Annotated in this window: 60 protein-coding genes and 1 tRNA gene (1 of these 61 cut by a window edge); 34 read left to right on the top strand and 27 right to left on the bottom strand. The window is 71.7% G+C overall.

The genetic code is table 11. The features are described 5' to 3' along the window. Positions 1-100: 100 nt before the first annotated feature. Positions 101-532 carry a hypothetical protein gene (locus ACWDY5_RS11075; protein ID WP_449722082.1) on the top strand — a complete coding sequence of 144 codons (432 nt, stop codon included), beginning with the start codon at positions 101-103 and terminating at the stop codon, positions 530-532. On the opposite strand, the gene ACWDY5_RS11080 is transcribed toward ACWDY5_RS11075, so the two are convergent. Further along, positions 529-1,374: an N-acetylmuramoyl-L-alanine amidase gene (locus ACWDY5_RS11080; RefSeq protein WP_449722290.1), complete on the bottom strand. Its 846-nt coding sequence runs from the start codon at positions 1,372-1,374 to the stop codon at positions 529-531. The two genes, ACWDY5_RS11075 and ACWDY5_RS11080, sit on opposite strands and share 4 nt — an antisense overlap. Before the next feature lie 127 nt (positions 1,375-1,501). On the opposite strand from ACWDY5_RS11080, the gene ACWDY5_RS11085 reads away from it, so the two are divergent. From ACWDY5_RS11085 to ACWDY5_RS11130, 10 genes are all read left to right on the top strand, one after another. Beyond that, positions 1,502-1,831, top strand: a complete 330-nt coding sequence (locus tag ACWDY5_RS11085) for a YbaB/EbfC family nucleoid-associated protein (RefSeq protein ID WP_283666050.1) — start codon at positions 1,502-1,504, stop codon at positions 1,829-1,831. 16 nt (positions 1,832-1,847) lie between these two features. Beyond that, the gene (gene recR / locus ACWDY5_RS11090) at positions 1,848-2,456 is read left to right on the top strand and encodes a recombination mediator RecR (RefSeq protein WP_449722083.1); all 609 of its coding nucleotides are present in this window, start codon (positions 1,848-1,850) and stop codon (positions 2,454-2,456) included. Then, the gene (locus ACWDY5_RS11095) at positions 2,456-3,025 is read left to right on the top strand and encodes a uridine kinase family protein (protein ID WP_449722084.1); all 570 of its coding nucleotides are present in this window, start codon (positions 2,456-2,458) and stop codon (positions 3,023-3,025) included. Before recR ends, ACWDY5_RS11095 begins: the two co-directional genes overlap by 1 nt. 146 nt (positions 3,026-3,171) lie before the next feature. Next, on the top strand, positions 3,172-4,860 hold the full coding sequence (locus ACWDY5_RS11100) for an ABC transporter substrate-binding protein (protein WP_449722085.1): 1,689 nt from the start codon (positions 3,172-3,174) through the stop codon (positions 4,858-4,860). Between the two features lie 34 nt (positions 4,861-4,894). Beyond that, positions 4,895-5,902 carry an ABC transporter permease gene (locus ACWDY5_RS11105; protein WP_449722086.1) on the top strand — a complete coding sequence of 336 codons (1,008 nt, stop codon included), beginning with the start codon at positions 4,895-4,897 and terminating at the stop codon, positions 5,900-5,902. A gap of 11 nt (positions 5,903-5,913) precedes the next feature. After that, positions 5,914-6,846, top strand: a complete 933-nt coding sequence (locus ACWDY5_RS11110) for an ABC transporter permease (RefSeq protein ID WP_449722087.1) — start codon at positions 5,914-5,916, stop codon at positions 6,844-6,846. Positions 6,847-6,852: 6 nt separating this feature from the next. Continuing rightward, positions 6,853-7,833 carry an ABC transporter ATP-binding protein gene (locus tag ACWDY5_RS11115; protein ID WP_252486073.1) on the top strand — a complete coding sequence of 327 codons (981 nt, stop codon included), beginning with the start codon at positions 6,853-6,855 and terminating at the stop codon, positions 7,831-7,833. Further along, positions 7,830-8,975, top strand: a complete 1,146-nt coding sequence (locus tag ACWDY5_RS11120; protein ID WP_252486074.1) for an ABC transporter ATP-binding protein — start codon at positions 7,830-7,832, stop codon at positions 8,973-8,975. The genes ACWDY5_RS11115 and ACWDY5_RS11120 overlap by 4 nt, the downstream gene beginning before the upstream one ends. A gap of 18 nt (positions 8,976-8,993) precedes the next feature. After that, the gene (locus ACWDY5_RS11125) at positions 8,994-9,644 is read left to right on the top strand and encodes a class II aldolase/adducin family protein (RefSeq protein WP_449722088.1); all 651 of its coding nucleotides are present in this window, start codon (positions 8,994-8,996) and stop codon (positions 9,642-9,644) included. Positions 9,645-9,705: 61 nt separating this feature from the next. Continuing rightward, on the top strand, positions 9,706-10,500 hold the full coding sequence (locus ACWDY5_RS11130; protein ID WP_449722089.1) for a lysozyme: 795 nt from the start codon (positions 9,706-9,708) through the stop codon (positions 10,498-10,500). Here ACWDY5_RS11130 and ACWDY5_RS11135 read toward each other — a convergent pair. The 3 genes from ACWDY5_RS11135 to leuA all read right to left on the bottom strand — a co-directional run bounded on the left by ACWDY5_RS11135 (position 10,497) and on the right by leuA (position 14,035). Then, on the bottom strand, positions 10,497-11,093 hold the full coding sequence (locus tag ACWDY5_RS11135; protein ID WP_449722090.1) for a DedA family protein: 597 nt from the start codon (positions 11,091-11,093) through the stop codon (positions 10,497-10,499). The genes ACWDY5_RS11130 and ACWDY5_RS11135 overlap by 4 nt on opposite strands. A gap of 85 nt (positions 11,094-11,178) precedes the next feature. Beyond that, a complete protein-coding gene (locus tag ACWDY5_RS11140) occupies positions 11,179-12,204 on the bottom strand; it encodes a DNA topoisomerase IB (RefSeq protein WP_449722091.1) in 1,026 nt (341 codons plus the stop codon). 37 nt (positions 12,205-12,241) lie between these two features. Next, positions 12,242-14,035 carry a 2-isopropylmalate synthase gene (gene leuA, locus ACWDY5_RS11145; protein WP_449722092.1) on the bottom strand — a complete coding sequence of 598 codons (1,794 nt, stop codon included), beginning with the start codon at positions 14,033-14,035 and terminating at the stop codon, positions 12,242-12,244. Between the two features lie 235 nt (positions 14,036-14,270). Here leuA and ACWDY5_RS11150 point away from each other — a divergent pair, with 235 nt between their 5' ends. Next, the gene (locus tag ACWDY5_RS11150; RefSeq protein WP_449722093.1) at positions 14,271-14,606 is read left to right on the top strand and encodes a hypothetical protein; all 336 of its coding nucleotides are present in this window, start codon (positions 14,271-14,273) and stop codon (positions 14,604-14,606) included. Position 14,607: 1 nt separating this feature from the next. On the opposite strand, the gene ACWDY5_RS11155 is transcribed toward ACWDY5_RS11150, so the two are convergent. From ACWDY5_RS11155 to ACWDY5_RS11170, 4 genes are read right to left on the bottom strand one after another with little or no spacing between them, the layout of a single operon-like run. Beyond that, the gene (locus ACWDY5_RS11155; RefSeq protein ID WP_449722094.1) at positions 14,608-15,036 is read right to left on the bottom strand and encodes a type II toxin-antitoxin system VapC family toxin; all 429 of its coding nucleotides are present in this window, start codon (positions 15,034-15,036) and stop codon (positions 14,608-14,610) included. Beyond that, positions 15,005-15,283 (bottom strand): type II toxin-antitoxin system Phd/YefM family antitoxin, encoded by a 279-nt coding sequence (locus ACWDY5_RS11160; protein WP_449722095.1) that lies wholly within the window; start codon positions 15,281-15,283, stop codon positions 15,005-15,007. Before ACWDY5_RS11160 ends, ACWDY5_RS11155 begins: the two co-directional genes overlap by 32 nt. Before the next feature lie 39 nt (positions 15,284-15,322). Further along, complete coding sequence (locus ACWDY5_RS11165) at positions 15,323-15,925, bottom strand: nitroreductase family protein (protein WP_449722096.1); 603 nt, start codon at positions 15,923-15,925, stop codon at positions 15,323-15,325. Between the two features lie 14 nt (positions 15,926-15,939). Then, complete coding sequence (locus ACWDY5_RS11170; protein WP_449722097.1) at positions 15,940-17,124, bottom strand: hypothetical protein; 1,185 nt, start codon at positions 17,122-17,124, stop codon at positions 15,940-15,942. Between the two features lie 206 nt (positions 17,125-17,330). Here ACWDY5_RS11170 and ACWDY5_RS11175 point away from each other — a divergent pair, with 206 nt between their 5' ends. Genes ACWDY5_RS11175 through ACWDY5_RS11185 form a run of 3 tightly spaced genes read left to right on the top strand, consistent with a single transcriptional unit; the run spans position 17,331 to position 21,143 of the window. Then, positions 17,331-18,596 carry an aspartate kinase gene (locus tag ACWDY5_RS11175; RefSeq protein ID WP_252486085.1) on the top strand — a complete coding sequence of 422 codons (1,266 nt, stop codon included), beginning with the start codon at positions 17,331-17,333 and terminating at the stop codon, positions 18,594-18,596. A 2-nt stretch (positions 18,597-18,598) separates the two neighbouring features. Continuing rightward, positions 18,599-19,669, top strand: a complete 1,071-nt coding sequence (locus ACWDY5_RS11180) for an aspartate-semialdehyde dehydrogenase (RefSeq protein WP_449722098.1) — start codon at positions 18,599-18,601, stop codon at positions 19,667-19,669. Positions 19,670-19,679: 10 nt separating this feature from the next. Next, entirely contained in the window at positions 19,680-21,143 is a 1,464-nt protein-coding gene (locus ACWDY5_RS11185) for a gluconokinase (RefSeq protein WP_449722099.1), read from the top strand. Here the strand turns inward: ACWDY5_RS11185 and ACWDY5_RS11190 are convergent. After that, the gene (locus ACWDY5_RS11190; protein WP_449722100.1) at positions 21,133-22,047 is read right to left on the bottom strand and encodes an SDR family NAD(P)-dependent oxidoreductase; all 915 of its coding nucleotides are present in this window, start codon (positions 22,045-22,047) and stop codon (positions 21,133-21,135) included. The two genes, ACWDY5_RS11185 and ACWDY5_RS11190, sit on opposite strands and share 11 nt — an antisense overlap. Before the next feature lie 113 nt (positions 22,048-22,160). Here ACWDY5_RS11190 and ACWDY5_RS11195 point away from each other — a divergent pair, with 113 nt between their 5' ends. After that, a complete protein-coding gene (locus ACWDY5_RS11195; protein WP_449722101.1) occupies positions 22,161-22,709 on the top strand; it encodes a TetR/AcrR family transcriptional regulator in 549 nt (182 codons plus the stop codon). Here the strand turns inward: ACWDY5_RS11195 and ACWDY5_RS11200 are convergent. Then, positions 22,706-23,890 (bottom strand): MFS transporter, encoded by a 1,185-nt coding sequence (locus tag ACWDY5_RS11200; protein WP_449722102.1) that lies wholly within the window; start codon positions 23,888-23,890, stop codon positions 22,706-22,708. The two genes, ACWDY5_RS11195 and ACWDY5_RS11200, sit on opposite strands and share 4 nt — an antisense overlap. An 81-nt stretch (positions 23,891-23,971) precedes the next feature. On the opposite strand from ACWDY5_RS11200, the gene ACWDY5_RS11205 reads away from it, so the two are divergent. From ACWDY5_RS11205 to ACWDY5_RS11225, 5 genes are all read left to right on the top strand, one after another. Continuing rightward, positions 23,972-24,388 carry a Fur family transcriptional regulator gene (locus ACWDY5_RS11205; RefSeq protein ID WP_449722103.1) on the top strand — a complete coding sequence of 139 codons (417 nt, stop codon included), beginning with the start codon at positions 23,972-23,974 and terminating at the stop codon, positions 24,386-24,388. A 48-nt stretch (positions 24,389-24,436) separates the two neighbouring features. Further along, positions 24,437-25,027 (top strand): DUF1707 SHOCT-like domain-containing protein, encoded by a 591-nt coding sequence (locus ACWDY5_RS11210; protein ID WP_449722104.1) that lies wholly within the window; start codon positions 24,437-24,439, stop codon positions 25,025-25,027. A gap of 64 nt (positions 25,028-25,091) precedes the next feature. After that, positions 25,092-25,697 (top strand): NADPH-dependent FMN reductase, encoded by a 606-nt coding sequence (locus tag ACWDY5_RS11215; RefSeq protein ID WP_449722105.1) that lies wholly within the window; start codon positions 25,092-25,094, stop codon positions 25,695-25,697. Positions 25,698-25,723: 26 nt separating this feature from the next. Next, positions 25,724-26,284, top strand: coding sequence for a DUF1707 SHOCT-like domain-containing protein (locus ACWDY5_RS11220; protein WP_449722106.1), 561 nt, complete (start codon positions 25,724-25,726; stop codon positions 26,282-26,284). A gap of 74 nt (positions 26,285-26,358) precedes the next feature. Beyond that, positions 26,359-26,835, top strand: a complete 477-nt coding sequence (locus ACWDY5_RS11225; RefSeq protein ID WP_449722107.1) for a Dps family protein — start codon at positions 26,359-26,361, stop codon at positions 26,833-26,835. Between the two features lie 58 nt (positions 26,836-26,893). On the opposite strand, the gene ACWDY5_RS11230 is transcribed toward ACWDY5_RS11225, so the two are convergent. The 4 genes from ACWDY5_RS11230 to ACWDY5_RS11245 form a co-directional block, all read right to left on the bottom strand. After that, positions 26,894-28,720: a prolyl oligopeptidase family serine peptidase gene (locus tag ACWDY5_RS11230; protein WP_449722108.1), complete on the bottom strand. Its 1,827-nt coding sequence runs from the start codon at positions 28,718-28,720 to the stop codon at positions 26,894-26,896. A gap of 19 nt (positions 28,721-28,739) precedes the next feature. Continuing rightward, on the bottom strand, positions 28,740-31,091 hold the full coding sequence (locus ACWDY5_RS11235) for a penicillin acylase family protein (protein ID WP_449722109.1): 2,352 nt from the start codon (positions 31,089-31,091) through the stop codon (positions 28,740-28,742). A gap of 131 nt (positions 31,092-31,222) precedes the next feature. Next, positions 31,223-31,299: transfer RNA gene (locus tag ACWDY5_RS11240), tRNA-Pro, on the bottom strand. A 22-nt stretch (positions 31,300-31,321) separates the two neighbouring features. Beyond that, positions 31,322-32,275 carry a metallophosphoesterase gene (locus ACWDY5_RS11245; RefSeq protein ID WP_449722291.1) on the bottom strand — a complete coding sequence of 318 codons (954 nt, stop codon included), beginning with the start codon at positions 32,273-32,275 and terminating at the stop codon, positions 31,322-31,324. A 68-nt stretch (positions 32,276-32,343) separates the two neighbouring features. Between ACWDY5_RS11245 and ACWDY5_RS11250 the strand changes: the two genes are divergently transcribed. Next, entirely contained in the window at positions 32,344-32,814 is a 471-nt protein-coding gene (locus ACWDY5_RS11250; RefSeq protein ID WP_449722110.1) for a GatB/YqeY domain-containing protein, read from the top strand. Between the two features lie 67 nt (positions 32,815-32,881). Here ACWDY5_RS11250 and ACWDY5_RS11255 read toward each other — a convergent pair whose 3' ends face one another. After that, positions 32,882-35,236: a transglycosylase domain-containing protein gene (locus ACWDY5_RS11255; RefSeq protein WP_449722111.1), complete on the bottom strand. Its 2,355-nt coding sequence runs from the start codon at positions 35,234-35,236 to the stop codon at positions 32,882-32,884. A 303-nt stretch (positions 35,237-35,539) separates the two neighbouring features. Between ACWDY5_RS11255 and ACWDY5_RS11260 the strand changes: the two genes are divergently transcribed. After that, on the top strand, positions 35,540-35,866 hold the full coding sequence (locus ACWDY5_RS11260; RefSeq protein WP_252486264.1) for a WhiB family transcriptional regulator: 327 nt from the start codon (positions 35,540-35,542) through the stop codon (positions 35,864-35,866). 34 nt (positions 35,867-35,900) lie between these two features. On the opposite strand, the gene ACWDY5_RS11265 is transcribed toward ACWDY5_RS11260, so the two are convergent. From ACWDY5_RS11265 to ACWDY5_RS11275, 3 genes are read right to left on the bottom strand one after another with little or no spacing between them, the layout of a single operon-like run. Beyond that, complete coding sequence (locus ACWDY5_RS11265; RefSeq protein ID WP_449722112.1) at positions 35,901-37,040, bottom strand: ArsA family ATPase; 1,140 nt, start codon at positions 37,038-37,040, stop codon at positions 35,901-35,903. Beyond that, positions 37,037-38,026 (bottom strand): ArsA-related P-loop ATPase, encoded by a 990-nt coding sequence (locus ACWDY5_RS11270; RefSeq protein ID WP_449722292.1) that lies wholly within the window; start codon positions 38,024-38,026, stop codon positions 37,037-37,039. Before ACWDY5_RS11270 ends, ACWDY5_RS11265 begins: the two co-directional genes overlap by 4 nt. A 42-nt stretch (positions 38,027-38,068) precedes the next feature. After that, positions 38,069-38,320 (bottom strand): hypothetical protein, encoded by a 252-nt coding sequence (locus ACWDY5_RS11275; protein ID WP_283662549.1) that lies wholly within the window; start codon positions 38,318-38,320, stop codon positions 38,069-38,071. A 53-nt stretch (positions 38,321-38,373) separates the two neighbouring features. Here ACWDY5_RS11275 and ACWDY5_RS11280 point away from each other — a divergent pair, with 53 nt between their 5' ends. Then, positions 38,374-38,532, top strand: a complete 159-nt coding sequence (locus ACWDY5_RS11280; protein WP_185001230.1) for a DUF4177 domain-containing protein — start codon at positions 38,374-38,376, stop codon at positions 38,530-38,532. A gap of 2 nt (positions 38,533-38,534) precedes the next feature. Next, a complete protein-coding gene (locus tag ACWDY5_RS11285; protein WP_449722113.1) occupies positions 38,535-38,993 on the top strand; it encodes a RidA family protein in 459 nt (152 codons plus the stop codon). 41 nt (positions 38,994-39,034) lie between these two features. On the opposite strand, the gene ACWDY5_RS11290 is transcribed toward ACWDY5_RS11285, so the two are convergent. From ACWDY5_RS11290 to ACWDY5_RS11300, 3 genes are read right to left on the bottom strand one after another with little or no spacing between them, the layout of a single operon-like run. Then, positions 39,035-40,255, bottom strand: coding sequence for a hypothetical protein (locus ACWDY5_RS11290; protein WP_449722114.1), 1,221 nt, complete (start codon positions 40,253-40,255; stop codon positions 39,035-39,037). 28 nt (positions 40,256-40,283) lie between these two features. Further along, positions 40,284-41,180, bottom strand: coding sequence for a Gfo/Idh/MocA family protein (locus ACWDY5_RS11295; protein ID WP_449722115.1), 897 nt, complete (start codon positions 41,178-41,180; stop codon positions 40,284-40,286). A 19-nt stretch (positions 41,181-41,199) separates the two neighbouring features. Beyond that, a complete protein-coding gene (locus ACWDY5_RS11300) occupies positions 41,200-41,637 on the bottom strand; it encodes a hypothetical protein (RefSeq protein WP_449722116.1) in 438 nt (145 codons plus the stop codon). A 32-nt stretch (positions 41,638-41,669) separates the two neighbouring features. Here ACWDY5_RS11300 and ACWDY5_RS11305 point away from each other — a divergent pair, with 32 nt between their 5' ends. Both ACWDY5_RS11305 and ACWDY5_RS11310 read left to right on the top strand, forming a co-directional pair. After that, complete coding sequence (locus tag ACWDY5_RS11305) at positions 41,670-42,500, top strand: NUDIX hydrolase (RefSeq protein ID WP_449722117.1); 831 nt, start codon at positions 41,670-41,672, stop codon at positions 42,498-42,500. Then, positions 42,497-43,276 (top strand): MBL fold metallo-hydrolase, encoded by a 780-nt coding sequence (locus tag ACWDY5_RS11310; protein ID WP_449722118.1) that lies wholly within the window; start codon positions 42,497-42,499, stop codon positions 43,274-43,276. The genes ACWDY5_RS11305 and ACWDY5_RS11310 overlap by 4 nt, the downstream gene beginning before the upstream one ends. On the opposite strand, the gene dnaN is transcribed toward ACWDY5_RS11310, so the two are convergent. After that, positions 43,273-44,379: a DNA polymerase III subunit beta gene (dnaN, locus tag ACWDY5_RS11315; RefSeq protein ID WP_449722119.1), complete on the bottom strand. Its 1,107-nt coding sequence runs from the start codon at positions 44,377-44,379 to the stop codon at positions 43,273-43,275. The genes ACWDY5_RS11310 and dnaN overlap by 4 nt on opposite strands. Positions 44,380-44,453: 74 nt before the next feature. Between dnaN and ACWDY5_RS11320 the strand changes: the two genes are divergently transcribed. Next, entirely contained in the window at positions 44,454-45,065 is a 612-nt protein-coding gene (locus ACWDY5_RS11320) for a hypothetical protein (RefSeq protein ID WP_449722120.1), read from the top strand. 1 nt (position 45,066) lies between these two features. Here the strand turns inward: ACWDY5_RS11320 and ACWDY5_RS11325 are convergent, their stop codons facing one another. The 3 genes from ACWDY5_RS11325 to ACWDY5_RS11335 all read right to left on the bottom strand — a co-directional run bounded on the left by ACWDY5_RS11325 (position 45,067) and on the right by ACWDY5_RS11335 (position 47,770). Continuing rightward, entirely contained in the window at positions 45,067-46,329 is a 1,263-nt protein-coding gene (locus tag ACWDY5_RS11325) for an MFS transporter (protein ID WP_449722121.1), read from the bottom strand. 399 nt (positions 46,330-46,728) lie between these two features. Continuing rightward, a complete protein-coding gene (locus ACWDY5_RS11330) occupies positions 46,729-47,403 on the bottom strand; it encodes a Crp/Fnr family transcriptional regulator (RefSeq protein WP_252486275.1) in 675 nt (224 codons plus the stop codon). A 109-nt stretch (positions 47,404-47,512) separates the two neighbouring features. Next, positions 47,513-47,770 carry a hypothetical protein gene (locus ACWDY5_RS11335; RefSeq protein ID WP_252486297.1) on the bottom strand — a complete coding sequence of 86 codons (258 nt, stop codon included), beginning with the start codon at positions 47,768-47,770 and terminating at the stop codon, positions 47,513-47,515. 142 nt (positions 47,771-47,912) lie between these two features. Between ACWDY5_RS11335 and nth the strand changes: the two genes are divergently transcribed. Genes nth through ACWDY5_RS11355 form a run of 4 tightly spaced genes read left to right on the top strand, consistent with a single transcriptional unit; the run spans position 47,913 to position 51,131 of the window. Continuing rightward, positions 47,913-48,629, top strand: coding sequence for an endonuclease III (gene nth, locus ACWDY5_RS11340; RefSeq protein ID WP_449722293.1), 717 nt, complete (start codon positions 47,913-47,915; stop codon positions 48,627-48,629). Then, positions 48,626-49,249, top strand: a complete 624-nt coding sequence (locus ACWDY5_RS11345) for a TlpA family protein disulfide reductase (protein ID WP_449722122.1) — start codon at positions 48,626-48,628, stop codon at positions 49,247-49,249. Before nth ends, ACWDY5_RS11345 begins: the two co-directional genes overlap by 4 nt. Then, complete coding sequence (locus ACWDY5_RS11350) at positions 49,246-49,950, top strand: NUDIX hydrolase (protein ID WP_449722123.1); 705 nt, start codon at positions 49,246-49,248, stop codon at positions 49,948-49,950. Before ACWDY5_RS11345 ends, ACWDY5_RS11350 begins: the two co-directional genes overlap by 4 nt. Then, entirely contained in the window at positions 49,947-51,131 is a 1,185-nt protein-coding gene (locus tag ACWDY5_RS11355; RefSeq protein ID WP_449722124.1) for a MarP family serine protease, read from the top strand. The genes ACWDY5_RS11350 and ACWDY5_RS11355 overlap by 4 nt, the downstream gene beginning before the upstream one ends. Here ACWDY5_RS11355 and ACWDY5_RS11360 read toward each other — a convergent pair whose 3' ends face one another. Both ACWDY5_RS11360 and nhaA read right to left on the bottom strand, forming a co-directional pair. Next, complete coding sequence (locus tag ACWDY5_RS11360) at positions 51,132-51,641, bottom strand: phage holin family protein (RefSeq protein ID WP_449722294.1); 510 nt, start codon at positions 51,639-51,641, stop codon at positions 51,132-51,134. 16 nt (positions 51,642-51,657) lie between these two features. Beyond that, entirely contained in the window at positions 51,658-52,866 is a 1,209-nt protein-coding gene (gene nhaA / locus ACWDY5_RS11365; RefSeq protein ID WP_449722125.1) for a Na+/H+ antiporter NhaA, read from the bottom strand. 162 nt (positions 52,867-53,028) lie between these two features. Between nhaA and ACWDY5_RS11370 the strand changes: the two genes are divergently transcribed. Beyond that, positions 53,029-53,823, top strand: a complete 795-nt coding sequence (locus tag ACWDY5_RS11370; RefSeq protein ID WP_449722126.1) for a sulfite exporter TauE/SafE family protein — start codon at positions 53,029-53,031, stop codon at positions 53,821-53,823. Between the two features lie 91 nt (positions 53,824-53,914). Further along, on the top strand, positions 53,915-54,595 hold the 5' portion of the coding sequence (locus ACWDY5_RS11375) for a hypothetical protein (RefSeq protein ID WP_449722127.1). Its footprint extends 24 nt past the window's final position; the window shows 681 of its 705 coding nt (coding positions 1-681); its start codon is at positions 53,915-53,917; its stop codon lies off the right edge, out of view.

Here is a 54,595-nt window from a genome sequence, read left to right on the forward strand (position 1 = left end):
CCGAAGGCGATGGGGCTGGCGATCGAGCACGGGGCGGGCTGGTCGACCACGGGCACCGGCGGGGAGACCTTGGACGAGTGGTGGCGGAACCTGCGCCGTGGTGCTCACCCACACCGCGGAACCGCTGGCCCGCCGCCTGTCCGACAGCCGCAACGCCGAGGTCATCGCCGAGGCGCTGGGCACCGTGGTCGGCGGCCGCTGGCGGGTCACCTGCGTGCACGGCGACGCCGCGCCGCCGCCCGCGCCCAGTGGCGGCAACGGCGGGTCCCGGCCCGCGCCCGCCCGGCAGCTGACCAGGCCCAGCCAGGGCAACCGGCCGGTGGCCGAGCCCGCGCCCGCCCCGGCGTCCGCACCGCCGCCCGAGCCGGACATCCCGCTGCCGCCGGAGCCGGACGAGCCGGAGGACACCGAGGCGATGATCGCCGAGTCCACCGCGCTGGACGAGTCCGTGGTGATCCGCAACAACCACGAGGAAAGCACCATCGCGCTCATCACCCAGCACCTCGGCGCCCGGCGGATCGAGAAGAGTTAGCCCAGGTACCGCAGCAGCCCGTCCGCGATCGCGGTCGCGTACTTCTGCCTGCCCTCGGTGCTGGCGGCCAGTGCCGCCTCGGTGGCATCGCGCATGTTCGCGCACTCGACCATGATCGCCGGGCGGGTGGACAGGTTCAGGCCCGCGATGTCGTCGCGGCCGTTGAGGCCGGACTGGCCGACGTAGTTGGACAGCGGGATGCCGCCGTCCCGCATGGCGTCCCGGACCGAGGCGGCCAGCTTGGCCGACGGCGCGCCCTGGGCCGGGTTCAGCGGCGGGCTGGAGTAGATGATGTGGAAGCCGTGGTGCCCGGCGGTGGTCGAGCCGTCGGAGTGGATGGAGACCACCGCGTCCGCGTTCGCCCGGTTGCCGATCTCGGCCCGCTCGTTCACGCACGGGCCGACGCCGGTGTCGTTGGGCCTGGTCAGCTCGACCCGCACACCCTTGGCGGTGAGCGCGGCCCTGATCCGGTTGGCCACGTCCCAGGTGAAGGCGTGCTCGGTGTAGCCGGAGTTGGTCTGGGTGCCGGTGGTGTTGCAGGGCTTGCCCTTGCCGCGGCCGGCGGGCACCGGCTTGTTGATCACGGCCGGGTTCTTGCTGTTGCCGCCGTTGTGGCCGGGGTCGATCACCACCACCTTGCCCTTGGCCGGTGGTGGCGGCGACGGCGAGGTGCTGGGCAGCAGGGGTGAGCTGCTCGGCGGGGTGGCGGAGGCCGAGGTCTCCGGTGGTGGTGTGGTGGCTTCCGTGCTCGTGGCCGGGGTGGCGCTGGAGGAGGCGGCTGGTTCGCCGTTGCCGCAGGCGACCAGGGCGGTGACCGCCAGCGCGAGGGCCAGTGGGGTCATCAGGGGGGCACGGTGCACACCCCAACGGTGCCAGAAGCCGCGCGGCTACCCTGGTCACCACGCCAGAACGGCACGGGCGACGGCCCGTGCAGCGAGAGGAGCCCCCGTGCTACCCGGCCAGCCGAACATGCAGCAGATCATGGAGCAGGCGCAGCGCATGCAGGAGCAGCTCATGACTGCCCAGCAGGAGCTCGCCGAGGCCGAGGTGACCGGCACCGCCGGGGGCGGCCTGGTGACGGCGACCGTCGCGGGCACCGGCGAGCTGAAGTCGCTCGACATCGACCCGAAGGTGGTCGACCCCGAGGACACCGAGACGCTGGCGGACCTGGTGGTGGCCGCGGTGCGCGACGCCAACCGCGCGGTGGCCGAGCTGACCGCGGAGAAGATGGGGCCGCTGGCCGGTGGCCTCGGTGGCGGACTCGACCTGGGCGGCCTCGGCCTGCCCGGCGGCATGTAGCCGGAACAGGACGGCTGTGTACGAGGGACCAGTACAGGACCTGATCGACGAGCTCGGGCGGCTGCCCGGGGTCGGGCCGAAGAGCGCCCAGCGGATCGCCTTCCACCTGCTCGCCACCGAACCCGCGGACATCTCGCGGTTGCAGGAGGTGCTGCAGAAGGTCAAGGAGGGCGTGCAGTTCTGCGAGATCTGCGGCAACGTCTCCGCGGAGACCACCTGCCGGATCTGCAAGGACGCGCGCCGGGACGCCAGCCTGGTGTGCGTGGTGGAGGAGCCCAAGGACGTGCTCGCGGTGGAGCGCACCCGCGAGTTCAAGGGCCGCTACCACGTGCTCGGCGGCGCGCTGGACCCGTTGTCCGGCATCGGACCGGACCAGCTGCGCATCCGCGAGCTGCTCCGCCGGATCGGCGGCGACTCCGGCGGGGTGCAGGTCGCCGAGGTGATCATCGCGACCGACCCGAACACCGAGGGCGAGGCCACCGCCACCTACCTGGTGCGGATGCTGCGCGACTTCCCCGGCCTCACCGTGACCCGGCTCGCCTCCGGGTTGCCGATGGGCGGTGACCTGGAGTTCGCCGACGAGCTGACCCTGGGCCGCGCCCTCTCCGGCCGCCGCGCGATGTAGTGGACCGGGCCGTCGAGCTGCTGCTGGCCGCCCCGCCGAGGCTCGGCGGGGTCCGGCTGGCCGCGATCGACGGCCCGTCCGGTTCCGGCAAGTCCACCTGGGCGGACGCCCTGGTCGCCGAGCTGCGCGCGCGGGGCCAAAACACCGGGCTGGTCCGCTCGGACGAGTTCGCCACCTGGGACGATCCGGTGTCCTGGTGGCCGAGGCTGGTCGCGGGCGTGCTGGACCCGCTGCGCCGGGGCGAACCCGGCCGCTACCGGCGCACTGCCTGGACCGATGGCCTGCCGCACCCCGGCGACTGGGCGGAGCTGCCGGTGCCGGAGATCTTGGTGCTGGAGGGCGTGTCCACCGGCCGCCGCTCGGTCTCGCCACTGCTGTCCCTGCTCTGCTGGGTGGAGCTGGCCGATCCCGGTCGCAGGCTGGCACGCGCGGCGACCAGGGATGGCGACAGCTGTCGCAACGCGCTGCGCCACTGGCAGCGCTTCGAACAGGGGTGGTTCGCGGTGGACGACACGCGCGGGCGGGCGGATGTGCGGTGGAACACCGAAGGTGACCGCAAGATCGGGTGAAACCCTTGTAAAACTCCGAAGAATTCACCCGACCTGATGACGCCTGACGTGGCCGTATCGTGACCTTCGCATCGTCGGTAGGGCCACATGGACGGGTTAGTGTCGGCGACCACACCATGTGACATCGGACCCATGAGGTGCGCGAGATGCCCAAGATTGACATGACACGGGGGTCGACGCTGCGCAAGCTGACCATTGTCGGCGTCGCCAGTATGACCGCCCTGTCCCTGGCTGCGTGCGCGCAGTCGCAGCGAGACCAGGGCAACCAGGGGGGCAAGACTGGCGGGACACTGACTTTCGGCGCCGAGGGCAAGCCGAGGCACTTTGACCCGTTCTACGCCACCGACGGTGCCACGTTCCGCATTTCCCGCCAGATCTTCGAGGGTCTGGTGGGCTTCAAGCCGGGCACCGCGGAGGCCGGCCCTGAGCTGGCCACCAAGTGGGAGTCCAGCCCGGACGGCAAGTCCTGGACCTTCACCCTCAAGCAGGGCGTGAAGTTCCACGACGGCAGCGACTTCAACGCCGAGGCGGCCTGCTTCAACTTCAACCGCTGGTACAACCAGAAGGGCGCCGGGCAGAGCGCCTCGGTCTCCGAGTACTGGGTGGACAACTTCGGCGGCTTCGCCGACGGCGCCAAGCCCTCGCTGTTCAAGTCCTGCACCGTCAAGGACGCCTCGAACGTCGTGGTCGAGCTGACCGGCCCGTCCTCGAAGTTCCCCGACGTGCTCGGGCTGCCGTCCTTCTCCATGCAGAGCCCGACCGCGATGCAGAAGTACAACGCGGACAACGTGGTCGCGCAGGGCGACAGCTTCGCCTTCCCCGAGTACGCGCTGAAGCAGCCGACCGGCACCGGCCCGTTCAAGTTCGTCAACTACGACACGACGAACAACCTGGTCGAGCTGGGCCGCTTCGACGGCTACCACGGTGACAAGGCCAAGCTGGACAAGCTCAACTTCAAGATCATCCCGGACGAGACCGCGCGCAAGCAGGCGCTGCAGACCGGGGACATCGACGGCTACGACTACCCGGCCCCGGCCGACTGGGCGAAGCTGAAGAGCGACGGCTTCCAGGTCGTGCCCCGGGACGCGTTCAACCTGATGTACCTGGGCATCACGCAGAAGAACAACTCCAAGCTGCAGGACCTCCGGGTGCGCCAGGCGATCGCGATGGCGATCAACCGGGAGCAGCTGGTCAAGTCGCAGCTGCCGGAGAGCGCCACGGTCGCCACCCAGTTCATGCCCAAGATCGTGCAGGGCTACAACCCGAACGTGAAGCCGATCGAGTTCAACCAGGCCAAGGCCAAGCAGCTGCTGGCCGAGGCCGGGGCGAGCAACCTCGAGGTCAACTTCTGGTGGCCGAGCGAGGTCACCCGGCCGTACATGCCGAACCCGCAGGACATCTTCGGCGCGATCGCGGCTGACCTGCGCAACGTCGGCATCAAGCTGAACGTGGTGACCAAGCCGTGGAACGGTGGTTACCTCAGCGAGATCGACCAGGCCAAGGCGGACCTGTTCCTGCTCGGCTGGACCGGTGACCAGAGCGCGGCGGCGAACTGGATCGGCACCTTCTTCGGCAACGCGGAGAACCGCTTCTGGACCAAGGGCTCCCCGTGGGGCGAGGACCTGGCCAAGCGGCTGGACGCGGCGGACGTGACCGCGGACAAGGCGCAGCGGGAGAAGCTCTACCAGGAGCTGAACCGGCAGATCGTGGAGGAGTACCTCCCGGCCGTGCCGCTGTCGCACTCCCCGCCCGCGTTCGTGCTGAAGAAGGACGTCAAGAACCTGACGCCCAGCCCGCTGACCGCCGAGGAGTTCAGCCCGGTTACCAAGGGCTGACCTGCTTCTCCCACCACGAAACAGGATCTGACAGGTGCTCCGCTACACCGTGCGGCGGCTCCTCCAGCTCATCCTCGTCGTCGGTGTGCTCTCGCTGCTGCTCTTCGCCTGGCTACGCGCGCTGCCAGGAGGGCCGGTCTCGGCCCTCCTGGGGGAGCGTGGCACCGAGGAGTCGCGGCGGGAGCTCACCGCGCTGTTGGGGCTGGACCAGCCGATCTACGTGCAGTACTTCAAGTTCCTCGGTCGCGCCCTCTCGGGTGACTTCGGCATCTCGCTCGGCGTCCAGCCGGGCACCTCTGCCTTCGACCTCTTCCTGGAACGCTTCCCGGCCACGCTGGAGCTGAGCTTCTTCGCGATCATCCTCGCGATCGCGGCCGGTATCCCGCTCGGTTACCTGGCCGCCCGTCAGCGCGGCCGCTGGTTCGACAACGTCGGCGTGATCGGCTCGCTGATCGGTGTGGCCGTGCCGGTCTTCTTCCTCGCGTTCGTGCTCAAGCACCTGTTCGCGGTGGAGCTGGGCTGGCTGCCCTCGGCCGGGCGGCAGGACGACATCGACGCCACCAGGATCACCGGCTTCTACGTGCTCGACGGGATAATCACCGGCGAGTGGGACGCGGTGTTCAACTCCCTCGAACACCTCATCCTGCCCTCGATCGCGCTGGCCACCATCCCGTTCGCGGTGATCTTCCGGATCACCAGGGCCGCGGTGCTGGACGTGCTGGACGAGGACTACGTGCGCACCGCCCAGTCCAAGGGCCTGACCGCGCAGACGGTGCGCCGCAGGCACGTGCTGCGCAACGCGCTGCTGCCGGTGGTCACCACGATCGGCCTGCAGACCGGCGCGCTGCTGGCGGGGGCGGTGCTGACCGAGAAGGTCTTCGCCTTCCCCGGCCTCGGCGAGGCGCTGGCGCTGGGCTTCGAGCGCAGGGACTACCCGGTGCTCCAGGTGCTGATCATCGTGGCCGCCATGGTCTACGTGTTCGTCAACCTGCTCGTCGACCTGTCCTACGCGCTGATCGACCCGCGCGTGCGGACCCGCTGAGAGGAGGGGACATGCCAAGCAAGACCAAGATCGACGATCTGGCTTCCTCCACCGCGGAGACGCAGGTGGACACCGGGGTCAGCCTGGCGGCCAGCGCGTGGCGGCGGCTGCGCCGCAACCCGGTCTTCCTGACCGGCGCGGGGATCATCCTGCTGTTCGTGCTGGTCGCGATCCTGTCCCCGCTGCTGGCCCCGCACGATCCGGCCGACCGGATGCTGGCCGACCAGGTCATCAAGGCGCGCAACGAGATCCCGCCGTCCCAGCCTGGGCACCCGCTGGGCGGCGACCTGCAGGGCCGGGACTTCTTCTCCCGCCTGCTCATCGGCTCCCAGCAGACCCTGCTGGTCGGCGTGCTGGCCACGATGATCGGCCTGGCCGGCGGCCTGATCCTGGGCACGCTGGCCGGCGCGCTCGGCGGCTGGGTGGACTCGGTGGTCATGCGCGCGGTGGACGTCATGCTGTCCATCCCCAGCCTGCTGCTGGCGGTGTCCATCGGCATGCTGTTCGCCCAGGCCAACCAGTTCACCGTGATCCTCGCGGTGGCGATCGTGCAGATACCCATCTTCGCGCGGTTGCTGAGAGGGTCGATGCTGGCGCAGCGGCACAGCGACCACGTGCTGGCCGCGCGGGCGCTGGGTGTGAAACCGGCCGCGATCGTGTTCCGGCACATGCTGCCCAACTCGCTCGGCCCGGTGATCGTGCAGTCCACGCTGGTGCTCGCGGTGGCGATCATCGACGCGGCCGCGCTGTCCTTCCTCGGCCTCGGCAACCCGGATGACAACATCCCGGAGTGGGGCCAGATGCTCGGCGGCTCGCAGACCGTGCTGGACAGCCACCCGTCCCTGGCCTTCTGGCCCGCCAGCTGCATCATCGTGGTGGCACTGGGCTTCACGCTGATGGGCGAGTCGCTGCGCGATGCCCTCGACCCGAAGAACAGGCGGTGAATCCCCATGGCGCTGCTTGAGGTTCGTGACCTCAGCGTGGTCTTCCAGCGGCACGGCGAGGAGCCCTTCGCCGCGGTCGACGGGGTCAGCTTCGACGTCGCGCCCGGCCAGACGGTCGGGCTGGTCGGCGAGTCCGGCTGCGGCAAGTCGGTCACCTCGCTGGCCATCATGGGTCTGCTGCCCAAGCGCGGGGCCAAGGTCAGCGGATCGGTGAAGTTCGAGGACACCGAGCTGCTCTCGCTGTCGGACCGGCAGATGCGGGACCGGCGCGGCCGGGACCTGGGCATGGTGTTCCAGGACCCGCTGTCCTCGCTGAACCCGGTGATCCCGATCGGCATCCAGGTCACCGAGGTGCTGGAGCGGCACCGCGGCATGGCGCGCAAGGAGGCCATGGGCGAGGCCAAGGACCTGCTGGACAAGGTCGGCATCCCGGACCCGACCCGGCGGCTCACTGAGTACCCGCACCAGCTCTCCGGCGGCATGCGGCAGCGCGCGCTGATCGCGATGGCGCTGGCCTGCCGTCCCCGGCTGCTGATCGCCGACGAGCCGACCACCGCGCTGGACGTGACCATCCAGGCCCAGATCCTGGCGCTGCTGAAGGAACTGGTGCAGGACACCGAGACCGCGCTGATCATGATCACGCACGACCTCGGCGTGGTGGCCGGGCTGTGCGACGAGGTCAACGTGCTCTACGGCGGCCGGGTGGTCGAGCGCGGGCGGCGGCACGAGCTCTTCGCCACGCCCAAGCACCCGTACACGCACGGGCTGCTGGCCTCGATCCCGCGGCTGGACGCCCCGCGCGGGGAGAAGCTGGTGCCGATCCGAGGGTCGGTGGCCGACAACATCCCGTGGACGCACGCGTGCGCCTTCGCGCCGCGCTGCCCGAACGCGCTGGACACCTGTGTCGAGGTGACCCCGGCGATGGAGCTCGAGGCGGGCCGGTTGCTGCGCTGCCACAACCCGGTCCAGCAGGAGGTACCGGCATGACCGCCCCGGCCGAGACGACCACCGGAGTGTCCACTGTGGACGATGCTCTGGTCACGGTCGAGGGACTGAAGGTGCACTTCCCGATCAAGCGCGGGGTGGTGCTGGACCGCACGGTGGGCTACGTCTACGCGGTGGACGGCGTCGACCTCTCGGTGCGCCGCGGCGAGACCTACGGCCTGGTCGGCGAGTCCGGCTGCGGCAAGTCCACCTTCGGGCGGGCGCTGCTCAAGCTCACCCCGCCCACCGCGGGCAAGGTGGTCTTCGACGGCGTTGACCTGTCCTCGCTCAAGGGCGAGCCGCTGCGGCACATGCGCCGCCGGATGCAGATGATCTTCCAGGACCCGCTGTCCTCGCTGGACCCCCGGCAGTCGGTGGAGTCGATCCTGGTGGAGGGCCTGCGCGCGCACAACCTGGACAAGGGCAAGGCGCAGACCAGCAAGCGACTGCGCGACCTGCTCACCTCGGTCGGACTGCCCAGCACCTCGCTGCGCAAGTACCCGCACGAGTTCTCCGGCGGCCAGCGGCAGCGCATCGGCATCGCCCGCGCGCTGACCGTGGAACCGGACCTCATCGTGGCCGACGAGCCGGTGTCCGCGCTGGACGTCTCGGTGCAGGCCCAGGTGGTCAACCTGCTGGAGGACCTGCAGGAGCAGCTCGGGCTCACCTACCTGGTGATCGCGCACGATCTGGCCGTGGTCCGGCACATCTCCGACCGGGTGGGCGTGATGTACCTGGGCGGACTGGTCGAGGAGGCCGGTTCGGACACCCTCTACGCCGACCCGCAGCACCCGTACACCAGGGCGTTGCTGTCCGCGGTGCCGGTGCCGGACCCGCTGCTGGAGGACCGCCGCGAGCGGATCCTGCTGGCCGGCGACCTGCCTTCGCCCGCCAACCCGCCCACCGGCTGCCGGTTTCACACCCGGTGCCCGTGGCGGCAGGCGACCCGCTGCGACACCGAGCGGCCGGTGCTCCGGGAGGTCGCGCCGGGTCACCGGGTGGCCTGCCACTACGCGGAGGACATCAAGGCCGGGCGGATCCGGCCGCACGAGGTCGAGGCGGAGCTGGTGCAGGCCGACGACGGCATCTCGCCGGACATCAGCCTGACCGGTCCGGCGTCGGTCACTGAGGTGCTCGGGCCGTAGCTCTGTCACCCTGTTCCCGTGCGATATCGGGCGCAGCGTGAGGCGATCGTGGCCACGTGCCGGCGACTGGTCGAACAGCGACTGGTCGTCGGCACGGCGGGCAATGTCAGCCTCCGGGTCGATGACCTTCTCCTGGTCACCCCCAGCGGGGTCGACTACGACCAGCTCACCGCCGAGCAGGTCGGCCTGCACCGGCTGGACGGCAGAGCGGTGGAGGCGCCGCTGGCCCCGACCAGCGAGCTCCCCATGCACCAGGCGATCTACGCCGCGGGCACCGCCAGGGCGATCGTGCACACCCACTCGGTGGCCGCGACCGCGCTGAGCTGCGTGGTCGAGGAGATCCCGCCGGTGCACTACTACCTCGGCATATTCGGCGGCGCGGTGCGGGTCGCGCCGTACGCGCCCTACGGCAGCCCCGCGCTGGCCGAGGCCACGGTGGCCGCGCTCCAGGGCTCCTCGGCCTGCCTGCTGGGCAACCACGGCGCGGTGACCGTGGCAGGCACCCTGGCGCACGCCTTCCGCCGGGCCGCCTACCTGGAGTGGCTGGCCGAGGTGGCGCTGCGGGTGCTCTCCAGCGGGGTCACGCCGCGGCTGCTCTTCGCCGAGGAGCTGGCCGAGGTGACGCCGCGGATCCAGGAGTACGGGCAGCACCTGGGCGAGGAGATCTGAGTCTTTCGGGCCAGGCTGAAAAGCGTGTCCGGCGAGCGGGAGCCGCTCCCACACTCCGGACATGACCAAATCCCTGCGCACCACCCTGGTCACCCTGCTCGTGACCGCCGCGACCTTGGGGTCCGGCCTGCCCGCACAGGCCGAACCCGGTAACCATGCGATGGGCTCGCAGATCGCCAAGCACGAGGGCCGCTCGTCCCGGCCCGCGACCTTCGACGCCGCGGCCACGGTGCCCGGCATGGACGTCAGCAGCTGGCAGGGCAACGTCGACTGGGCCAGGGCCTGGGCGAACGGGGCCCGGTTCGCCTACGTCAAGGCCACCGAGAGCACCACCTACCGCAACCCGTACTTCACCCAGCAGTACAACGGCTCCTACAACGTGGGCATGATCCGTGGCGCCTACCACTTCGCCGCGCCCAACACGACCAGCGGCGCGGCCCAGGCGCACTACTTCGTGGACAACGGTGGCGGCTGGTCGGCGGACGGCAGGACGCTGCCGGGCGTGCTGGACATCGAGTACAACCCCGATGGCGACACCTGTTACGGCGTCGGGCAGCGCGCGATGGTCACCTGGATCAGCGACTTCGTGCACACCTACCGGGCCAGGACCGGGCGCTGGCCGGTGATCTACACGGCCACCAGCTGGTGGAACCAGTGCACCGGCAACCTCACCGACTACAGCCAGGTCAGCCCGCTGTTCATCGCCAACTACGGCGGCTCGCCGGGACCGTTGCCGCAGCGCTGGCAGTACCACACGATCTGGCAGCACGCCGACTCCGGCGTGTTCCCTGGCGATCAGAACCTGTTCAACGGGACCTACGACCGCCTGCAGGTGCTGGCCACCAACCGGGACTAGGCGACCAGGGCTTCCAGCGCCTCGCGTTCGAGCCGTTCGGCCTCGTCCGCGCGGCGCTGGGCCCGCCGGACCAGCAGCGCCACCATCAGGCTGAGCACCGCGGCCATCGCGATGGACAGCAGCAGGCCGAGCACCGGGTCGGAGGTCAGGCGGCCGCCGGTGTAGCCCAGCAGCGAGGCGTAGGTGGCCCACAGCGCGGAGCCGATCACCGCGGCCACGGTGAACCGGCGCGGGCCCATCCGGCAGGTGCCGGCCAGCATCGCGCCCGCGATGCCGCCGCCCGGCACGAACCTGGCCGCGACCAGCACCGGTTCGCCGTGCTGCTCCAGCCGGGCCCGCACCCAGCGGACCGAGGCAGGCGTGCCGCCCTTGCGCCGCTCGAAGCGGTGCAGCGCGGGCGGGCCGAACTTGTAGCCCACCCGGTAGTTGATCAGGTCGGAGATCAGGCAGCCGACCGCGGTCACCACGATCACCACCGGCAGGGAGAGCTGCCCGGACGCGGCGAGCAGTCCGGAGCTGATCACGAACGCCTCGGTGGGCGCCAGCGGAACGACCGCGACCACGAAGGTCGCCAGCAGCAGCAGCTCAGGCACAGCGGTGAAGTTCACATCTCGCCCAACGTAGGGAACACGGTCGTGGATCCGGTCTGGCTCGGTCCTTCAGTGACTCTTCAGCTGCTCAACCCAGGTCACGACGGGCCCGGCGCAGCAGCCGCAGCACTGAGCGTTCGATGGTGTCGCGTGTTTCCGGCATGGTCAAATCGGTGCTGCTGATCCGCAGCACGGTCGGCCGGACGGTGAGACCGTGGTCATAGGCGTCGATCACGTGCGGGTCGATGTAGGAGCGGCGGCAGACCGCGGGGGTGTTGCCGATCTCCTCGGCCACCTCCTGGACCATCCCGGCCACCGCCCGCTTGCGCCCGGTCTTGCTCGCCGGGCGTTCCTCGGCGGCCAGCGCGGTGGCCGCCAGCACGGTGGCGTTCCAGGTGCGCAGGTCCTTGGCGGAGAAGCCGTTCCCGACCAGCTCGCGGAGGAACTCGTTGACCTCCTCGGCGCGCACGTTCCGCCAGCCCTGCCCGTTGCGGTAGGCGAAGAGCTCCGGGTTGTCCTCCGCCCGCCGCAGCAGCCCGCGAACCACGGAAAACGCCTGGTCATCGGCCACCGCGAGCTCCCGCTGCTGGCCGCTCTTGGCCAGGTAGCAGACGTGGATCCGGCCCTTGCGCAGCGCCACGTGCTCGCGCCGCAGGGTGGCCAGTCCGTAGCTGCCGTTCTCCTTGGCGTAGCTGTGCCCGCCGACCCGGAACGCGCCCAGCTCCAGCAGCCGCAGCGCCGCCGCCAGCACCCGTTCCCTGCCCAGTCCCGGCTGCTCGATGTACTCCGCGATCCGGGCCCGCGCCTTGGGCAGCCGGGCGGCCAGCCGGAGCACCCGGTCGAACTTCTCCGCGTCCCGCCGGGCGGTCCAGGCCGGGTGGTAGAGGTACTGCCGCCGCCCGGCCTCGTCCACCCCGACGGCCTGGATGTGGCCGTTGGGGTGTGGGCAGATCCACACCTCCCGCCAGGCGGGCGGGATCACCAGTTCCTTGATCCGGGTGAGTGTCCCGGGGTCCACCGGTTCGCCATGCGCGTCCAGGTAGCGGAACCCCCGGCCGTGCCTGGCCCTGGTGAGTCCCGCTGCCCCTGGATCGCTGCGCCGGAGCCTGGTCACCCGGAGCGGATACCCACTCCGCTCCGGGTGATGCGGCTCAGCGGTAAGCGCGGTTGATCGCGGAGACGATCGCCTTGAGTGAGGCGGCCACGGTCGAGCCGTCCACGCCGACCCCCCACAGCACCCGGCCGCCGACCGCGCACTCCAGGTAGGCCGCGGCGCGGGCGTCGTCACCGGCGGAGAGCGCGTGCTCGGCGTAGTCCAGCACCCGCACGTCGTAGCCGATGGTGGTCAGCGCGTCCACGAAGGCCGCGATCGGCCCGTTGCCGCGGCCGCTGATCACCTGGGTGTCGCCGTCGACGATGACGGTGGCCTCGATGTCCTCGTTGCCGGAGCCGTCGTCGGTGAGCCGGTGCCGCAGCAGCGCCAGCGGCGCCTTCTTGTCCAGGTACTCGGTGGTGAAGACGTCCCAGATCTCCTTGGGCGAGACCTCGCCGCCCTCGGTGTCGGTGACCTCCTGCACGATCCGGGAGAACTCGATCTGCAGCCTGCGCGGCAGGTCCAGGTGGTGCTCGGACTTCATCACGTAGGCCACGCCGCCCTTGCCGGACTGCGAGTTGACCCTGATGACCGCCTCGTAGCTGCGGCCCACGTCCTTGGGGTCGATGGGCAGGTAGGGCACCGCCCAGCGGAAGTCGTCCACCTCGGCGCCGGCGGCCGAGGCATCGGCCTCCATCGCCTCGAAGCCCTTCTTGATCGCGTCCTGGTGGCTGCCGGAGAAGGCGGTGTAGACCAGGTCGCCGCCGTAGGGGTGCCGCTCGGGCACCGGCAGCTGGTTGCAGTACTCGACCGTGCGGCGGATCTCGTCGATGTCGGAGAAGTCGATCTGCGGGTCGATGCCCTGGCTGAACAGGTTCATGCCCAGCGTCACCAGGCACACGTTGCCGGTGCGCTCGCCGTTGCCGAACAGGCAGCCCTCGATCCGGTCCGCGCCTGCCTGGTAGCCCAGCTCGGCCGCGGCCACCGCGGTGCCCCGGTCGTTGTGCGGGTGCAGGGACAGCAGCACCGAGTCCCGCCGGGTCAGGTTGCGGTGCATCCACTCGATGGAGTCGGCGTAGACGTTCGGCGTGGCCATCTCCACCGTGGCGGGCAGGTTGATGATCGCCGGGCGGTCCGGGGTCGGCTGCCAGATGTCGGTGACCGCGTTGCAGACCTCGACCGCGTAGGCCAGCTCGGTGCCGGTGTAGGACTCGGGGGAGTACTCGAACCGGAACTCGGTGTCGGTGTTCTTCTCCGCGTGGGCCAGCACCAGCTCGGCCGCGTCGGTGGCGATCTTCTTGATGCCGGCGCGCTCCTGCCGGAACACCACCCTGCGCTGCAGCACGGAGGTCGAGTTGTAGATGTGCACGATCGCCTTGGGCGCGCCCTCCAGGCTGGCGAAGGTGCGCTCGATCAGCTCGGGGCGGCACTGGGTCAGCACCTGGATGGAGACATCGGCCGGGATCGCGCCGTCCTCGATGATCTCCCGCACGAAGTCGAAGTCGGTCTGGCTGGCCGCCGGGAAGCCGACCTCGATCTCCTTGTAGCCCATGCGCACCAGCAGGTCGAACATGCGGCGCTTGCGGGCGGGCGACATCGGGTCGATCAGCGCCTGGTTGCCGTCCCGCAGGTCGACCGCGCACCACAGCGGGGCCTGCTCGATGCGCTGGTCCGGCCAGGTGCGGTCGGGCAGGGTGACCGGCTCGACGAACTCGTGGAAGGGCTTGTACCGGTGGATCGGCATCGAGCTGCCCAGCTGGGTGTTCCACGCGGGCTGACCGGCAGGCGCCGGACGAGCGGGCTGGCGGATCCGGCTGGCGGCAGAGACGAACGCGTCGGAGTTGGTGCTCATGGGATGTGGTGGCTCCTGCAAACCGGGGAAGGGACCGGCGAGAACGCAGCCAGGACTCCGCGACGGGGGGCCGGTCTGGTCAGACCCCGTCGCGGCAGCGAAGGAGCAGGCCGCGTGCCACGGGGGGAGCCTAGCCCGCCGCCAGGGCGGATGAGAAAAACCTCCCGGATCGTGGGAGTGTCCACTCCCTACTGACGGGTAGCCTGACCTCGCCGGACATGCCAGACTGCGCCTCATGGCCGAACACTCCGAGCGTCGCCACCACCGGGGCACCGCGGTGCTGACCAGGGCGCGGATCGTCGGCGTGCTGGCCGGCGCACTCCGCTGGATCGGCACCATCGTGGCAGTGGTCCTGGTGGCGCACGTGGTGCTCACCGTGGGCGGGGCGAACCCGGAGAACGGGATCACCCAGTTCGTGGCCGGCTGGGCCGACCCGCTGGCGCTGGGCTTCCGGGACCTGTTCATGCCCGAGGATGCGAAGGCGCGGGTGCTGGTCAACTACGGGATCGCGGCGCTGTTCTGGCTGATCGTGACCTCGATCGTGGTCAAGATCGTGCGTCGGCTCGGCTGAGTCAGACCCCGACCACGGTGACCATGTCGTCCAGACCGGCGAAGTCGTCGACGTTGCGGGTGTAGAGCGGCAGGTCCCGCGAGGAAGCGATGGCGGCGATCATCAGGTCCAGGCGGCGCGGCTTGGGGCTCCGGTTCGCCTCCAGGGTCAGCGCGACCAGGGTGCCGTAGCGGGCCGCGGCCTCGCGATCGAAGGGCAGCGGCTCGAACTCCACGATCGCGGCCCCGAGCTTCTCCGCCCGTGCCGCCCTGCTGGCGGCCGTCTTGGCCATGGCGACGCCCTGGTGCAGCTCGGCCAGGGTGATCGCGGTGATCTCCGGGAACTCCGGCAGGGCGGCCACGTCGAGCCGGTCGAGGTCGATGAACGCGCAGGTGTCCAGGACTCCTGCCTCGGCGCGGTCAGCCACCGGCACGCGTCCACGGGTCGTCATCGTCCACCCGGCCCTCGGTGCCGAAGAACTCGTCGGCCTCTTCCCGCAGCTGCGTGGCGTCCACCCTGGGCAGCTTCCGGTGCCGCGCCACCAGCTCCTCGGCGCTGAGCCTGCGCCTGCGGGAGAGCGGGCGCAGCTCCGCCACCGGCACCCCGCTGCGGGTGATGTGGTAGGTCTCGCCGGCCTCCACCGCGTCCATCACGGCAGCGGAGTTGTTCCGGAACTCCCGCTGGGTGAGGATCTTCATGGCACCAGTGTAGCACCATGTAGCACAGTGGGCTACGCGTCAGAAAGCCGGTTCGCCCCACTCGCTGAACACCAGCTCGTCCAGCGCCTTCCGCGTCCTCGGCCGCGCGTCCCGCGCCAGCAGCTTCTCCTCGGCGCTCGCCGGATCGGCCAGCCTGCCCACCGCGATCACCACCACCGGGTCCAGGTGCTCCGGCAGCGAGAACACCGCCTTCGCGCCCGGCCTGCTGAACCCGGCCATCTGGTGCGCGACCAGGCCCTCGGCCACCGCCTGCAGCACCAGGTTCTGCGCGGCCAGCCCCAGCCCGTACTCCGCGTACGGCATCGGCTTGCCCTCTTCCAGCTCGGTCACCGCGATGCCCAGGACCAACGCGGCGGCGAACGGGGCCCAGCGCTTGTTGCCCTCGGTCAGGGTGTCCACGATCTTGCCGAAGGTCTCCTCCCCCCGGCGGCCGAGGATGAACCGGGCGGGCTGGGTGTTGCCCCAGGACGGGGCCCAGCGGGCCGCCTCGAACAGCGCGCGCAGCTGGGGTTCGGTGACCTCCGCGGCCGGGTCGAGGGCGCGCGGGCTCCAGCGGGTGGCGATTAGGTCGTGCACCGGGACGCTGGTGGTGGCCAGGGGGTGCGCCGCGGTCTCGGTCAAGGAGGGCCTCCGGGTCAGATCGCGTAGGGCCAGGCGGTGATCGAGTAGGCGCCGAACCAGGAGCCGAACAACAACAGCAGGCCCAGCACCGTCACCATGGTGCCGGGACGCCTGCGGGCGAGCAGCACCGCCGCCGGGAGCAGCAGCGTGACGGCCGGCACCAGCAGCCTGGCCTTGGAGTTCATCAGGCCGTTGGAGCCGATGCTGAGGAACATCACCCCCGCGGAGTAGACCATCAGCGGCCAGGGCAGCCGGTGGTGCAGGCCGAGCGCGAACAGCACCAGGGTCAGCACGATGATCCACACCGTGGCCACCTCCAGCACCGACCTGGCCGAGGACAGCACGTCCAGGCTGAACCGCACGGTGGCCAGGCCGCCGTCGAACTGGGAGTCCCAGCCACGGGCCTGCAGCGCCAGCCAACCGTCCCAGCGGCCGGTGCGACTGCCCACCCAGGTCAGGTAGCCGAGCAGGCCGGCCGGGGCCAGCAGCAGGGTCACCCAGGGCCGCCAGCCGTCCCGCCTGCGGATCACCGCGACCAGCGCGGCCAGGCAGACCGCGGCCACCAGCGCCGCGCTGGTCGGGCGGACCAGGCCCGCGGTGGCACAGCCCAGCGCGGCCAGCAGCCACTCCCGGTCGATCAGCCACAGCAGGGTCCACACCGCCAGCGCGCAGAACAGCGCCTCCGAGTAGGTCATGGACAGCACCACCGACATCGGCGAGACCGCGAACAGCGCCAGCAGCACCATCCCGCAGCGCCAGCTGCCGCCGATCCGCTCACCCAGCCGGACCAGGCCGTACGCGCACACCACCCCGGCCACCACGTTCACCGCGAAGGCCGCCGCGACCAGGCCGACCCCCGGCAGCTCGCCGACCGCGCGCACCAGCATCGGGTAGCCGGGAAAGAAGGCCAGCGGTGTCTCCTCGCTGCGCCGCCCGAAGGCGTCCACCAGCGAGACGGGCACCTTGTCGTAGCCGCTGGCGCTGATCGAGAGGTACCACTGCCCGTCCCACGAGGTGAGCGCGCCGGTCACGCTGATCCGGTTCCGCCCGGCCATCCACTGCACCACCCACAGCCCGGCCTGCCGGATGAGCAGGTAGAGCAGGGCGGGCGCGAACAGCCGGACCCACCTGTTCCGTTCCCAACGGGCGGGATCACGCCACAGTGGGCGGCGGCGCGGCCCAGATGTGACCGATCCCACCGGAGCAGCCTCCTGCTCGGTTCCCACCTGCGCAGCCGACACAGATTTCCTCCGTCCCAGTGCTTCCGGACCAGGTGCGGGGGACAGCGCGTCCCCTGAATGGTTACCGGACACCCTCGCGCGCGCGGGTAGGCTGCTCGCGAGTGTGGACCTGCGTCCTCGCAGGTTAGTGCTGGTGTGTGCGGCTTCGTGGGAGGTGCGGTTCGGTGGCGCTCGTCGTCCAGAAGTACGGCGGATCCTCGGTGGAGACTGCTGAGCGGATCAAACGGGTGGCCGAACGGATCGTGGAGACCCGCAAAGCGGGCAACGACGTGGTCGTGGCCGTCTCCGCCATGGGTGACACCACCGACGACCTGCTGGACCTCGCCAGCCAGGTCGCCCCGGTGCCGCCGGCCCGCGAGATGGACATGCTGCTCACCTCCGGCGAGCGGATCTCCATGTCGCTGCTGGCCATGGCGATCCACGCGCTCGGCGCGGAGGCGCGGTCCTACACCGGCTCCCAGGCCGGGGTGATCACCACCTCGGCGCACGGCAAGGCGCGGATCATCGACGTCACGCCGGGCCGGATCCGGGAGGCGCTGGACCAGGGGGCGATCGCGATCGTCGCGGGCTTCCAGGGCGTCAGCCAGGACAGCAAGGAGATCACCACGCTCGGCCGTGGTGGCACCGACACCACCGCGGTCGCGCTGGCCGCCGCGCTCAACGCCGACGTCTGCGAGATCTACACCGACGTCGACGGCGTGTTCAGCGCCGACCCCAGGATCGTGCCCGACGCCAAGCACCTCGAGCAGATCACCTACGAGGAGATGCTCGAGATGGCCGCCTGCGGGGCGAAGGTGCTGCACCTGCGCTCGGTGGAGTACGCGCGGCGCAACGGGATGCCGATCCGAGTTCGCTCTTCGTTCAACAACAAGCCCGGCACCCTGGTGACCGGGTCGATGGAGGATCTTGCCGTGGAGCAGGCGTTGATCACCGGCGTCGCGCACGACCGGTCGGAGGCCAAGATCACCGTGACCGGTGTGCCGGACCACCCCGGCGTCGCCGCCCGGATCTTCCGGGTGGTCGCCGACGCCGAGCTGGACATCGACATGGTGGTGCAGAACGTCTCCCGTGCGGTCAGCGGCCGCACCGACATCACCTTCACCCTGCCGCGCACCGGCGGCCCGACCGCGGTCGCCGCGCTGGACAAGGCCAAGCCGGAGATCGGCTTCGAGTCCGTCGCCTACGACGAGCACGTCGGCAAGGTCAGCCTGATCGGCGCGGGCATGCGCTCGCACCCCGGCGTGACCGCCACCTTCTGCGAGGCCCTGGCCAAGGTCGGGGTCAACATCGAGATCATCTCCACCTCGGAGATCCGCATCTCGGTGATCTGCCGGGACACCCAGCTCGATGACGCGGTCCGCGCGCTGCACGAGGCATTCGACCTCGGTGGCGACGAGGAGGCCGTGGTCTACGCCGGAACGGGGCGCTGAACATGACGAACACCAACGGCCCCGTGCTCGCCCTGGTCGGCGCGACCGGCGCGGTGGGCACGGTCATGATCGACATCATCAACGGCAGGGAGTCCGTGCCGTGGGGTGAGATCCGGCTGATCGCCTCGGCCCGCTCGGCAGGCAAGAAGATCACCGTGCGCGGGGTGGAGCACACCGTCGTCGCGCTGGCCCCCGAGGCCTTCGACGGCGTGGACGTGGCCATGTTCGACGTGCCGGACGAGGTCTCCGCGGAGTGGGCGCCGATCGCGGCCGAGCGCGGCGCGGTCGCGGTGGACAACTCCGGCGCGTTCCGGATGGACCCGGACGTGCCGCTGGTGGTGCCCGAGGTCAACGCCGACCAGGTCGGCAACCGGCCGCGCGGGATCATCTCCAACCCGAACTGCACCACCCTGTCCATGATGGCCGGGCTGGGCGCGCTGCACCGGGAGTACCAGCTCACCGAGCTCGTGGTGGCCAGCTACCAGGCCGTCTCCGGCGCGGGCCAGGTCGGCGTGGACCGGCTCTACGCCGAGATCGCCGCGGTCGCGGGCAAGGCGGTCGGGGAGAAGGCAGGCGACGTGCGCGCCGCGCTGGAGGCCGCCGGGCTGGTCCAGGCCGACTCGCCGTTCCCGGCGCCGATGGCCTTCAACGTGGTGCCGTGGGCGGGTTCGCTCAAGGACGACGGCTGGTCCAGCGAGGAGCTGAAGGTCCGCAACGAGGCCCGCAAGATCCTCGGCATCCCGGACCTCAAGGTCTCCGCGACCTGCGTGCGCGTCCCGGTGGTCACCACGCACTCGCTGGCGGTGCACGCCACCTTCGCCCGTGAGGTCACCGTGGAGCAGGCCAAGAAGCTGCTCGGCGCGCAGCCCTCGGTCGTGGTGGTGGACGACCCGGCCAACGGCCAGTACCCCACCCCGGCCGACGTGGTCGGCGGCGACCCGACCTACGTGGGCCGGATCCGCCAGGCGCTGGACTTCCCGAACACGCTGGAGCTGTTCGTGTGCGGGGACAACCTGCGCAAGGGCGCGGCGCTGAACACCTACGAGATCGCCGAGGTCATCGTCACCCAGTAGGTTCGGTGACATGACTCTGGGCGACGGAGTGGTGCTCGGCATCGACCTGGGCACCACTGCGACCAAGGTGGTGGCCGCGGACCGGCGGGGGCGGGTGCTCGCCCTCGCCGAACGCGGCTACCCCATGCGCACCGACCAGCCCGGCCTGGCGGTGCACGACCCGGACCGGGTGCTGCACGCGGCCCTGGCCGCGGTGCGCGAGTGCGTGCAGACCTGCCAGGAACCGGTGCGGGGGCTGTCCTTCACCGGCGCCATGCACACCCTGATCGGGCTGGACGCCAACTACCGCCCGATCACCCCCTCGCTGAGCTGGGCGGACAACCGGGCCATCGAACAGGCCGCCCGGCTGCGCGCCGATCCGGCCTCGGCGCAGCTGCACCGGGCCACCGGCACGCCGGTGCACCCGTTCGCGCCGCTGAGCAAGCTGGTCTGGTTCGCCGAGCAGGACCCGGACACCAAGCCCGCCTACTGGTGCGCGCTCAAGGACTTCGTGCTGCGCCACTTCACCGGCCGCCTGGTCACCGAGCACTCCTACTCCTCGGGCAGCGGCCTGATGAACATCCACGAGCTGGCCTGGCACCAGCCCTCGCTGGAGCTGGCCGGGATCAGGGCCGAACAACTGCCCGAGCTGCTGGCGCCCACCGACTCCCTGCCACTGCGCGACGGGGTGGCCGACGACCTCGGCCTGCCCCGCGGCCTGCCGGTGGTGGCCGGTGGCGGCGACGGCCCGCTGGCCAACCTCGGTGTGGGCGCGGTCCGCCCCGGCATGGCCGCGCTGTCGCTGGGCACCAGCGGCGCGCTGCGGGTGGTGCGCACCGAGCCCGGCATCGACGAACGCGGCCGCACCTTCTGCTACGGCATCGCCGAGGGCTACTGGGTGCTCGGCGGCGCGGTCAGCAACGGCGGCGTGGTCAGCCAGTGGGCCGCCGAGCTGGTCGGCGAGGAGGACATGGCCGACCTGCTCGCCGAGGCCGCCCTGGTGCCGCCCGGCGCGAACGGCCTGTTCGCGCTGCCCTACCTGCTCGGCGAGCGCGCCCCCTGGTGGGACCCGGACCCGCGTGGCCTGCTGCTCGGCCTGCGCCGCGACCACGGCAGGGCCGAGCTGACCCGCGCCATGGTGGAGGGCGTGGCCCAGCAGCTGGCCCTGGTCAGGGACGCGGTGCGGGAGACAGGGGCCGAGGTCTCGCCGGTGCGGGCCACCGGCGGCTCGTTCCGCTCGGCGCTGTGGGGCCAGCTCATCGCGGCCGCGCTGGACACCGACCTGGAGATCACCGAGGACAGCGAGGGCTCCGGCCTGGGCGCCTGCCTGCTCGGCTGGCGAGCACTGGGCGTGCTGTCCTCGCTGGAGGACGCGGCCGGGCTGATCACCCCGACCGAGACCGTCCACCCGGACCCCGAGCTGGCCGAGCACTTCGCCGCGGCCCGGCCCAGGGTGGAGCGGGTCTACCTGGCGCTGCGCGAGCTCATGAGCTGAGCAGGCCCACCGACAGCTCCCACAGCCGCTTGGCCGCGGCGGCGTCCAGCGCGTAGGGCGCGACGCCCCTGCGGCGCTCACCCGGCACGCTCGGCAGCGCCTCGTTGACGTCCTCGAAGTAGCGGCCGCTGATCCCGGCCACCAGCGGCGAGGCGGCCAGCAGCACCGAGGTGGCCGCGCCCTGCTCGGTGGTCTTCCACCGCATGCCCGAGCTGGCCACCATGGCCTCGAAGCCGGGGTCGTTCTGCACGTGCCGCTGGAGTCCGGTGCGGATGCCGCCCGGCATCAGCGCGTTGACCTCGATGCCGTCCGCGGCCCAGCGCTGCGCGGCCGCCACGGCGAAGAGGATGTTGGCGGTCTTGCTCTGGCCGTAGGCCACCCACGGGTCGTAGGGACGGCGCTCGAAGTGCGGGTCCTCGAAGTCGACCGTGCCCATCAGGTGCGCGGAGGAGCTGACCGAGACCACCCTGGCGCCACCGGCCGCGGCCAGTGCGCCGTGCAGGCCGAGGGTGAGCCCGAAGTGGCCGAGGTGGTTGGTGGCGAACTGGAGCTCCCAGCCCTCCGGCGTGCGGGTCAGCGGCGAGGCCATCACGCCGGCGTTGTTGACCAGGATGTGCAGCGGCCCCTGCCAGTCCGCGGCGAACTTGGCCACCGAGGCCCGGTCGGCCAGGTCCAGGGGGGCGGCCAGCGCGCCGACCTCGGCGCCAACCTGCTCCGCCGCGGCCAGGTTGCGCGCGGCGATGGTGACCTCGGCCCCCGCGTTGGCGAGTGCCCGCGCGGTCTCCACGCCGATGCCGGAGGCGCCGCCGGTGACGATGGCACGCTTGCCGGTCAGGTCCACTCCGGCGATGACCTCGGCCGCGGTGGACTCGTGGTTGAAGGGGGTGGTGAAGCGAGTGGCCATGACAGCGTCCTGTTCTGCGTCTACGCTCTAACCGGAGGAGCCTCCGGTGACTCCAAGCTAACCGGAGGAACCTCCGTTTAACAGGTGATGTGGGTCACAGGAGTGGAGCGGGCATGCGCGCGGACGCCCAGCGCAACCGGGAGAAGCTGCTCAAGTGCGCGGTCCGGTTGTTCTCCGAACGCGGCCCCGAAGCCACCCTGGACGCGGTGGCCAAGGCGGCTGGCGTTGGCATCGGCACGCTCTACCGGCACTTCCCGACCAGGGAGGCGCTGATCGAGGCCGCCTACCGCAACGAGCTGGCCCAGGTCTGCGCGGCCGCGGCCGACCTGCTCGCCGAGCTGCCGCCGGAGCGGGCGCTGCGCACCTGGATGGACCGGTTCCTGGACTACTGGACCACCAAGCACGGCATGTCCGACGCGCTCAACGCGGTGATCGCCAGCGGCGCCGACCCGTACGAGCAGAGCCGCGACTCACTGCTCTCGGCGGTCCAGTTGCTGCTCGCCCCGGCCGCGGAGTCCGGCGCGCTGCGCACCGACGTGCCTGCCGAGGACGTCCTGCTGGGCATCGCCGGAGTGGCGCTGGTCGCGGGCGCGATCGACCAGCGTGAAGCCGCAGGCCGGCTGCTCGACCTGCTGATGGACGGCCTGCGCTACCGCCCCTAGACCGCCACCTTGGCCGCGGTCCGCTTCGCCGAGGCGCGGAACAGCACGAAGGCGATGACCGCCGAGAGCAGCCCGGCCCCGCCCACCGCGGCGAAGCCCCACGGCGGCCCGAACAGGTCGATCGCCGCCCCGGCCAGTGGCGCGCCCAGCGCGGTGCCGGTGGTCAGCGCCGAGCCGTGCAGGCCGAGCGCCTCGCCGCGCACCGACTCCGGGGCCAGCTTGCTGACCTCCTCGGAGGTGGCCGCGATGGTCGGCGCGCAGAGCAGCCCGGCCGGGATGATCATCAGGGCGATCAGCCACCAGGTGTCGGCCAGCGCCACCGGGATGGTGCACAGGCCGAGCAGGCCCATCAGCACCAGCGATGGGTAGGAGCGCTTCAGCGAGCCGTAGACGAACCCGCCGACCAGCGAGGCCAGGCACCAGATCGGGATCACCACGCTGGTCCACGGCAGCTCACCGGCCTCGCGCAGCACGCCGATCATGGCCAGGTCGCTGCCCGCCAGCACCAGCACCGCGCCAGCGGAGGCGACCAGCACCGCGACCATCCGGGCGGTCAGCCAGCTGGAACGCGGCGGGCGCGGGCCGGTGGCCACCGACTCCGGGCCGCGCATGACCGGGTTGAGCAGGAACAGCCCGGCGCCGGCCAGCACGATGCAGGCGCCGATGCCGACCATCGCCACGTGCCCGGACACCGTGGTCACCACCAGCACGCCGAGCGCGGGACCGGCCATGAACGCGCCCTCGACCACCATCGAGTCCAGTGAGAACGCGGTCCGCCGCTGCTCCTCCGGCACCAGGGCGGCCATCGCCTGCCGGGAGATCGAGTGCACCGGCAGCGCGAACAGGCCGCCGAACAGGGCCGTGGCCAGCAGCCCGGTCAGGCCGAGCCACGGGCTGGCGAACCAGAACACGCCTTCCACCACCGTGGTCAGCACGACCACCGGGCGTAAGCCGACCGAGTCCACCATCCGGCCCAGCAGCGGCGAGCCCACCGCGAGCCCGACGGTCACCGCCAGCGTCACCAGCGCGGCCCAGGTGTAGCTCTGGCCCAGGTCCTGCAACACGTGCAGGTTCAACACGATTGGCCCTGCCGCGATCGGGGTCCTGGCCAGCAGGGTGACAACGACCAGGGAACGGACACCGGGCAGCGCGAACAGACGGCGGTAGGGCTCGATCGGCACCCGTGCATGGTGACTGGCGGCACCGACGGCCGTCCAAGCGGTTTCCCGTGCCTGGGGACCGACGCACCGGAGGGAGTGGTGGTGAACCCCGAGACCCCCGCCCGCGACCAGCTCCGCTCGGCCGGACTCCGGGTCACCCAGCCGCGGATCGCGGTGCTCGAATGGCTCGCCGGACACCCGCACTCCACCGCCGACCAGGTCGCCACCGCGGCGCGGGCACGGCTCGGCGCGGTGTCCACCCAGGCGATCTACGACGTGCTCAGCGCCTGCACCTCGGCAGGTCTGCTGCGCCGGATCGAACCGGCCGGGCACCCGGCCCGGTTCGAGACCAGGACCGGGGACAACCACCACCACCTGGTGTGCCGCCAGTGCGGGCGCACCGAGGACGTGGACTGCGTGCGCGGGGAGAAGCCCTGCCTGGACCCCGAGGACACCGCGGGCTTCGCCGTGGACGAGGCCGAGGTCGTCTTCTGGGGCCGGTGCCGGAACTGCCGGTAGTGGGCCAGGTGGGCACATCGGGTCACCGGGCCTACTACCCTCGGCCTGGTGACACTGCCCGGCCAGGACCCGTTAGAGGACACCAAACGCGCCACCCAGACCGCGCTGGAACGCGCGGTGGGCGAGGGCAGGCTGACCCTGGAGGAGTTCGCCGCGCGCGCCGACACGGTGTGGCGCGCGGACACCCCGGCCGAGATCGCCAGCGCGGTGGCCGACCTGCCGGCGCCGGTCGCCCCGGTCGTGCCCGCCACCGAGGGTGCGGTCAAGGTCAGCATCAGCTCGATCTTCGACGACGTGCGCCGCAGCGGCCGGTTCACCCTGCGCTCGGGCACCAAGGTCAGCGCGGTCTTCGGGGACGCCAAGGTGGACCTGCGCCAGGCCGTGATCAGCGAGCCGGTGGTGGAGCTGACCGTGTTCAGCTGCTTCGGCGACGTGGTGGTCACCGTGCCCAAGGGGGTCAGGGTGGAGGTCGACGGCTCAGTGGTCTTCGGCTCGGAGCGGGTCGAGCTCTCCGCCGAGCCGCCGCTGCCGGGCAGCCCGCTGATCCGCCTGCACGCGCGCTCGATCTTCGGCGATGTCAAGGTGCGCGACCAGCACTGGACCGAGCGGGTGAAGGGCTGGCTGGACCGGCTCGCTTGACCTCCAGCTAGGTGGAGGTCGTAGCGTGCCAAGCCGGGTCGGCCGAGGGAAGGAAGTTGTACGGATGACGGTCACCGTGGTGGGCATCGGCGGTTCGCTGCGCGCGGACTCGCAGTCGCAGCGCGCGCTGGACCTGGTACTGGCCGGGGCCCGCGAGGCAGGGGCGAAGACGGTCGCCTTCACCGGCCCCGAACTGGTGCTGCCCTTCTACGACCCGGCGGTGCCGGAACGCCCGGAGAACGCGGTCCGGATGGTGGAGGCGCTGCGCGCGGCCGACGGCGTGGTGCTGGTCTCGCCCGGCTACCACGGCACGGTCTCCGGCCTGGTGAAGAACACCCTGGACTACATCGAGGACCTGCGCGGCGACGAGCGCCCGTACCTGGACGGCCGCGCGGTCGGCTGCGTGGCCACCGCGATGGGCTGGCAGGCCGCGGTCACCACGCTCACCGCGCTGCGCTCCATCGTGCACGCGCTGCGCGGCTGGCCCACCCCGCTGGGCGCCGCGCTCAACTCCCGCGAGGTGCGCTTCGACCCCGAGGGCGGCTGCACCGACACCCAGGTCAGCGACACCCTGCGCACCATCGGCCAGCAGGTGGCCGAGTTCGCGCTGCGCGGCAGGCATCAGCCTGAGGGCCGACCTGACGTGCTACTCCGTGCCGATGAGGACTGACCAGCCCGCTGGCTAGCGTGGACGGCGTGACTGAGCCAAGCGCCATCCCCGCCGTACCGGCCGGACCGGAGCTCGACGGTGTCCGCGACCGCGCCCAGGCCGCGCTGGAACGCGCGGTCGGCGAGGGCAGGCTGACCCTGGACGAGTTCACCGACAAGGTCGACCTGGTGCTGCGCGCCGGGTCCGAGGCCGAGGTCAACGCCGTGCTCGGCCAGCTGCCCGCCCCGGTCACCGCGCCCGCGGCCAAGGTGGTCAGCCGCCAGTCCGTCTTCGACGACGTCTCCCGCAGCGGCCGCTTCGCGCTGCCCACCGGGGCCACCGTGTCCTCCTTCTTCGGCGACGTCGAGCTGGACCTGCGGCACGCGGTGATCACCGACCCGGTGGTGGAGGTGCGCACCTGGACCTGGTTCGGCGACATCGTGGTCACCGTGCCGGAAGGGGTCGAGGTGGAGGTCAAGAGCGGCCTGGTCTTCGGCGACGAGGAGGTCGAGCTGGCCGACGTGCCGCCGGTGCCCGGCGCGCCGCGGATCCGGATCAAGGCCTGGACCACCTTCGGCGACGTGCGGGTGGCCAGCCAGGCGGGGTGAACCCACGCACATCGCGTTTCCCGCCCCTGAACAGCGGAAAACCCCATCACGCACCCACCACACAAGGAGGCGTGATGACCACCAGCCCGATCAAGAGCCCGCTCGGCCCGGCCGAACGCGATGCCACCGGGGCGGTGCTGCAGGCCGCACTGGTCGACCTGATCGACCTGTCGCTGATCGCCAAGCAGGCGCACTGGAACGTGGTCGGCCGCCAGTTCCGCGACGTGCACCTCCAGCTGGACGAGCTGGTCGCCGACGCCAGGAACTACACCGACCAGGTCGCCGAGCGCGCCTCCGCGATCGGCGTCTCCCCGGACGGCCGGGTGGCCACCGTGGCCGAGACCTCCGGTGTGCCCGCCTTCCCGGACGGCTGGAAGAAGGACACCGACGTCATCGGCGCGATCGTGACCACCCTGGACACCCTCATCCAGCGGATGCGCGCCCGGATCGACGCCACCGACAAGACCGACCTGGTCACCCAGGACCTGTTCATCGAGATCACCGGCAAGCTGGAGGAAGCGCACTGGATGTGGCAGGCCCAGCTCGCCTGAGCCGGACCAGCCGGCGCCTGCGCGGCGGCCGCGATCACGCGGCCGCCGCGGCGCGGGCTCAGCCGACCGCCAGCACCTGCCTGGCGAAGTCGATCTCAGCCGCGGTCTGCCTGGTGGTCTCGGCGATCACCAGCGAGCCGTGGCCCGCGTTGTACCGGTAGACCCGGTACTCCGCGCCCCGCTCGGCCAGCCGGTCCAGGTAGTTCTCGATCTGCCGGATCGGGCAGCGCGGGTCGTTCTCCCCGGCCAGCACGAGCACCGGCGCGGTCACCTTGTCCACGTAGGTGATCGGCGAGGAGGCCTCGTAGCGCTCGGGCAGCTCCTCCGGCGAACCGCCGAACAGCGCCCGGTCGTAGGCCCGCAGCGGCTCCATCTCGTCCTCGTAGGCGGCCACGTAGTCCGCCACCGGCACGCTGGCCACCCCGGCCGCCCACAGCTCGGGCTGGGTGCCCACGGCCAGCAGGGTCAGGAAACCGCCCCAGGAGCCACCCGCGACCACGCACTTGGCCGGGTCGGCCAGGCCGGAGCCCACCGCCCAGGCGTGCACCGCGGCCACGTCCTCCAGCTCGGTCAGGCCCGGCCTGCCCTCGATCGCGTCCCGCCACACCGAGCCGTAGCCGGTGGAGCCGCGGTAGTTGACGTGCACCACCGCGAACCCGGCGTCCACCCAGGCCGCGCGGTAGGCGGAGAACCGGTCCTCATCCGCCGCGTGCGGCCCGCCGTGCAGGTCGAACACGGTCGGGAACGGCCCCTCGCCCTCGGGCCGGGCCACCAGCGCGTGCACCGTGCCGCCGGGACCCTCCACGAACGCGTCGTCCAGCGGCACGCTCTCCGGGGCCCGCTCGCCCTGCGGCTCCAGCAGCACCCGGTCCACGCCGTCCGGCCCGATCGCGCGCACCGCGGGCGGCTGGCCGGAGAAGGACCAGGAGTACTCCACGGTGCCGTCCGGGCGCACCTCGGCCGAGCTGACCACGCCCCGAGCGGTGTCCACAGTGGACAGTTCGCCGGTGGTCAGGTCGTAGCGGTGCAGGGTGTTGCGGGCCTGGTAGGTGTGCGAGATCAGCAGCGCGCTGCCGTCGGGGTACCAGTCGCCGACGATCTCACCCGGCAGGTCGATGCTCAGCTCGACCTCGGTGTCGGCGGCCACGTCCCAGAGCAGCAGCTCTTCCTTGCCGCGGCGCTCGTGCAGGATGAGCACCCGCTGGTCGCCGGGCACCGGGCTGAAGGCCAGCGCGTCCAGGCCCTTGCCCTTGCCGTCCCACTTCTCCGCCACCGTGCTGCCGTCGTCGGTGCGCAGCACGCGCAGTGCCGGGTGCCGGGAGTCGCCGTGCTCGGAGTGCGAGATGACCAGGAACGTCTCGTCCTTGGCCAGCGAGCCCACCCCGCCGTCGTGCTCGTTCTGGTACACGATCTCCGACGGCCCGCCGTCCCTGGAGATCCAGATGGTGGTGCCGTCGTCGGTGGCGGTGCCCAGGGCCACCACCCGGTTGCCCAGGGCCAGCCCGGCCGGGTAGGCGTCCGGGGTGCCGGGCAGCGCGGGCACCGGCGCCGCGCCGCCGCCGTAGGGCTCGCTGACCCAGTGGCCGAACTCGTCGCCGTCGGTGTCGGCGAACCACCAGATGTACTCGCCGTCGGGGGTGAGCGTGGCGCTGGTGGTCCCGTTCTTGCGGTCGGTCACCTGCCGGTGCGTGTCGCTGTCCCGGTCCCAGGCGTAGACCTCCCACACGCCGCCGAGGTTGGAGAGGTAGAGGCTGCGCTGCGGCGCGTCCTCGGCCCAGCCCGGCCGCGACACCCTGGGTGCCGCGAACCGGGCTCGCCACCTCGCCTCGGCCACCGGATCGGGGAAGAGCTGGTCGGGGACCTGTGCGGTCGGATGCTGGCTCACACCCCGATCCTAGATACCGCTACTCCGCGATGACGTCGGTCCGCAGCCCCGGCGCCTTCAGGATCTCCGTTCGCGTGAACCGCTCCGGCACCCAGCCCTTGCGCACGTACAGCTCGGTCTGGTCGAAGTGGTGCGGCGAGGTGGGGTCCGCCGCCTGCGAGTAGGTCAGCACGGTCTGCGTGCGCGGCCCGTTCTTACCCAGCTGAACAGCCATGATGAAGCTGGACCCCATCTCGACCTTCCCGTACGTGCCGTCCGCCTGGAGCTTGGTGGTGGTCGGCTCGGTCACGTTGAAGCAGCCCTCGAAGCCGGTGCAGCCCTGGATCGGCAGCAGCTTGCGCGAGGGGATGTCCCGCTGCGCCTTGCCGAGCTCCAGCGTCAGCGGCAGGCCGAGCCCGGTCAGCCGCTGCACCCCGTCCGCGATGGCCGTCTTGACCTTGGGTTCGGCGGTGTTGAGCGTGTGCGGGGTGCGCACCGGGTCCTTCGGGTCGAAGGGCACCGCGAACTTGTTCCGCAGCGGCACGATCCCCGCGTAGACCTCCCGCCACAGCACCGAGCCCTGGCTGCCGGTGTCCATCCGCAGATCCCACTTGGCCAGCACCGCCCCGGCCGCGCGCACGTCCACCTGGGCGCCGTCGGAGGCGGTCAGCACCGGGTTGGCCTCGATCAGCCCGACCACCGCGTCCCGGAACAGCTCACCGGTGAGCGCCCGGTTGCCCAGCATGGTCTGCTGCAGGCTCGGCAGGTCGAACCCGGCCGGACCGAACCCGTCCGTGCCGTTGCGCCGCTGCTCCACCATCAGGTGGGACAGCCGGTCCCGCGGCGAACGGGGGCCGGCCTGCTCGCCGTACATCCGCGGGTAGCCGGTCAGCGGCGCGGTGGCGTTGGTCAGCCAGGCCGACTCGTTGGAGTTGTGCACGTAGTCCGCACGCTGCTGCGCGGGCTGCTGCTTCGGCCCGAACACCCCCGGCGCCACCGCGTCCGGATCACTGCCCCAGCCGCACTCGGCCCGCGAGCCGTTGAGGATCACCCGGTTGGGATAGGCGGCCCGCCCCGCCGGGGTGTCCACGCAGCGCTGGGCGTGCTCGTCGGTGACGTGCGGCACCAGCGAGGCGTCGGTGTAGTAGCTCTCGCCCTTGCTGTCCGCGGCGATGGTGTTGATGAACGAGGACCCCTGCACCCGGTGCAGCGCCTCCCGCACCCCGGCCACGTCCTTGGCCCGGCCCAGCGCCAGCTCCTGGTCCACCGCCCGCATGTTGTCCTCATTGGACCCGCGCACCGCGAAAGCCGAGCTGCCGGTCCACCCGTCGGCGAGCACCGGCCCGTACCGGGACCGGTACAGCACACGCTCCACAGTGGACAGCGCGCCGTCCGCGCCACGCACCTGGACCCGCACGGCCTGCCGGGTCATCGGCTCGGTCTTCCCGTCCACCACATAGGAAGTCGGGTCACCGGGCGCCAGCTTCAGCTCGAACATGGTGAACCGCTTGGCGAAGGACACGGTGTGCGTCCACGCCATGGACTCGTTGTGCCCCAACGCGATCATCGGCAACCCGCTCAACGCCGCACCGGCCACGTTGAGCTTGCCCGGTACGGTCAACTGCGCCTGGTACAGCCGTTTCGGACCGGCCCACGGGAAGTGCGGGTTCGCCAGCAGCATCCCGCTGCCGTCCCGGGTCGCCGCCCGCCCCAGCCCCCACGCGTTGCTGCCCACCGGCTGCATCTCCGCCGCCGCGGGCACCCCCGGATTCCCTTGGCCCACAGGCGGTTTCGCGTTCGCGATCTGCCCGGCGAAGGAGGACACCCCGGTCAGCTGACTGGTGTCGTAGACGTTGCGCCACACATCCAGCTCGGTCAGCGGCCGCACCCATCCCTTGCCCCGGCAGGTTGGATCGGGCAACCGCGCCACCCCGCTCTCCCGCAACCGCCGGTTGAACCCGGCCACATACCCGCGCACGGTCTCCCTGGCCTCCACCGACGGCCCACCCGGCGCCGCCAGCAGCCGCTCCAGTCGCCCGGAGTCGTTGAACGCCCGGAAGTAGAGGTCGCTCTCCAGGTTGGTGAAGCTCCCGGCCCCGGTGTTCACCCGCCCGTCGGGCCCGAAGTGCGCCGCCCGCTCCCCGGCCAGCGTGGTCACGTAGTCGGTCATCAGGCACAGGTTGTCCTGCGCGTAGGCGTAGCCGAACCCGTAACCAGCCGACCCCATGTCCACCCCGGTGATGTGCGGCACCCCGTACTCGGTCCGCTGGATCACCGCCGCATACCGCTGCCCATCCCGCAAAGCCAGCTCCGGTTCCGCCACTGCGGGCGTCACCAGCACGGTGCTCGCCAGCGCGGTGACAACCGCCCCCAGTACAAGTCTTCTTCGCATGGAGGCAGTCAACCGATCTTGCCGGCGCCGCACACCAGGAGAACCACCTAGGTGACCCCGGAGTCATTCGGCTCAGCACCCGGAAACGACTTTGGGCCGCCACCGAATGTTCTCGATGGCGACCCAAAATGTGGTCGGGGTGACAGGATTTGAACCTGCGACCTCTTCGTCCCGAACGAAGCGCGCTACCAAGCTGCGCCACACCCCGATTAAGCGGAACGAGAGAAATACTAGCGGATGTTCGCCCGTACTCCGAATCGGGGGTTCCCACCGGCCCTGAGCAGGCTCGGGTCGGTCTCCGCCGACCGCGGCACCAGCGTCAACAGGCTCGCCTCCGGCGGGCAGGCGAACCGCACCGGCGCGTACGGCGAGGTGCCCAGGCCGGCCGAGACGTGCAGCCAGGTGCGCTCGCCCCAGCGGGAGGCGCCCTTGACCCTGGAGCGGTCCAGGCCGCAGTTGGTGACCAGGGCGCCGTAGCCGGGCACGCAGAGCTGGCCGCCGTGGGTGTGACCGGCCATGACCAGGTCGTAGCCGTCCTCGGCGAAGGCGTCCAGCACGTGCGGTTCCGGCGAGTGGGTCAGGCCAAGGCGCAGGTCGGTGTGGTGGTCCGGCCTGCCCGCGATCTCGCTGTACTGGTCGCGGTGCAGGTGCGGGTCGTCCACGCCGGCGGCCTGGATGGTCAGGCCGGCGATGGTCAGGTTGCGGCGGACGTGGGTGAGGTCCTGCCAGCCGCGTTCGGTCAGCGCGGCGCGCAGGTCGCGCCAGGGCAGCGGGACGCCGTGCACGCGCTTGGTCTTGCTGGCGGGCAGCAGGTAGCGGGCCGGGTTCTTCGGCCTCGGCCCGTAGTAGTCGTTGCTGCCCCAGACGAACAGGCCGGGCAGGTCCAGTAGCGGGCCCAGCGCGCGCAGCACCGCGGGCACCGCCTTGGGGTGGGCCAGGTTGTCGCCGGTGTTGACCACCAGGTCGGGCTCCAGCTCGGCCAGTGCGGCCACCCAGCGCTGCTTGGACTGCTGGCCCGGCAGCATGTGCAGGTCCGAGATGTGCAGCAGGCGCAGCGGGCGGGCGTTGTCGGCGAGCACCGGGAGCGTCGCGTGCCGCAGCGTCCACATCCGGCGCTCGATGGCCGTGGCGTAACCGAGCGCCGCCGTGCCGAGCGCCGCGGTGCCGAGCAGGATCCGACCCAGGTTGTTCACCCTTACCAGGGTACGTAATGCGCCGTGGTGGCTTTTTCGCAGGAGTAACCTGCCTGGTCATGGCGGAGCTGAAGGCGAAACTACAGGCCGATCTGGCCGCGGCGATCAAGCAGAAGGAAACCCTGGTGGTGGCGTCGCTGCGGATGGCGCTCGCGGCGATCACCACCGAGGAGGTCTCCGGCAAGGCCGCCAGGGAGCTGACCGACGACGAGGTGCGCAAGGTGCTCGCCCGCGAGGTGAAGAAGCGCAAGGAGGCCGCCGAGGCCTTCGCCGGCGCCGGGCGGGCCGAGCAGGCCGCCGCCGAGCGCGCCGAGGGCGAGGTGCTCTCGGCCTACCTGCCCGCGCAGCTCACCGACGAGGAGCTGACCGAGCTGGTCGGCCAGGCGGTGACCGAGCTCACCGCGCAGCTGGGCGAGAAGCCCGGCCCCAAGCAGATGGGCCAGGTCATGAAGGCGGCCAACGCGAAGGTGGCCGGCCGCGCCGAGGGCGGCCGGGTGGCCGCGCTGGTGAAGGCCAGCCTGCTCGGCTGAGCCCACCTGAGACACAGCACGGGGTCCGTCCACAGTGGACGGACCCCGTTTCGCTTGTGCGCCTTGGTCAACCGCCGCCGGTCGGCTCGACCGGATCGATGGTGATGCCGCCGGTGGGCGGCGGTTCCGTCTCACCGGGCGGCGGCTCGGTGGTGCCGGTGGGCGGCGGCACCACGCCGGTGCTCACCCACAGCGTGATCGTCTCCCCCGGCAGCGCGGCGCCGCGCGGGTTCTGCCCGATCACGGTGCCCTTGGGCTGGGCCCCGTTGCGGTTCTGGGTGGTCACCTTGTACCCGGCGGACTGGAGCTTCGAGGTGGCCTCGTTGACCATCATGCCCACCACGTTGGGCACCTTGGCCTCGTCGCCGCCGTTGAGGTAGCGCGGATCCGCGCCGGGCAGCTGCTGCACCGGCTGGTCGCCGTGGATGGCGGCCATCGCGTCGAACCAGGTCGGCGCGGACACCGAGGAGCCGAAGATGCCGCCGTTGGTGTTGCCGCCGCAGAGCCGGGGCGGGTTGCCCTTGCAGATCACCTGCGGCCGGTTGCCGTCGTTGAAGGTCAGCACCGCGCCCGCGTACTGCGGGGTGGCGCCGACGAACCCGGCGGACTTGTGGTCCTGGGTGGTGCCGGTCTTGCCCAGCATCGGCCGGTTCCACTCCTTGGGCCGCGCGCCGGCCGCGGTGCCACCGGGCAGGTCGTCCTTGCTCAGCCCCTGCACCATGCCATTGGCCAGGCCCTCCGGCACCGCCTGCTCACACGGGGCCTCGTTGAGCTGGAGCGACTTGCCGTTGCGGTCCAGCACCTGCTCGATCGGGCTCGGCGGGCACCACACGCCGCCGCTGATCATCGTCGCGGACACGTTGGCCAGCTCCAGCGTGCTCACCGCGGCCGGGCCGAGGGTGAACGCGCCCTTGTTGTTGCGCCAGTAGTCCGACTGCGAGCGGTTCAGATCGTCCCGTTTGGACTTGGTGTCCGGCTTCACCCCGGCCACGTTGAGCTGCATGGTCTCCCGCAGCCCCAGCCTGCTGGCCATGTCGACCACCGGGCCCATGCCCACCCGCTCCTCCAGGATGACGAACCCGGTGTTTGGCGAGGTGGCCAGCGCGGTCTGCAGGGTCATCTGGGGCGGGTAGCTGTCCCCGGCGTTGCTCAGGCAGTACCAGCGCTCACCGCCACCGGCCGGCGGGCAGCGGGTGGCGCCGCCCTTGAACACCTTGGAGGTGTAGGAGGTCGGGGTGTCGATGGTGTTGTTGATGCCCATGCCGCGCTCCAGCGCCGCGGCCGCGGTGAAGATCTTGTAGATCGAGCCCGCGCCGAACTTGTTCGCCGCCGCGCTGGGCAGCGCGTAGGTGGTCTGCCCCTTGTCCTGGTCCAGGCCGTAGTCCCGGTTGGCCACCAGGGCCAGCACCTTGTGCTTGTCCTTGCCCGGCTGCACCACGGCCATCGTGTTGGCCACCCCGTTGGCGTCCTTGGGCACCCGGCCCTGCACTGCCTTCTTCGAGGCCTGGGTGACCCTGGGGTCCAGGGTGGTCTTGATGGTGAAACCGCCGCGCTTCAACGTGTCCTCGGAGTACCCGACCTTGCTCAGGTAGTCGATGACGTACTTGCAGAAGAACCCGTTGTCCGGGCCGGCGCCGATGCAGCCGTAGGGCGGGTTGCGGAAGTCCGGGCTGGTGCCCAGCGGCTCCTTCTTGGCCGTCTCGGCCACGTCCACCGGGATCCGGCCCTGCCGCCCCATCTCGCCGATCACCAGGTTCCGCCTGGTCAGCGCGGCCTCGGGGTTGCGCTTGGGGTTCAGGCCGCTGGGCTCGTTGACCATGCCGGCCAGCAGCGCGGCCTGGGCGATGGTGAGCTTGTCCGGGGTGGTGTCGAAGTAGGTCTTGGCCGCCGCGGCCACCCCGTAGGTGTTAGCGCCGAAGGGCACGATGTTGAGGTACCTGGTGAGGATCTCGTCCTTGGTGAGCTTGCGCTCCAGCTGCAGCGCGATGCGCATCTCGCGCAGCTTGCGGGCCGGGGTCTGCTCCTGCGCCTTGGCCTGCTCGACCTTGTTCGTGGCCACCACGTGCATCAGGTAGTTCTTCACGTACTGCTGGGTAAGGGTCGAGCCGCCCTGGGCGACCTTGCCCTCCACCGTGTTGGTCACCAGCGCGCGCATCGCGCCGCGCCAGTCCACGCCCTCGTGGTCGTAGAAGCGCTGGTCCTCAATGGACACGATCGCGGCCTTCATGGTGTCCGCGATCTTCTCCGGCCCGGCGAGCACCCGGTACTGGTCGAACAGGTAGGCGATCTGGTTGCCCTGGGCGTCGAGCACGGTGGTCAGCAGCGGCGGGTCCTTCTGGACCAGATCTGAGGAGATGCTGTCGACTGTGTCACTAGCCCGGTTGGAGACCACCCCCAGCGCGCCCACCGCAGGAAACAACATGCCGGCGAGTAGCACTCCAGCCAGCACACATAGCCCCAACAACTTGACCAAAGCCGCCCGCACGCCCACGCGGGACAGCGTACGCTTCACCCATTTTGGTGACCCGATTCACACACTTTCGAGTGCTCGGATGTAACGGGTAGGCAAACCCGTCTTGGACCTGGAACCAGAACCCTCTACAGTCCGTCAACGTCGAACGACAGCACACCGGCGGGTGCGCCACTCCCGTGGCACACCTCATGCGGACCTCGGAGCTGGGGAGCACCGAGCGTAGTCGCGACGACGCGTAGGAGCTGGGGGAACATGGAGTTCAACCAGGGGGACTGGCGAGTGCGGGCCTCGTGCAGGGATGAGGACCCGGACCAGCTTTTCGTCCGAGGTGCAGAGCAGCGCAAGGCCAAGCTCGTGTGCATGGGGTGCCCCGTGCGGACGGAATGCCTGGCCGAGGCGCTGGACAGTCGAATCGAGTTCGGTGTCTGGGGTGGCATGACCGAGCGGGAGCGCCGTGCTCTGCTCCGCCGCCGTCCGGACGTCGTGTCCTGGGCGGAGCTGCTGGAGTCCGCCCGCCGCAAACACCTTGACTTCGACGAGGTCGAGGAAGCCGACTACCGCGTGGGCCTGCCCGGCTGATCGTCTCCCGGTTCGCCGGTCACCGACCCTCCAGTCACCGACCGGCCAGCCGGGCGCCGATCTCACGCAGTCCGTCGATGTCGTGCACATCGGCCGGCAGCGCGGGCACCCCGATCATCGCCACGCCCGGGTGAGCCTTGGTGAAGCGAGCGAGCAGCCTTCGCTCACGCTCCGCTACGGCCACCCGGTCCGCGTGCAACCGCAGCACGGCCGCGGCCAGCGGCGCCGAACCGGCGCGTTCGAGGTCCTCGGCCGCGGCGAGCGCGCGCGAGCTGGGCAGGTCGGCGAACACCGGGTGGGTCCGGTTGGCGACCAGCCCGGCCAGCGGCATGCCCTCACCGGCGAGGCGGTCCACGAAGTAGGAGGCCTCGCGCAGCGCGTCCGGCTCCGGCGCGGCCACCACCAGGAACGCGGTGCCCGGCGAGCGGAGCAGCTCGTAGGTGGCCTGCGCGCGCTGCCGGAAGCCCCCGAACATGCTGTCGAAGGCCTGCACGAACGCCGAGGCGTCGTTGAGCAGCTGCCCGCCGATGATCGTCGAGATCACCTTGGTGAACAGCCCGAAGCCCGCGCCGACCAGCCGCCGGATGCCCCGCCCGCCGGCGCGGGCCGGTGCGGACAGCATTCGGATGATCTTGCCGTCGAGCACCGTGGACAGCCGCTGCGGCGCGTCCAGGAAGTCCAGCGCGGACCGGCTCGGCGGGGTGTCCACCACCACCAGGTCCCACTCGCCGGTGTGCGCCAGCTGCCCCAGCTTCTCCATCGCCATGTACTCCTGGGTGCCGGAGAACGAGGAGGAAATGGTCTGGTAGAAGGGATTGCGCAGGATCTGCTCGGCCCGGTCCGGCCCGGCGTGGGAGAGCACCATCTCGTCGAAGGTGCGCCGCATGTCCAGCATCATCGCGTGCAGCGAGCCCTCCGTCCCTTCCGGACGGTCCACCACGGTCACCTCGCGCGGGTGGTTGCCCAGCTCGGTCAGGCCGAGGGACTGGGCCAGCCTGCGCGCCGGGTCGATGGTGAGCACCACGGTGCGGCGGCCGCGCTCGGCCGCGCGCAGGGCCAGCGCCGCCGCGGTGGTGGTCTTGCCGACCCCGCCGGAGCCGCAGCACACCACCACCTTGGTCTGCGCGTCGTCCAGCAGGTCGTCGATGTCCAGCAACGGCGGACGGGCGTTCACCGGACCCCCTGCTCGATCAGCAGCTCGCTCAGCTCGTACAGCCCCGCGGTGTCCACCCCGTCGGTGAGGTCGGGCAGCTCGACCACCGGCAGGTCCACCTCGGCCAGCTGGTTGCGGGCGCTGAGCTCGGCCCGCACCCGGATCGCGTGCTCCACCGTCTCGTCCACCAGACCGTCCACAATGGCCTCGTCCAGGTTCAGGCCGGCCGCGAGCAGTCCCGACTTGATCCGGGCCGCGTCCACCCGGCCACCGGCCGCGGCGCCGACCGAGCGCGCGGGCAGCCGGGGCGGGCGCACCCTGTTCATGATCACCGCGCCGGGCCGGAGGTCGGCGGCGTCCAGCTCGCCGACCGCGTCCATGGTCTCCCGCACCGGCATCTCCTCCAGCAGGGTCACCAGGTGCACCGCGGTGTCCCCGGAGTGCAGCAGCCGGATCACGCCCTCGCTCTGGTTGCGGATCGGACCGACCTTGGCCAGATCGGCCATCGCCCTGGTCACGTCCAGGAACTTGACCACCCGGCCGGTCGGCGGCGCGTCCACCACCACCGCGTCGTACTCGTGCCGCCCGCGCTCGCCGGTGCGGCCGACGCACTCCTTGATCTTGCCGGTGAGCAGCACGTCCCGCAGGCCGGGCGCGAGCGTGGTGGCGAACTCCACCGCGCCCATCCGGCGCAGCGTCCGCCCGGCGAAACCCAGGTTGTAGAACATGGACAGGTACTCCAGCAGCGCCGCCTCGGCGTCCACCGCCAGCGCCCGCACCTCGCCGCCACCGGGCGCGGCCGCGATCCGCTCCTCGGAGTAGGGCAGCGGCGCGTGGTCGAAGACCTGGGCGATGCCCTGCCTGCCCTCCACCTCCACCAGCAGCACCCGCCGCCCGCCGGTGGCCAGCGCGAGCGCCAGCGCGGCGGCGATCGTGGTCTTGCCGGTGCCGCCCTTGCCGGTGACTATGTGCAACCGGGCGCGGCTGAGCTCCTCGGTCCAGGCCATCACAGTGATCAGCCTAGGTCGGCAGGCGCGCGCGTGCGGCTTCTAGCCCGCGAGCATGAGGAAAAGCACGGCGATGGCCTCGGCCGCCACCAGCGCCCAGGCCCAGGTGGAGGGCAGCGCGAAGGCCACCAGCAGGGCCAGCCCGGCGACCACCGCCACCGAAATCAGCCCGGCCTGCACCACGGCCGCGTGCGTGGTCCGCTTCCGGTCCCTGACCTGCGCCATGGCGACCAGGGTGAGGATGAGGCCGCCCACGATGAACAGGACGGTCGCGGTGATGCGCCAAGTCTCCACCTGATCACGGTATCCCGTCAGGCAACAGATCGTCCCGCACTAGGCTCTGCGTCATGACGAAGTGGGAGTACGCCACGGTTCCGCTGCTGACCCACGCGACCAAGCAGATCCTCGACCAGTGGGGCGAGGACGGCTGGGAGCTGGTGTCTGTGCAGCCGGGACCCACCGGTGAGCAGCTGATCGCCTTCCTGAAGCGCCCGAAGGGCAACTGAGCATGGCCGGCTGGAAGCAGCGACTGGTCGAACTGGGCATCGAGCTGCCCGCGGTGGCCGCCCCGGTGGCCGCCTACGTGCCCGCCGTGCGCAGCGGTGCGCACGTCTACACCTCGGGCCAGCTGCCCATCGTGGCCGGCGCGCTGGCCGCGACCGGCAAGGTCGGCGCCGAGGTCAGCCCGGAGGAGGCCAAGCGGCACGCGCGCACCTGCGTGCTCAACGGCCTGGCCGCCATCGACGCGCTGGTCGGGCTGGACTCGATCGCCCAGGTGGTCAAGGTGGTCGGCTACGTGGCCTCCGCGGACGGCTTCACCGGCCAGCCCGCGGTGATCAACGGGGCCTCCGAGCTGCTCGGCGAGGTCTTCGGCGAGGCAGGGGTGCACGCCAGGGCCGCGGTCGGGGTGTCCGAGCTGCCGCTCGGCGCGCCGGTCGAGGTCGAACTGATCGTCGAGATCGCCTGATCCGCTGACCCGCCGCCACACCGGTGGCGGCGGGTCCCACCTCAGCTCGGCAGTGCGGCCAGCGCGTCCACCAGCGCGGACCGCTGCTCCTGGGCCAGTAGCCGGTAGGGCCGGGCGGCCATCCGGTCCGCGCGGGTGTCGATCCGCTGCTTCACCGGGTCCTCGCCGGGCAACGCGGCCGCCTGCGCCGCGCTGAGCCCCTCCGCGCCGGCCGCCGCGGTGTGCGTGTCCACCCGGTGGTAACGCAGCGCGCACAGCCCGTCGACCAGCCGGGCCGGCGCCGTGCGCGCCGAGCGGGCGCCCACCCAGGCGTCGAAGGCCGCGCCGTCGGAGGTGCCGACCGCGCCGCCCACCACCAGCTCCACCAGGGACAGCGCGAGCTCCGGCTCCGGCCACAGCTCGGCCGCGGTCCGGTCCACCACCTCCACCACCTCGCGCAGCATCGCCACGCAGCGCGGCGCGGCCAGCACCGCCCGGCCCTGCCGGCACAGCCAGCCCTGCGCGGCCAGCTCGTCCAGCACCGCCTCCAGGTCCGGCGTCCGCGGGTGCACCGCGTGCGCCACCGGCAGCAGCACCGGCCCGGCCAGCAGCAGGGTGCGCAGCTCCAGCAGCAGCTCCCCGCCGTCGGGCAGCCCGTGCTCGGCGGTCACCGCGGCCCCGCCGCCCTCGGCCGCGGCCTGGTAGATCGCGGTGAGCAGCCGGTTCAGCTGCCGGTGCACCGCCCGCGCGGTGAGCACCGCGTCGGTGGCCTCCCAGGCCCACAGCTGCGGGTCGCCCGGCTCGGCCCCGCCGCCGCGCAGCCGCAGCGCGGTGGCGAAGCAGTGCCGGGCCGCGGCCCACTCGCCCGCGTCGTAGTAGCACTGCCCGGCGTGCTGGAAGATGAAGTGGAAGTGCGTGCCCAGCTCCGGCGTGCGGCTGCCGTCGACCAGGCAGCGGTCGAACTCGGCCATCGCCTCGGCGAAGCGGCCCTGCCACTGGAACACGTGCGCCAGCCTGCTGCGCGCCAGCACCTCCGAGGCGGCCGGGCCGTGCTCCTCGGCCAGCCGCAGCGCGGTGGACAGGTGCCGCTCGGCCAGGTCGAGACGGCGCAGGATGCGCGCGGCCACCCCGATCATGGTGTGGTGCTGGCGGGCCACCGCCGGGTTGCCCGGCACCGGCTGCGCGGCGGCCCGGTCCAGCCAGGCGGTCAGCGCGGCCGGGTCGTCCGAGCGTTCCCACAGGGTTTCCGGGTCGATGTGGTAGGCGAACAGCGGACTCGCCATCGGGTCTGTCGGTTGGGCCGTCACGGTGTCAGGCGACCCACCCGGCGCGGCCGACGATGTCGTCGAGCACCCGTTGCAGGTGCAGTCCCCTGCGCACGTCGCACGGGTGCTCGGTGGCGCCGCAGTCGATCAGCGCCAGGAACTCGTCCAGCAGCGCGGTGAAGCAGTCCTGCGCGCTGAACTCGCCGCTGCCCAGCGCCCGGTGCCCGTGCTGCCCGTAGACCGCGATGTCGACCACGCTGGGCTGGATCGGCAGCCGCAGGGACAGGGTGAGCGTGCTGCTCGCGCCGCCGTCGTGGCCGAGCACCAGGTGGCACAGGTCGTCCTGGCCGCGGTGCGCGGCGATGACCTGCTCGACCGGACCGAGCGCGGCGTCCAGCAGGTCGATGGCGTGCGGGCCGATGTCCAGCACCGCGCCGTCGCTGTGCCGCCACGGCGAGGCCGAGTAGGGGCCGCCGAGCACCGCGCCGGTCAGCCAGCGCACCGAGCCGCCGGTCCAGCCGCCCAGCCGGTGCAGCTCGGCCAGCCAGTTGCGGACCTCGGGGGAGTAGCGCCTGGTGAGCAGCAGCAGCGAGGCCAGCCCGCGCCCGGTCACCTCCTCGGCCAGCCGCTGGGCCTGTTCGACGTTGCCCGCCAACGGCTTCTCCAGGATCAGGTGCTTGCCCGCCCTGGCCGCCTGGAGCGCCAGCTCGCCCTGCACCGCCGGTGGCACCGCGAACGCGACAGCGTCCACAGTGGACAGAAGTTCGTCGAAGGAGTCCGCGATCCGCGCGCCGTGCGGCTCGGCGAGCTCCTTGGCCGCCGCCCGCCGCCGGGCCCACACCGCGGCCAGCCGGGTGCCAGGGTGATCCGCGATTCCTGGCGCGTGCACGGCCCGCGCCCATGGACCCGCGCCGACCAAGCCGATCTTCAGCTGTTCGTCCACGGGCACATCCTGCCGGGTTTCACCGCGAGTCGCGGAACACCCTCACCGGAACTTCGATCCGGCCGCCCTCGGCGAACTCCAGCCGCACCGCCTCCCTGGCCCACCGCACGGTCAGCCCGACGTCGGTCCGCCAGCCCTGGGGCACCTCGACCACGTGCCCGCGCGGCACCTCGTCGCCGTCCCTGCGCCCCAGCCACATTTCGAACGACCGGCCACCGGAGACCAGGGTGCCGACCCGCTTGACCGCCAGCGCGTGGCCCTCGTAGCCCCCGGCGGCGGCCACCGCGGTCGGCGGCGACTGGAGCTGCACCGTGGTGCGCACCGGCAGCAGCAGCGCGAGCGTGACCACCACGGTCAGCACGGTGCCCAGCACCGCACCGGCCAGCACCAGGCTCAGCTTGAGCAGGCAGCCCGCGCCGCGCCACCGCGGCGGGGATGGGACGTTCGGCACACTCACAACCGACATCCTGCACCCCTACTCTGGATCACATGCCGCAGCTGCCAGAGGACATGGTCCTGCCGGAGGGATTTGTGCCGGTGCAGGCTCCCCAGCCGCCGGCCGAGCCCCGTGACTCGGCGACCGTGGCCCTGGTCAGGGACACCGAGGGCGGCCCGGAGGTGTTCCTGCTGCGCCGGGTGCTCGGCATGGCCTTCGCCGGTGGCATGACCGTCTTCCCCGGCGGCGGGGTGGACAAGCGGGACGCGGACACCTCGGTGGCCTGGGCCGGGCCGACCCCGGCCTGGTGGGCGCGCAAGTTCGGCTGTTCCGCCGAGCTGGCGCGGGCGCTGGTGTGCGCGGCGGTCCGGGAGACCTTCGAGGAGGCCGGGGTGCTGCTGGCCGGGCCGAACGCGGACAGCGTGGTCGCCGACGCCACCCCCTACGCAGACGCCCGGCAGGACCTGGTGGAGCGCAAGCTGTCGCTGGCGGAGTTCCTCACCGAGACCGGGCTGGTGCTGCGCGCCGACCTGCTGCGGCCGCTGGGCAACTGGGTCACCCCGCCGGAGGAGCCGCGCCGCTACGACACCCGGTTCTTCCTGGCCGCGCTGCCCACCGGCCAGCGCGCCGACGGCACCACCACCGAGGCCGACCACGCCGCCTGGCAGCGCCCCGAGGACGCCATCGCCGACTGGGCCGCCGGGCGCAGCGGCCTGATGCCGCCGACCTGGGTGACCCTGTCCCAGCTGGCCGAGCACCGCAGCGTGCGCGAGCTGCTGGCCGTCGAGCGCGCCATCACCAAGATCACGCCCAGGGTGGTGCGCCGCAACGGGAACCTGCACGTGGCGCTGCCCGGCGACGCCGACTACCCGGAGGCATCGTGACCCACCCGGCTTACGGCACGCTGCGCCAGGTCACCGCGAACGCGGCCGTGCTGCTCGCGCCCAACCCGAACGTGATGACCCTGGACGGCACCAACACCTGGCTGCTGCGCGCCCCCGGCACCGCCGAGTGCGTGGTGGTCGACCCCGGCCCACTCGACGAGGACCACCTGACCAAAGTGGCCGCGCACGGGCCGGTCTCGCAGGTGATCATCACCCACCACCACGGCGACCACACCGACGGCGCGGCCCGCTTCGCCGAGCTGACCGGCGCGCCCACCCACGCGGTCACCCCCGCGCACCGGCACAACGGCGGCGGCGACCTGGTGGACGGCCAGCTCATCGAGGCCGCGGGTCTGCGCCTGCGGATCTGGGCCACCCCCGGCCACACCGCCGACTCGGTCTGCGTGCTCGTCGAGGACGACGGCGCCATGCTCACCGGCGATACCGTCCTGGGCCGGGGCACCACCATCGTGGCCCACCCGGACGGCCAGCTCGGCCCGTACCTGGACACCCTGCGCCGCCTGATCACCCTGCCCGCGGGCACCAGGGCGCTGCCCGCGCACGGCCCGGAGCTACCCGACCTGGCGCAGGTCGCCAGCTACTACCTGACCCACCGCGAACAGCGCCTGGACCAGGTCCGCCAGGCCCTGGCCACCCTCGGCCAGGACGCCTCCGCCCGCGCCGTGGTCGAGCTGGTCTACGCCGATGTCGACCAGTCGCTGTGGCCGGCCGCCGAGTGGTCGGTGCTGGCCCAGCTGGCCTACCTGCGCGGTTAGTTCGGCTGCCGCAGCGGCACCACCAGGTACCGCAGCCGCACCGCCCCCGGCGGCGTCACGTGGCTGAACATGGTGCCCCTGATGCCGGGCTGGATGTCGATCCGCACCTCGTCCGCGCCGAACCAGCGCAAGGTCTCCAGCAGGTACTTCGCCTGGTAGCCGCGGCTGACCCGGTTGCCGTGCAGCCCGGCCTTGATCGTCTCCTCGGCCTCCCCGGCCTGCGGGTCGCTGCCACGCACCCGCAGTTCGCCGTCCCCGGTCTCCAGGGTCACCGCGCCCCGCGCCCCGGCATACGGCGCGACCCGGCGCACCGCCCCGGCCAGCGCGGCCCCGTCCAGGGTGAGCGAGCACTCGACGTCGCTGGGGAACAGCTTGTCCTCATCCGGCAGCACACTGGCCAGCACCGCGGTGGTAACCGTGGCCGAGTCCCAGGTCAGCGCGGCCCGGTCGGCATCGGCGTGCACCGTCACCCGCTCGGCGGTGCGCGCCTGCTTGGCCACCTCGGTGAACAGCGCGGCCGGGATCAGCACGTCCAGGTCCTCATCCACCGCGATCCAGGGCAGATCGGCCGCCGCCATCCGGTACCGGTCGGTTGCCACCGCCACCAGCCGCCCGGCCTTCGCGCGCAGCCGCACCCCGGTGAACACCGGCAGCGCGTCGTCCCGGCTGGCCGCCGAGGCCACCGGCAGCACCGCCGCGTGCAGGTCCGCCCCGCGCACACTGCCCGCCGCGGCGGGCGGCGCGGGCACGCCAGGATGGCTGTCCGCGGCCAGCAGCGGCAGCGCGAACCGGCCGCCGGGCGTGCGGATGGCCAGCCTGCTGCCCTCCACCACCAGCCGCACATCGGGCGAGTCCAGCGCGGCCAGCGTCTCGGCCAGCGGCTTCGCCGGCACCAGCACCTGCCCGTCGGTGTGCGCCACGGCCTCGGCGTGCAGCCGCACCCCGCGCTCCCGGTCGGTGCCGGCCAGCGTCACGCCGGTGGCGTCCGCGGTCAGCAACAGCCCGGCCAGCACCGGGTCGAGGGTGCGGCCGGGCAGCAGCCGGGACAGGTCGGCGGTGGCGGCGGCCAGCGCGGCGGTGGTCGCGGTCAGGTCCAGGGACATGCGCGCACGCTATGCCCCGGCACCGACACTTTTGGGCGAGCACGCAGAGTGATCAACTTATTACACTGGCCCGCATGGGGGAGGAGAGTCAGCCGGGGCGGAAGAAGCGCGAACCGGCGATCACGGTGGCCATCCTGACCACGGCGGGGGCGCTGCTGGGCACGATCATCACCACCGGCGGCGGCCTGCTGACCGGCCTGCTCAAGCCGGGTGGCGAGACGGTCAAGACGGAGACGGTCTACCTCACGCCGAGCGGGACCGCGGTGGCGAACGCGGGCGGGTCCCGCGGCCAGCAGGGCGAGCTGAGCCTGTTGGAGCTGGAACCGCTCAGCAGCGGGCCCTTCACCAAGGAACCGGCCAAGGTCTCCGGTCAGGTGGTCGGCGAGGCGCTCAGCCAGAACTACGTGCAGTCGGGCGTGCTGTACGTGCAGCACTACCAGGCGCCGGCGGACTACCGCGGCTTCCACGCGCAGCTGGCCGTCGACGACCGCAGTGACCACGAGGGCCCGGTCCTGTTCGAGCTGCTGGATGAGGCGGGCAAGCCGGTGACCGGCAAGCGGGTGGCCAAGGGCCGGACCGAGGAGATCACCGCGCCGGTCGCGCCGGGCAAGAAGTTCTCCCTGCACGTCTCCGCGCAGACCGGGGGAGCCCAGGTGGCCTGGCTCCGCCCGGTGCTGCGCAGGTGACTCAGCGGGTGACGGCGACCTCGGCCGGGACCGCGCAGTCCGCGGGCGAGACCGAGGGCAGCGCGTCCCGCACGGTGCGCCGCCGCAGCCACACGCCACCGGCCAGCAGCAGACCGGCCACGGTCGCCGCGGCGAAGGCCAGCGGCGGGCCGGAGAGCTCGATCAGCTGGCCGCTGACCGACTGACCGGCGGCCAGGCCCAGCGTCACCGAGGTGATCACCCAGCCGAAGGCCTCGGTGGAGCTGCCCGCGGGGGCGACCTCGTCCACCGCCAGGGAGTGCGCGGTGGCCTGCGGGGTGATCAGGGTGCCGACCACCAGCAGCGCGATGGCCAGCCCGGCCAGCGAGGTCTGCCAGACCAGCAGCAGGATCAGCAGCGAGAACGCGCCGAGCAGCACCGGCAGCCGCAGGTACATCGGCCGCGGCACCGGGCGCAGGCCGTAGAGCACGCCGGCGACCACCGAGCTGACCGACCACAGGCTCAGCAGCATGCCGCCCACCGAGCTGGGGTGACCGGCCGCGGTGACCGCCGCCGGGACCGCGATCTCGACGAAACCGATGGTCACGCCGAAGCCGAAGGCGGCCAGCGCCACCGTGCGCATGCCGGGGTTGAGCACGCCGAACAGGCCGGTGCCGGCCCGGGGCTCGGTGTTCTGACGCCAGGCCCGCACGGCCGGGGTGAGCGCGAAGCCGACCGCGCCGATGACCATCGAGCCCGCGCCGATCACCACGCCGGTGCCCGCCCACGGCAGCGCCATGAGCAGACCGGCGATGGCCGGGCCGAGGATGAAGAAGACCTCCATGCTGATCGCCTCGTAGGAGTAGGCGGCCTGCCGGGCCGGGCCCGGCGGCAGCAGCCTGCTCCACAGGCTCCGCGAGGAGGAGCTGACCGAGGGCTGGCTCACGCCGAGCGCGAGCGCGATCGGCATCAGCAGCCACACCGGCGCGCCCGCCTCCACCGCGGTCACGCCCATGGTGGTGAACAGGGCGAGCAGCGCGGCCGCGATGAGCAGCGGGCGGGTCGGGCCGAACCGGTCGACCAGGCGGCCCTGGACCACCGAGCCGATCGCGGCGCCGGTCAGCGCGGAGGCGGAGACCAGGCCGGCCGCGGCGAAGGAGCCGGTGGCCTGCCGGACGTAGAGCATGAGCGCCAGCCCGACCATCGCGACCGGGAGGCGCCCGAGCAGCGCGGCCAGCACCGGGAGGCGGGCTGCCGGGGTGCTCAGGGCCGCGCGGTAGGACGCGAAAGACACAGACTGGGACATGTGTACCAGTCTGTCAGCTCTGGTACGCGGGTACCAGTTATTTTCCGGTGCGGTTGGTCACGACACGCTGAGTCACGATGTTGTAACGAACGTCCGGGTTTCGGGTGAATCCACGCAACTCCGGCAGGGACTTCGCCGTCCTTGAGGGTGACAGCGCTTGAACAAAACTGCTGGAAGACGCACTGTTGGCGCTGTGCCCGTCATAACAGGGCTGCTCAGGCATCTAACAGGCACATGCTTCACAATCGAACTTGAAAAAGTTCCCTCGGTGACCGGTTCGGGGCCGGGCCAAGGGACCGCGTGGCTGGTCGGGGGATTGGCCACGCACCAAAAGGAGGCTGGCGCGCCGCGTCGGGGGCGGCGTCCAGCCTCCTCTTGTGTCTTGCGTTCTCTGAAGTGCTACCGCGCCCGGCGCGCCATCCGCTCCGGGTCCAGGATCAGCACGCTCTTGCCCTCCAGCCGCAACCAGCCACGGTGGGCGAAGTCGGCCAGCGCCTTGTTCACGGTCTCCCGTGAGGCGCCGACGAACTGCGCGATCTCCTCCTGTGTCAGGTCGTGGGTGACCCGCAACAGGCCACCCTCCTGGCTGCCGAAACGCTGCGCGAACTGCAACAACGCCTTGGCAACCCGGCCGGGCACATCGGTGAAGATCAGGTCGGCCAGCATGTTGTTCGTCCGGCGCAGCCTTCTGGCCAGCACCCGGAGCAGCTGCTCCGCGATCTCTGGCCGTTTGTTGATCCACTCGCGGAGCGCAGGCCGATCCATGGTCAGCGCACGCACCTCGGTCACCGTGGTGGCCGTGGAAGTCCTCGGTCCCGGATCGAAGATGGACATCTCGCCGAACATGTCGGAAGGCCCCATGATGGCCAGCAGGTTCTCCCTGCCGTCCGGCGACTTGCGCCCGAGCTTCACCTTTCCCGACTGCAGGATGTACAGCCGGTCGCCGGGCTCTCCTTCCGCGAAGATCACATGGCTGCGCGGGAAGTCCACAGCCTCCAAAGAACTGGCCAGCGCCTCAGCGGCAGCCTGATCCACGCCCTGGAAGATGCCCGCGCGGGCCAGGGTCTCGTCCACCTCGTCCCTCCTGTCGAGACGCGACGGTCACATGTTCTCGCCGAAGCCACTGGAGCGGGCCACGACGACGTGCCGCCGATCACTCCGAGCAGTCTAGGACGTCATCCGGCTAGGGTCGGCTACGGACACGGCGTGGCCGTCGCTGGGCCCCCCGTCCGCCGAGTCTCCGGAGCCGGAAAAGTTCCAGCGCCCGGCCGATGCCGTGCCCGTACAGGGCACGCACCTCATCCGGACGGGCCTTCTCCAGAAACTCCTCGACCTCGTCCTCTTGCACGGCAACATGCCGCAGCCGGTCTTCCACGCGCTCCATGAACAGCGCGAAGAACATCACCATCAGCGGAACGACGAGTACAAACCAGGCAGCCATGATGAGCCGATAGTGGCCCATACACCCTCCGTAAGCGTCACCGGGGTCCCCCACGGACGTAAACACCTTCGTGTGCAGTCCGTAGGCTGATGGGGTGGCAGCAGAGGTTTCCCGGCTGGCGTTGGTGCGACGAGTGCGGCGCATGGTGCGGGCGCTCGCCGAGGGGTATCCGGACGCGCACTGCGAGCTCGACTTCACCAACCCGCTGGAACTGGCCGTGGCCACCATCCTGTCCGCCCAGTGCACGGACAAGCGGGTGAACGAGGTCACGCCCGCCCTGTTCGCCAAGTACCGCACCGCGGCGGACTACGCGGGCGCGGACCGCGCGGAGCTGGAGGAGTACATCCGGCCCACCGGCTTCTTCCGCAACAAGGCCGCCTCGATCATGGGTCTGGGCGCCGCGCTGGTGGAGAAACACGCTGGTCAGGTGCCCAAGCGGCTGGTCGACCTCGTTCAGCTGCCCGGGGTGGGCCGCAAGACCGCCAACGTCATCCTGGGCAACGCCTTCGGGGTGCCCGGCATCACCGTGGACACCCACTTCGGCCGGCTGGTGCGCCGCTGGGGCTGGACCACCGAGACTGATCCGGTGAAGGTCGAGAAGATCATCGGCGAGCTGGTCCCGCGCAAGGAGTGGACCATGCTCTCGCACTGGATCATCTTCCACGGCCGCCGCGTCTGCCACGCCCGCAAACCCGCCTGCGGGGCCTGCTTCCTGGCCAAGGAGTGCCCTTCCTACGGCGAGGGCGAGCTGGACCCGGTCAAGGCCGCCGAGCTGGTCAAGGGCCCGGAGGCGCCGCACCTGCTGGCCCTGGCCGAGCGGGAGCGGGCGCCGCGCCGGAAGGCTGGTGCCGCTCGGTGATCCCCCGGGTGCGGTGGTTCGTGCTGATCGTGGTGCTGGCGGTGGCCGCGGTCATCGCGCTGTGGCCCCGAAACCCCGAGGTCCCGCCGGCAGGCGCCGAGCGGACCACGGCGGCCGAGCCCGACCTGGCCCCGCTGCGGGCCAAGGCCCAGCTCGCGCCCTGCCCACAGCCCGGACCCACCGACGGCGTGGTCGCGCAGCTCTCCGGCGTCCGGGTGCCCTGCCTGGGCCAGGAGGGCGTCACCGACCTCGGCCACGCCCTCAGCGGCAAGGCCACCCTGGTCAACGTGTGGGCCACCTGGTGCACCCCGTGCCGCGACGAACTGCCCGTGCTGGCCGAGTACGCGGCAGGCGAGGGCGCGGTGCCGGTGCTCGGGCTGCAGATGCGCAACGACGGCCGGGCCGCCGGGCTGGAGCTGCTGGCCGCGCTCAACGTCCGGCTGCCCTCGGTGGCCGACGCGGACGGGACCGCGGCCGCCGCGCTCAAGCTGCCGCCGGTGCTGCCGGCCACCTACCTGGTGCGCCCGGACGGCGAGATCCGCAGAATCACCGACCCGCTGCTGTTCACCTCGGCCGAGCAGGTGCGCAAGGCGGTCGCCGACAACCTGGGGGGCGCGTGAGTACCCACGGACCACTTGTCGACCCGGCCGAGCTGCCCGACTGGCTCGCCCCGCTGGTCAAGACCACCGCGGAGATCGACCACTCGGCGTTCACCCGGTTCAACCCCAAGGCCGGCCCGGACGTGCGCAAGGCCGCGGTGCTGATCCTGCTCGGCGAGGAACACCCCGGCGCGGGCCCCGACGTGCTGCTCATCCGCCGCGCGGACGGCCTCAACTCCCACCCCGGCCAGGTCAGCTTCCCCGGCGGCGCGGTCGACCCCACCGACGCCGATGTGGTCGAGGCGGCGCTGCGCGAGGCCCAGGAGGAGGCCGGGGTGCTGCCGGAGAGCGTGCGCCCGGTCGCGCTGCTGCCCGAGCTCTACATCACGCCCAGCGGGTTCATGGTCACCTCGGTGCTCGGGCACTGGGAGAAGCCCGGCCCGGTCGCCCCGGTGGACTTCGGCGAGACCGCCGCGGTGGCCAGGGTGCCCATCGCCTACCTGGCCGACCCGGCCAACCGGTTCCGGGTCCGGCACTCCTCCGGCTGGCTCGGCCCCGCCTTCGCCGTGCCGGGCATGCTGGTCTGGGGTTTCACCGCCGGACTGCTCGCCGGGGTCATCAAGCTGGCCGGCTGGGAGCAACCGTGGGACGAGAAGGACGTCAGAGACCTTGAGGCGTCCTGGCGGGCCGTCGAGCAGCTGGCAGGCGAGGAGAGCGCGTGAACTGGGTCGACCTCCTGGTGCTGCTGCTGGCACTCGTCGCGGCGCTGTCCGGGGCCAGGCAGGGCGTGATCATCGCCGCGCCCGCGATCCTGGGCGCGCTCGGCGGGGCGCTGCTCGGCCTGGTGCTGGCGCCGATCGTGGTCGCCCAGTTCACCAACGTCACCGTGCGGGTGGTGGTGCTGGTCGCGGTGATCGTGCTGCTCGCGGTGCTCGGCGAGACCCTGGGCGTGCTGATCGGGCGGCCACTGCGGGAGAAGATCCACCAGTCCCGGATCGTCTGGCTGGACAACACCCTGGGCGCGATCACCCAGGGCGCGGTGGTCTTCGTGGTGGCCTGGCTGCTCGCGGTGCCGCTGACCTCGGTGGCCGGCCTGCCCGGCCTGTCCTCGGCGGTCAAGGGCTCGGCCGTGCTGGGCACCGTGGACGAGGTGATGCCGCAGGCGGGCAAGGACCTCTCCGGCGAGCTGCGGCGGCTGCTCAACGTCTCCGGCTTCCCGACCATGCTCGACCCGTTCAGCACCACCCCGCGCACCGACGTCGGCCCCGCGGACGCCGCGCTGGGCAACAGCCCGGTGGCCAAGCAGGTCCAGGCCAGCGTGCTCAAGGTCAGGGCGCAGGCCTCGTCCTGCTCCAGGGCGCTGGAGGGCACCGGGTTCGTGGTCGCCCGCGGCCGGGTGATGACCAACGCGCACGTGGTCGCCGGCGCGGACACGGTGGCCGTGGAGGTCGGGCGCGGGCAGTTCGACGCCACCGTGGTGCACTACGACCCGCAGACCGACCTGGCCGTGCTGGACGTGCCCGACCTGACCGCCGCGCCGCTGCCCTTCGCCCCCGCCGACGCCAAGTCCGGCCAGGACGGCATCGTGCTCGGCTACCCGCTGGACGGCCCGTACACCGCCACCGCGGCCCGCGTGCGGGACCGCATCCAGCTGCGCGGCCCGGACATCTACGAGTCCCGCACCGTGACCAGGGACGTCTACACCGTGCGCGGCACCGTGCGCAGCGGCAACTCCGGCGGCCCGCTGGTCGACCCGCAGGGCCGGGTGCTCGGCGTGGTCTTCGGCGCGGCCGTGGACGACCAGGAGACCGGGTTCGTGCTCACCGCGGACGAGGTCGCCGACGAGGTCAAGAACGCGCCGAGCATGACCCGGCGGGTCTCCACCGGGGCCTGCGCGCGCTGATCAGGCGCTCTGCTGCTGCTCCTCCGCGCCGCCACCGCGGCGGGGGAGCAGCTGCGAGGTGTCCTTGAGCGTCTCGATGGTCCGCTTGGGGCCGCGGATGGTGCGCACCCTGCGGTAGCCGAGGAAGCCGAACAGGCCCGCGGTGACCAGCATCAGCACGAACACGATGCCGAACCCGCCCCAGCGCGGCAACCACACCGACAGCAGCTCGCCAAGGGTGAAGAACAGGAAGAACAGGCTGAAGGCGAGCACGGCCAGGGCGAGGATGAAGTACACGCTGCCCTTGACGCCCTTCTTCACCTCCGCGCCCAGCTCGGTCTTGGCGAGCTCCAGCTCGCTGCGGATCAGTGTCGACAGGTGTGTGGTCGCCTCGCGGACCAAGCCGCCGATCGACTGCTCACCTGGCGCGGACTCGAAGTCCGACAGCGGGATGGACGGGACGGGCGGCAGCCCGGCGCCGTCGGGGCTGCTGCCGCTGGCGTTGTGCTGGGCGCGGGTCACGCCCGACATGTTGCCATGCACCCGCTCAGTCCACAGTTTCCGTGTCCCGGTGTGCCTTGCTCCGGCGCACCAGCATCAGCGCGGCCAGCAGTGCGGCCGCCGCGGAGGCCACCAGCACCGCGGCCTTGGCCACCTCGGCCTCGGCCGGTGGCAGCGCCAGCTCGGCGATGAGCAGGCTCACGGTGAACCCGACCCCGCCGAGCATGGCCACCGCGGCCATGTCCCGCCAGGTCAGCTCGTCCGGCTTGCTGGCCAGCTTCAGCTTCACCGCCACGTAGGTGAAGCCGAAGATGCCCAGCAGCTTGCCCACCAGCAGACCGGCGATCACCGCCAGCGCGATCGGGTCCTGGGTGAGCATCCGCAGCGCGTCCGCACCGATCGGCACCCCGGCGGCGAACAGCGCGAACACCGGCACCGCCAGCCCGGCCGACCAGGGCTGCAACCGGTGCTCCAGCCGCAGCGCGGGCGCCTCCCGCTCGTACGGGTCGGGCCGGACCCTGGTGAGCAGGCCCAGCACCACCCCGGCGATGGTGGCGTGGATGCCGGAGGCGTGCACCGCGTACCAGGTGAGCAGGCCGATCGGCACGTACAGCCAGGAGCTGCGGATCCGCTTGTGCTGCAAGAAGGCGTACAGCGCGCAGAGCAGCAGGGCCGCGCCGAAGGCGAGCAGGTCGAACTTGGCGGTGAACCCGATCGCGATCACCGCGATGGCGCCGAGGTCGTCCACCACGGCCAGGCTGAGCAGGAAGATCCGCGCGCTGCTGGGCATGCCGGAGCCGGTCAGCGCGAGCACGCCGAGGGCGAAGGCGATGTCGGTGGCCACCGGGATCGCCCAGGCCGAGTCCGCGCCGGGCGAACCGGCCGAGACCGCCAGCGCGATCATGGCGGGCACCAGCATGCCGCCCATCGCTGCGATCACCGGCAGCAGCGCCGAGCGGAGGTCGGCCAGCTCGCCCACCACCAGTTCGCGCTTGAGCTCAAGGCCGACCACGAAGAAGAACAGCGCGAGCAGCCCGTCCTTGGCCCACTCGCCCACGGTCAGGTTCAGGTGCAGCGACTCGGGGCCGAGCTCGAAGTCGCGCAGCGCCCGGAAGGACTCGCCCCACGGCGAGTTGACCCACAGCAGGGCGATCGCGGTGGCGGCCAGCAGCACAAAACCACCGACGGTCTCGATGCGCAGGTAGCGGGCGAACTCGGCGGCGGCGGCCTTGGGGCGGGGCAGGCGAGCAAGCACGGGCGGCTCCAGAGGGGTCGACTAAGACTGTCGCCGACCAGACTTCCCGGCACACCCTGATGGAATCTTAACGCCACGACCGGGCGAAACATAGGTGCTTAGCACAACGAAGTGACCCAAAGCACCAGGACAGCGCCGGTGCGGCCTGCCTAGGGTCGGGACGTGCCACCGAAGGAGTCCGAGCGCCCGCAGCCCCTGCGGCTGATCTTCATCGGCCTGGCCGCCGGGGTGCTCGCCGGGCTGTTCGGGGTCGGCGGCGGCATGGTGATCGTGCCCGCGCTGACCGCGCTGTGCGGCCGGGACCAGCGGCAGGCCGTGGGCACCTCGGTGATGGCCATCGGCCCGCTGGCCATCTCCGGCACGGTCGGCTACCTGGCCGCGGGCGAGGTGGACGTCTTCGTCGCGGTGCCGCTGGCGCTGGGCACCATGATCGGCGCCTGGCTGGGCGCGGCGCTGCTGGACCGCTTCCCGCTGGCCCTGCTGCGCTGGCTGTACGCGGTGCTCGCGCTGGCCACCGCGATCCGCTTCCTCACCGGCCCCGGCATCGCCGCCGGCCAGGTCGAGCACGACCTGCTCGCGCTGTCCCTGCTCATCCCGATCGGCGTGCCCATCGGCGTGCTGGCCGGGCTGACCGGCATCGGCGGCAGCACCGCGATGGTGCCGGTGATGCAGCTGGGCTACGGCCTCGGCTCGGCCATGGCCAAGGGCACCTCGCTGCTGGTGGTGCTGCCCTCCTCGGTGCTGGGCGCCTGGCGCAACCTGCGCAACGGCAACGGCTCGCCGCGCGACGCCGGTTGGATCGGCGGCGCGGGCATGGCCACCGCGGTCGCCACCAGCTTCGTCTCGGTGGCACTTGATCCCAGAATGTCCGATTTGCTCTTCGGCGGGCTGTTGGTGCTGGTTTCGATTCGGACAGTTTGGCCGGATATCCGGCGGATGTGCACTCGTTCGGGCTAGCCTGCGCGGCTGACGGATTTGATGGAACGGATGGGCGGTCCGCTGCGTCGACTCCTTCGACCGGGCGAGCGAGTGACTGGGGAAGACCAAGATGAAGAGCATTGTCCGCTGGGTCGTGGTGGCGGGAATCGGGTTCATCATGCTGATCGTGGGGATCAGCGAGATGAACGCGACCGAGGTCACCTGCGGCAGCAAGGTGATGAAGCCGGGTGACACCTGCACCACCACCGCCCGCCGCAGCCGCACCACGACCACCAGGACCTACGCCGAGCAGAAGGAGTCCGACCAGACCTTCGGGCTGGTGATGACCATCATCGGCCCGATCCTGATCCTCGGCGGTGGCCTGATGACGCTGCTCGTGGTCAACAAGAACAAGCGGCTCAAGGCCGAAGCGGCCGCCGGTGGCGCCTACCCGGCGCCCGGCCAGGGCGGGTTCCCGCCGCCGGACCAGCAGGGCTACCCGCAGCCCGGCCAGCAGCCCGGCTACCCGCCGCAGGGCTACCCGCAGACCGGCCCCCAGCCGCAGCAGGGCTTCCCCCAGACCGGCCCGCAGCCGCAGCAGGGTTACCCGCAGACCGGCCAGCAGCCGCAGCCCGGGTTCCAGCAGCCCGGCTACCCGCCGCAGCAGCCGCAGTGGGGCCAGCCCCAGCCCGGTTACCAGCCGCAGCCCGGCTACCAGCCCCAGCCCGGCGGCTACCCGCCGCCCGGGCCGCAGGCGCCGCCCGCCTACCAGCAGCCGCAGCCCGGCCAGTACCCGCCCGGCTACCAGCCG

This window comes from Crossiella sp. NPDC003009, from assembly GCF_053591555.1.

Bases quoted from the DNA above. Each gene is read 5' to 3' on its own strand.
- ACWDY5_RS11080 (WP_449722290.1), bottom strand. From the start codon at position 1,374: ATGACCCCACTGGCCCTCGCGCTGGCGGTCACCGCCCTGGTCGCCTGC.
- ACWDY5_RS11085 (WP_283666050.1), top strand. From the start codon at position 1,502: ATGCAGCAGATCATGGAGCAGGCGCAGCGCATGCAGGAGCAGCTCATG.
- ACWDY5_RS11100 (WP_449722085.1), top strand. From the start codon at position 3,172: ATGCCCAAGATTGACATGACACGGGGGTCGACGCTGCGCAAGCTGACC.
- ACWDY5_RS11110 (WP_449722087.1), top strand. From the start codon at position 5,914: ATGCCAAGCAAGACCAAGATCGACGATCTGGCTTCCTCCACCGCGGAG.
- ACWDY5_RS11115 (WP_252486073.1), top strand. From the start codon at position 6,853: ATGGCGCTGCTTGAGGTTCGTGACCTCAGCGTGGTCTTCCAGCGGCAC.
- ACWDY5_RS11120 (WP_252486074.1), top strand. From the start codon at position 7,830: ATGACCGCCCCGGCCGAGACGACCACCGGAGTGTCCACTGTGGACGAT.
- ACWDY5_RS11130 (WP_449722089.1), top strand. From the start codon at position 9,706: ATGACCAAATCCCTGCGCACCACCCTGGTCACCCTGCTCGTGACCGCC.
- leuA (WP_449722092.1), bottom strand. From the start codon at position 14,035: ATGAGCACCAACTCCGACGCGTTCGTCTCTGCCGCCAGCCGGATCCGC.
- ACWDY5_RS11150 (WP_449722093.1), top strand. From the start codon at position 14,271: ATGGCCGAACACTCCGAGCGTCGCCACCACCGGGGCACCGCGGTGCTG.
- ACWDY5_RS11155 (WP_449722094.1), bottom strand. From the start codon at position 15,036: ATGACGACCCGTGGACGCGTGCCGGTGGCTGACCGCGCCGAGGCAGGA.
- ACWDY5_RS11160 (WP_449722095.1), bottom strand. From the start codon at position 15,283: ATGAAGATCCTCACCCAGCGGGAGTTCCGGAACAACTCCGCTGCCGTG.
- ACWDY5_RS11180 (WP_449722098.1), top strand. From the start codon at position 18,599: ATGACGAACACCAACGGCCCCGTGCTCGCCCTGGTCGGCGCGACCGGC.
- ACWDY5_RS11185 (WP_449722099.1), top strand. From the start codon at position 19,680: ATGACTCTGGGCGACGGAGTGGTGCTCGGCATCGACCTGGGCACCACT.
- ACWDY5_RS11190 (WP_449722100.1), bottom strand. From the start codon at position 22,047: ATGGCCACTCGCTTCACCACCCCCTTCAACCACGAGTCCACCGCGGCC.
- ACWDY5_RS11195 (WP_449722101.1), top strand. From the start codon at position 22,161: ATGCGCGCGGACGCCCAGCGCAACCGGGAGAAGCTGCTCAAGTGCGCG.
- ACWDY5_RS11215 (WP_449722105.1), top strand. From the start codon at position 25,092: ATGACGGTCACCGTGGTGGGCATCGGCGGTTCGCTGCGCGCGGACTCG.
- ACWDY5_RS11225 (WP_449722107.1), top strand. From the start codon at position 26,359: ATGACCACCAGCCCGATCAAGAGCCCGCTCGGCCCGGCCGAACGCGAT.
- ACWDY5_RS11235 (WP_449722109.1), bottom strand. From the start codon at position 31,091: ATGCGAAGAAGACTTGTACTGGGGGCGGTTGTCACCGCGCTGGCGAGC.
- ACWDY5_RS11250 (WP_449722110.1), top strand. From the start codon at position 32,344: ATGGCGGAGCTGAAGGCGAAACTACAGGCCGATCTGGCCGCGGCGATC.
- ACWDY5_RS11255 (WP_449722111.1), bottom strand. From the start codon at position 35,236: ATGTTGTTTCCTGCGGTGGGCGCGCTGGGGGTGGTCTCCAACCGGGCT.
- ACWDY5_RS11260 (WP_252486264.1), top strand. From the start codon at position 35,540: ATGGAGTTCAACCAGGGGGACTGGCGAGTGCGGGCCTCGTGCAGGGAT.
- ACWDY5_RS11270 (WP_449722292.1), bottom strand. From the start codon at position 38,026: ATGGCCTGGACCGAGGAGCTCAGCCGCGCCCGGTTGCACATAGTCACC.
- ACWDY5_RS11280 (WP_185001230.1), top strand. From the start codon at position 38,374: ATGACGAAGTGGGAGTACGCCACGGTTCCGCTGCTGACCCACGCGACC.
- ACWDY5_RS11285 (WP_449722113.1), top strand. From the start codon at position 38,535: ATGGCCGGCTGGAAGCAGCGACTGGTCGAACTGGGCATCGAGCTGCCC.
- ACWDY5_RS11290 (WP_449722114.1), bottom strand. From the start codon at position 40,255: ATGGCGAGTCCGCTGTTCGCCTACCACATCGACCCGGAAACCCTGTGG.
- ACWDY5_RS11305 (WP_449722117.1), top strand. From the start codon at position 41,670: ATGCCGCAGCTGCCAGAGGACATGGTCCTGCCGGAGGGATTTGTGCCG.
- dnaN (WP_449722119.1), bottom strand. From the start codon at position 44,379: ATGTCCCTGGACCTGACCGCGACCACCGCCGCGCTGGCCGCCGCCACC.
- ACWDY5_RS11320 (WP_449722120.1), top strand. From the start codon at position 44,454: ATGGGGGAGGAGAGTCAGCCGGGGCGGAAGAAGCGCGAACCGGCGATC.
- ACWDY5_RS11325 (WP_449722121.1), bottom strand. From the start codon at position 46,329: ATGTCCCAGTCTGTGTCTTTCGCGTCCTACCGCGCGGCCCTGAGCACC.
- ACWDY5_RS11335 (WP_252486297.1), bottom strand. From the start codon at position 47,770: ATGGCTGCCTGGTTTGTACTCGTCGTTCCGCTGATGGTGATGTTCTTC.
- nth (WP_449722293.1), top strand. From the start codon at position 47,913: ATGGTGCGGGCGCTCGCCGAGGGGTATCCGGACGCGCACTGCGAGCTC.
- ACWDY5_RS11360 (WP_449722294.1), bottom strand. From the start codon at position 51,641: ATGTCGGGCGTGACCCGCGCCCAGCACAACGCCAGCGGCAGCAGCCCC.